Annotated in this window: 51 protein-coding genes and 2 pseudogenes (1 of these 53 cut by a window edge); 26 read left to right on the forward strand and 27 right to left on the reverse strand. The window is 63.7% G+C overall.

Annotated features, from left to right (window positions below; genetic code table 11):
- The 3 genes from H3221_RS00005 to H3221_RS00015 all read right to left on the reverse strand — a co-directional run.
- On the reverse strand, positions 1-944 hold a 944-nt coding region (locus H3221_RS00005), incomplete at its 3' end, for a zinc-dependent alcohol dehydrogenase family protein (RefSeq protein ID WP_224490439.1).
- Positions 945-1086: 142 nt separating this feature from the next.
- A complete protein-coding gene (locus H3221_RS00010) occupies positions 1087-1578 on the reverse strand; it encodes a hypothetical protein (RefSeq protein WP_196477098.1) in 492 nt (163 codons plus the stop codon).
- A 152-nt stretch (positions 1579-1730) separates the two neighbouring features.
- Positions 1731-2033 (reverse strand): ArsR/SmtB family transcription factor, encoded by a 303-nt coding sequence (locus H3221_RS00015; protein WP_196477099.1) that lies wholly within the window; start codon positions 2031-2033, stop codon positions 1731-1733.
- Between the two features lie 614 nt (positions 2034-2647).
- Between H3221_RS00015 and H3221_RS00020 the strand changes: the two are divergent.
- A pseudogene (locus H3221_RS00020) lies at positions 2648-2791 on the forward strand (TetR family transcriptional regulator); the annotation flags it as partial.
- Between the two features lie 62 nt (positions 2792-2853).
- Here the strand turns inward: H3221_RS00020 and H3221_RS00025 are convergent.
- Positions 2854-3077 (reverse strand): annotated as a pseudogene (locus H3221_RS00025) (hypothetical protein); the annotation flags it as partial.
- Between the two features lie 117 nt (positions 3078-3194).
- Here H3221_RS00025 and H3221_RS00030 point away from each other — a divergent pair.
- Positions 3195-4403 (forward strand): MFS transporter, encoded by a 1209-nt coding sequence (locus tag H3221_RS00030; RefSeq protein WP_196477100.1) that lies wholly within the window; start codon positions 3195-3197, stop codon positions 4401-4403.
- Between the two features lie 40 nt (positions 4404-4443).
- On the opposite strand, the gene H3221_RS00035 is transcribed toward H3221_RS00030, so the two are convergent.
- The 7 genes from H3221_RS00035 to H3221_RS00065 all read right to left on the reverse strand — a co-directional run bounded on the left by H3221_RS00035 (position 4444) and on the right by H3221_RS00065 (position 11970).
- Positions 4444-5388 carry a LysR family transcriptional regulator gene (locus tag H3221_RS00035; protein WP_196477101.1) on the reverse strand — a complete coding sequence of 315 codons (945 nt, stop codon included), beginning with the start codon at positions 5386-5388 and terminating at the stop codon, positions 4444-4446.
- 226 nt (positions 5389-5614) lie between these two features.
- Positions 5615-6544, reverse strand: coding sequence for a D-2-hydroxyacid dehydrogenase family protein (locus H3221_RS00040; protein ID WP_196477102.1), 930 nt, complete (start codon positions 6542-6544; stop codon positions 5615-5617).
- A gap of 14 nt (positions 6545-6558) precedes the next feature.
- Positions 6559-8073: a tripartite tricarboxylate transporter permease gene (locus H3221_RS00045; RefSeq protein WP_196477103.1), complete on the reverse strand. Its 1515-nt coding sequence runs from the start codon at positions 8071-8073 to the stop codon at positions 6559-6561.
- Between the two features lie 4 nt (positions 8074-8077).
- Positions 8078-8530 (reverse strand): tripartite tricarboxylate transporter TctB family protein, encoded by a 453-nt coding sequence (locus H3221_RS00050; protein ID WP_196477104.1) that lies wholly within the window; start codon positions 8528-8530, stop codon positions 8078-8080.
- Positions 8531-8582: 52 nt separating this feature from the next.
- A complete protein-coding gene (locus tag H3221_RS00055) occupies positions 8583-9563 on the reverse strand; it encodes a Bug family tripartite tricarboxylate transporter substrate binding protein (RefSeq protein WP_196477105.1) in 981 nt (326 codons plus the stop codon).
- 40 nt (positions 9564-9603) lie between these two features.
- A complete protein-coding gene (locus H3221_RS00060; RefSeq protein WP_192979853.1) occupies positions 9604-10854 on the reverse strand; it encodes an OprD family porin in 1251 nt (416 codons plus the stop codon).
- Positions 10855-10893: 39 nt separating this feature from the next.
- Positions 10894-11970, reverse strand: coding sequence for a 4-oxalomesaconate tautomerase (locus H3221_RS00065; RefSeq protein ID WP_196477106.1), 1077 nt, complete (start codon positions 11968-11970; stop codon positions 10894-10896).
- Positions 11971-12182: 212 nt separating this feature from the next.
- Between H3221_RS00065 and H3221_RS00070 the strand changes: the two genes are divergently transcribed.
- A complete protein-coding gene (locus tag H3221_RS00070) occupies positions 12183-13115 on the forward strand; it encodes a LysR family transcriptional regulator (protein ID WP_196477107.1) in 933 nt (310 codons plus the stop codon).
- 129 nt (positions 13116-13244) lie between these two features.
- Positions 13245-15443, forward strand: a complete 2199-nt coding sequence (locus tag H3221_RS00075) for an OsmC domain/YcaO domain-containing protein (protein WP_196477108.1) — start codon at positions 13245-13247, stop codon at positions 15441-15443.
- 17 nt (positions 15444-15460) lie between these two features.
- On the opposite strand, the gene H3221_RS00080 is transcribed toward H3221_RS00075, so the two are convergent.
- Positions 15461-16375, reverse strand: a complete 915-nt coding sequence (locus tag H3221_RS00080; RefSeq protein WP_196477109.1) for a LysR family transcriptional regulator — start codon at positions 16373-16375, stop codon at positions 15461-15463.
- Positions 16376-16470: 95 nt separating this feature from the next.
- Here H3221_RS00080 and H3221_RS00085 point away from each other — a divergent pair, with 95 nt between their 5' ends.
- The 3 genes from H3221_RS00085 to H3221_RS00095 all read left to right on the forward strand — a co-directional run bounded on the left by H3221_RS00085 (position 16471) and on the right by H3221_RS00095 (position 18353).
- On the forward strand, positions 16471-16785 hold the full coding sequence (locus H3221_RS00085; protein ID WP_196477110.1) for a putative quinol monooxygenase: 315 nt from the start codon (positions 16471-16473) through the stop codon (positions 16783-16785).
- Positions 16786-16787: 2 nt separating this feature from the next.
- Entirely contained in the window at positions 16788-17642 is an 855-nt protein-coding gene (locus tag H3221_RS00090) for a type 1 glutamine amidotransferase domain-containing protein (RefSeq protein WP_196477111.1), read from the forward strand.
- 117 nt (positions 17643-17759) lie between these two features.
- Positions 17760-18353, forward strand: a complete 594-nt coding sequence (locus tag H3221_RS00095; protein ID WP_196477112.1) for a nucleotidyltransferase family protein — start codon at positions 17760-17762, stop codon at positions 18351-18353.
- A gap of 25 nt (positions 18354-18378) precedes the next feature.
- Here H3221_RS00095 and H3221_RS00100 read toward each other — a convergent pair whose 3' ends face one another.
- Positions 18379-19263 (reverse strand): LysR family transcriptional regulator, encoded by an 885-nt coding sequence (locus H3221_RS00100; RefSeq protein WP_196477113.1) that lies wholly within the window; start codon positions 19261-19263, stop codon positions 18379-18381.
- A gap of 119 nt (positions 19264-19382) precedes the next feature.
- On the opposite strand from H3221_RS00100, the gene H3221_RS00105 reads away from it, so the two are divergent.
- From H3221_RS00105 to H3221_RS00120, 4 genes are all read left to right on the forward strand, one after another.
- Positions 19383-20081, forward strand: a complete 699-nt coding sequence (locus H3221_RS00105; RefSeq protein ID WP_074939111.1) for a CoA transferase subunit A — start codon at positions 19383-19385, stop codon at positions 20079-20081.
- A 12-nt stretch (positions 20082-20093) separates the two neighbouring features.
- A complete protein-coding gene (locus H3221_RS00110; RefSeq protein ID WP_160018439.1) occupies positions 20094-20750 on the forward strand; it encodes a CoA transferase subunit B in 657 nt (218 codons plus the stop codon).
- Between the two features lie 130 nt (positions 20751-20880).
- Positions 20881-22059, forward strand: coding sequence for an acetyl-CoA C-acetyltransferase (locus H3221_RS00115; protein ID WP_196477114.1), 1179 nt, complete (start codon positions 20881-20883; stop codon positions 22057-22059).
- Positions 22060-22469: 410 nt separating this feature from the next.
- Entirely contained in the window at positions 22470-23813 is a 1344-nt protein-coding gene (locus H3221_RS00120) for a short-chain fatty acid transporter (protein ID WP_196477115.1), read from the forward strand.
- 234 nt (positions 23814-24047) lie between these two features.
- Here the strand turns inward: H3221_RS00120 and H3221_RS00125 are convergent, their stop codons facing one another.
- The 3 genes from H3221_RS00125 to H3221_RS00135 all read right to left on the reverse strand — a co-directional run bounded on the left by H3221_RS00125 (position 24048) and on the right by H3221_RS00135 (position 30013).
- Positions 24048-26654 (reverse strand): LuxR C-terminal-related transcriptional regulator, encoded by a 2607-nt coding sequence (locus H3221_RS00125; RefSeq protein WP_196476938.1) that lies wholly within the window; start codon positions 26652-26654, stop codon positions 24048-24050.
- 170 nt (positions 26655-26824) lie between these two features.
- Positions 26825-28192 (reverse strand): DUF1329 domain-containing protein, encoded by a 1368-nt coding sequence (locus H3221_RS00130; RefSeq protein ID WP_224490443.1) that lies wholly within the window; start codon positions 28190-28192, stop codon positions 26825-26827.
- A 27-nt stretch (positions 28193-28219) separates the two neighbouring features.
- Positions 28220-30013, reverse strand: a complete 1794-nt coding sequence (locus H3221_RS00135; RefSeq protein ID WP_196476940.1) for a DUF1302 domain-containing protein — start codon at positions 30011-30013, stop codon at positions 28220-28222.
- 240 nt (positions 30014-30253) lie between these two features.
- Here H3221_RS00135 and H3221_RS00140 point away from each other — a divergent pair, with 240 nt between their 5' ends.
- On the forward strand, positions 30254-30538 hold the full coding sequence (locus H3221_RS00140) for a hypothetical protein (protein ID WP_196476941.1): 285 nt from the start codon (positions 30254-30256) through the stop codon (positions 30536-30538).
- Between the two features lie 6 nt (positions 30539-30544).
- Here H3221_RS00140 and H3221_RS00145 read toward each other — a convergent pair whose 3' ends face one another.
- The 6 genes from H3221_RS00145 to H3221_RS00170 all read right to left on the reverse strand — a co-directional run bounded on the left by H3221_RS00145 (position 30545) and on the right by H3221_RS00170 (position 35764).
- Positions 30545-31699, reverse strand: a complete 1155-nt coding sequence (locus H3221_RS00145; protein ID WP_196476942.1) for a phospholipase D-like domain-containing protein — start codon at positions 31697-31699, stop codon at positions 30545-30547.
- Between the two features lie 2 nt (positions 31700-31701).
- Complete coding sequence (locus tag H3221_RS00150; RefSeq protein WP_196476943.1) at positions 31702-32274, reverse strand: YceI family protein; 573 nt, start codon at positions 32272-32274, stop codon at positions 31702-31704.
- Positions 32275-32478: 204 nt separating this feature from the next.
- Entirely contained in the window at positions 32479-32799 is a 321-nt protein-coding gene (locus H3221_RS00155) for an amidase (RefSeq protein ID WP_196476944.1), read from the reverse strand.
- Positions 32796-33914 (reverse strand): serine hydrolase domain-containing protein, encoded by a 1119-nt coding sequence (locus tag H3221_RS00160; protein WP_196476945.1) that lies wholly within the window; start codon positions 33912-33914, stop codon positions 32796-32798. The genes H3221_RS00155 and H3221_RS00160 overlap by 4 nt, the downstream gene beginning before the upstream one ends.
- 107 nt (positions 33915-34021) lie before the next feature.
- Positions 34022-34807: an oxygen-binding di-iron domain-containing protein gene (locus H3221_RS00165; protein ID WP_192979864.1), complete on the reverse strand. Its 786-nt coding sequence runs from the start codon at positions 34805-34807 to the stop codon at positions 34022-34024.
- Between the two features lie 66 nt (positions 34808-34873).
- Positions 34874-35764, reverse strand: a complete 891-nt coding sequence (locus H3221_RS00170) for an acyl-CoA dehydrogenase family protein (RefSeq protein WP_196476946.1) — start codon at positions 35762-35764, stop codon at positions 34874-34876.
- A 292-nt stretch (positions 35765-36056) separates the two neighbouring features.
- Between H3221_RS00170 and olsB the strand changes: the two genes are divergently transcribed.
- Entirely contained in the window at positions 36057-36788 is a 732-nt protein-coding gene (gene olsB / locus H3221_RS00175; RefSeq protein WP_196476947.1) for an L-ornithine N(alpha)-acyltransferase, read from the forward strand.
- A 68-nt stretch (positions 36789-36856) separates the two neighbouring features.
- Positions 36857-37633 carry a lysophospholipid acyltransferase family protein gene (locus tag H3221_RS00180; RefSeq protein ID WP_196476948.1) on the forward strand — a complete coding sequence of 259 codons (777 nt, stop codon included), beginning with the start codon at positions 36857-36859 and terminating at the stop codon, positions 37631-37633.
- A 6-nt stretch (positions 37634-37639) separates the two neighbouring features.
- On the opposite strand, the gene H3221_RS00185 is transcribed toward H3221_RS00180, so the two are convergent.
- Complete coding sequence (locus H3221_RS00185; RefSeq protein ID WP_196476949.1) at positions 37640-38488, reverse strand: universal stress protein; 849 nt, start codon at positions 38486-38488, stop codon at positions 37640-37642.
- A 175-nt stretch (positions 38489-38663) separates the two neighbouring features.
- Here H3221_RS00185 and H3221_RS00190 point away from each other — a divergent pair, with 175 nt between their 5' ends.
- Positions 38664-41381 (forward strand): cation-transporting P-type ATPase, encoded by a 2718-nt coding sequence (locus H3221_RS00190; RefSeq protein WP_196476950.1) that lies wholly within the window; start codon positions 38664-38666, stop codon positions 41379-41381.
- Between the two features lie 92 nt (positions 41382-41473).
- Here H3221_RS00190 and H3221_RS00195 read toward each other — a convergent pair whose 3' ends face one another.
- On the reverse strand, positions 41474-42058 hold the full coding sequence (locus tag H3221_RS00195) for an acyl carrier protein phosphodiesterase (RefSeq protein WP_196476951.1): 585 nt from the start codon (positions 42056-42058) through the stop codon (positions 41474-41476).
- A gap of 126 nt (positions 42059-42184) precedes the next feature.
- Between H3221_RS00195 and H3221_RS00200 the strand changes: the two genes are divergently transcribed.
- Both H3221_RS00200 and H3221_RS00205 read left to right on the forward strand, forming a co-directional pair.
- Entirely contained in the window at positions 42185-42481 is a 297-nt protein-coding gene (locus tag H3221_RS00200) for an ArsR/SmtB family transcription factor (RefSeq protein WP_196476975.1), read from the forward strand.
- A gap of 27 nt (positions 42482-42508) precedes the next feature.
- Positions 42509-43558, forward strand: a complete 1050-nt coding sequence (locus H3221_RS00205; RefSeq protein ID WP_196476952.1) for an alkene reductase — start codon at positions 42509-42511, stop codon at positions 43556-43558.
- 112 nt (positions 43559-43670) lie between these two features.
- Here H3221_RS00205 and H3221_RS00210 read toward each other — a convergent pair whose 3' ends face one another.
- Positions 43671-44519, reverse strand: a complete 849-nt coding sequence (locus tag H3221_RS00210) for an ATPase (protein WP_196476953.1) — start codon at positions 44517-44519, stop codon at positions 43671-43673.
- Positions 44520-44870: 351 nt separating this feature from the next.
- On the opposite strand from H3221_RS00210, the gene H3221_RS00215 reads away from it, so the two are divergent.
- Positions 44871-45158 (forward strand): hypothetical protein, encoded by a 288-nt coding sequence (locus H3221_RS00215; protein ID WP_160018460.1) that lies wholly within the window; start codon positions 44871-44873, stop codon positions 45156-45158.
- Here the strand turns inward: H3221_RS00215 and H3221_RS00220 are convergent.
- Together H3221_RS00220 and H3221_RS00225 are read right to left on the reverse strand one after the other, a co-directional pair.
- Positions 45149-46147 carry an NAD-dependent epimerase/dehydratase family protein gene (locus H3221_RS00220; RefSeq protein ID WP_196476954.1) on the reverse strand — a complete coding sequence of 333 codons (999 nt, stop codon included), beginning with the start codon at positions 46145-46147 and terminating at the stop codon, positions 45149-45151. The two genes, H3221_RS00215 and H3221_RS00220, sit on opposite strands and share 10 nt — an antisense overlap.
- 242 nt (positions 46148-46389) lie before the next feature.
- Positions 46390-47292: a LysR family transcriptional regulator ArgP gene (locus tag H3221_RS00225; RefSeq protein WP_196476955.1), complete on the reverse strand. Its 903-nt coding sequence runs from the start codon at positions 47290-47292 to the stop codon at positions 46390-46392.
- Positions 47293-47386: 94 nt separating this feature from the next.
- Between H3221_RS00225 and H3221_RS00230 the strand changes: the two genes are divergently transcribed.
- The 8 genes from H3221_RS00230 to arcA form a co-directional block, all read left to right on the forward strand.
- Positions 47387-47800, forward strand: coding sequence for an ACT domain-containing protein (locus H3221_RS00230; protein ID WP_196476956.1), 414 nt, complete (start codon positions 47387-47389; stop codon positions 47798-47800).
- Entirely contained in the window at positions 47800-48402 is a 603-nt protein-coding gene (locus tag H3221_RS00235; RefSeq protein ID WP_196476957.1) for a LysE/ArgO family amino acid transporter, read from the forward strand. The genes H3221_RS00230 and H3221_RS00235 overlap by 1 nt, the downstream gene beginning before the upstream one ends.
- A gap of 271 nt (positions 48403-48673) precedes the next feature.
- A complete protein-coding gene (locus H3221_RS00240) occupies positions 48674-49630 on the forward strand; it encodes a LysR family transcriptional regulator (protein ID WP_196476958.1) in 957 nt (318 codons plus the stop codon).
- A 90-nt stretch (positions 49631-49720) separates the two neighbouring features.
- Positions 49721-49903, forward strand: a complete 183-nt coding sequence (locus tag H3221_RS00245) for a hypothetical protein (RefSeq protein ID WP_196476959.1) — start codon at positions 49721-49723, stop codon at positions 49901-49903.
- A gap of 86 nt (positions 49904-49989) precedes the next feature.
- On the forward strand, positions 49990-50217 hold the full coding sequence (locus H3221_RS00250) for a DUF2790 domain-containing protein (protein ID WP_196476960.1): 228 nt from the start codon (positions 49990-49992) through the stop codon (positions 50215-50217).
- A 412-nt stretch (positions 50218-50629) separates the two neighbouring features.
- Entirely contained in the window at positions 50630-54565 is a 3936-nt protein-coding gene (gene putA / locus H3221_RS00255) for a trifunctional transcriptional regulator/proline dehydrogenase/L-glutamate gamma-semialdehyde dehydrogenase (RefSeq protein ID WP_196476961.1), read from the forward strand.
- Between the two features lie 427 nt (positions 54566-54992).
- Positions 54993-56420 carry an arginine-ornithine antiporter gene (gene arcD, locus H3221_RS00260; RefSeq protein ID WP_196476962.1) on the forward strand — a complete coding sequence of 476 codons (1428 nt, stop codon included), beginning with the start codon at positions 54993-54995 and terminating at the stop codon, positions 56418-56420.
- A 15-nt stretch (positions 56421-56435) separates the two neighbouring features.
- Positions 56436-57112, forward strand: the 5' portion of a protein-coding gene (gene arcA, locus H3221_RS00265) for an arginine deiminase (RefSeq protein WP_196476963.1). 574 nt of this gene lie beyond the right edge of the window; only the first 677 of its 1251 coding nucleotides appear in the window; the start codon lies at positions 56436-56438; its stop codon lies off the right edge, out of view.

The raw sequence follows: 57112 nt of genomic DNA on the forward strand, positions 1-57112 counted from the left end.
GCGACTTTCCCGCGAAGACCGTTGTTAGGGGTCTCCAGCAGCGCATGCGCGCTTGCAATGTCAGCGAGCGAGTAGACCGCGCCAACATGGGGGCGCAACTGGCCGCGCTCGACCAATGCCTTCAGTTCATCGAGCTTGCCGCGGTTCTGGCGGGTGAAGACGAAGTGGTAGCTGGCGTTCTTGCCCCAGGCCTGAATGAGGTTCTGCGGCTTGGCGATGTCCACGATCGAAACCACGCGGCCGAGCTGGGCGAGCGCGTCGGGGCTGCGGGTCAGGGTGTCGCCGCCGATGGTGTCGAAGATCACATCCACGCCGTGGCCATCGGTTTCTCGCAGGATGGCGTCAACGTAATCCTCTTGTTCGTAGTCGATGACCACGTCGGCACCCAGTCCCCGGGCGAACTCGAAGTTCGCTTCACGCACGGTGGTGAACACCCGGGCGCCAATGGCTTTGGCCACCTGGATCGCCACGTGGCCGACGCCACCGGCGCCGCCGTGGATCAGAATGCTTTCCCCGACCCTGAGCGATACGCGCCCGACCAGCGCTTCCCAGACCGTTCCGCCGACCAGCGTCAGGCTTGCCGCCTCGAGGTGGCTCAGCGATGCCGGCTTCTTGCCGATGATGCTTTCGGACGCGACGTGGTACTCGGCATAACTGCCGTCACCTTCGAAAATCTGCGTGGTGTACCAGACTTCGTCGCCTGGCACGAAGCTCGTCACACCCGGGCCGACGGCTTCGACGACACCGGATACGTCATGCCCGGTAATGGCGGGAAGGGGCACGTAGTCGACGTAGTCGCCGCGACGCACCTGGTAATCCAGCGGGTTGATGGAGGTTGCGTGAACCCGCACCAGCACTTGGCCTGCCTGCGGTACGGGTTTGGCCACTTCGCTCAGTTCGAATGCGTTCGGGCCGCCAAAGGATTTGAGTACTTGCGCTTTCATTGTGGTTCCTCGCTTCTAGAAAAAGGGATATAGGGAATTTTCGATATGTAGACACGTAAAATAGTTCTTTCACGGTGGGCATTAACGCTACCCAGTGCGCTCACCGTCGATGACAGCCAGTAGTTTTCGGTCGAAACCATCTTCAAGCAATGCGCTGGCCAAGGGGCGTACGGCCAAAACCACCTTCAGCAATACGTTTGCCGAGAGGGGTGCGGCTGAAACCACCTTCAGCAATGCGCTCGCCCAGAGGCGTGCGGTCGAAACCGTCTGCAGCAATGCGCTCACCGAGAGGCGTGCGGTCGAAACCATCTTCAGCAATGCGCTCGCCCAGAGGCGTGCGGTCGAAACCATCTTCAGCAATGCGCTCGCCCAGAGGCGTGCGGTCGAAACCATCTTCAGCAATGCGCTCGCCCAGAGGCGTGCGGTCGAAACCATCTTCAGCAATGCGTTCGCCGAGAGGCGTGCGGTCGAAACCATTTTCTGAAACATCCAGATGCTCGGTGGTTACTTGCTGGCCGGTCGTAGCACTTTGCAACGGCTGCGGGTTAGAAGGAGTTACAGCGAATGCAGATGAAGCCACATGGGCCAGAATTACAGCTGTAAGTAAGTTCTTCAAAAAAGTTTGCGCTTTCATTTTTGGTTCCTCGTTTCTGGAAAAAGGGATATAGGGAATTTTCGATATGTAGGATTAAAAAAATTCACGGTCTTACCTAAGGTCTCTCCATCGTGAGTCCTCGCTTCTGCAAAAAGGGATATCGAGAATTATCGATACATAAGGTTAAAAAATTACAGCTCTTTGCCTATGAGCTCAGCCAGAGCACGGATATTGGCTTCATTGCGCTTGTAGTAGGTCCACTGTCCGACCCGGCGTACTTCGACCAGGCCTACACGCTGCAGCGTCGCAAGGTAATCCGACACCGTCGACTGCGACAGACCCACACCTTCCTGAATACTGCTGACGCACACACCCACGGTATGAACGTCGCCCTCATCCTGGGGAGGAAAGTTCTTCACCGGATCCTTCAACCCCTTGAGGATTCCAAGGCGTGTAGGGTTTGAAAGGGCTTTGAATACATTGATCAGTTCCATGGGGGACAATAATATCGACATTTACCGATATGTCAATGCGATGGTCGACCGTTCGTCGGGCATTGAATCCAAGGGCTGCGTTCATCTCACCGACGCTTAACTCTGCTATCAGATCATCGCTCAGGATAGTCACCCGTGGAACAGAGCACGCTCGCTAGCACGGGGGACGCGGCAGGAGGGGCACGACACCTGCGAACGTCGTACCTGCTGATCGGGCCATCTCGCCCGGTGCTGTATTACCCGCACCTCATCGAGCAAAATACCAGGCTGCAAGCCGAGGGACAGCAAGTCCGGGAGCATCGGCAATTGATGGCCTGTAGCTGTAAACACGGCCCGAACATGCCCTCGCCGCCCTGCCCTTTGGCACCTGCCACAGCATCAGTGGCGTTATCAGCGCCATTGGCCTGGCATCTGATCGAAACGAAGGTCTGATGGTGGCGCTGCTCGCCGAAGGAGCCATCCCCTGTTCTGTCTGCAGGTACCTGCGCCTGCATGGATGAAAGCAGCCCCAATGCAACTGCATACAACACGTATGCGAATCAGAATACAACGTACGCGGCGCATGCCAATTGACTCATACGCATCGCATGCAAATTGCTTGAGGACGAATTTCGATAGCGCAGAAGCGTGCAGCGATGATCGGGGAAACGCGCAACAAACTGATCAAAGCGGCGCGCGAGGCTTTCGCGGCGAAGGGCTATGCGGACAGTTCGATGGACGACCTGACCGCTGCCGCAGGTCTGACGAGGCCAAGGCTGGACTGAATCGGCTCGTCGAGGGTTGAGTCATGAAGGAAATCTTGCCCGCATCCGAACAGGATTCAACAGGGTTCCACGCCAAACCGGGCAGATATCTCCGCGCCAGGATTCAGCCTCACCGCCTCGGCCAGATGCTCCGGCGCCTGGGCATGACCAGGCTGGAGTCACCCAGGATGTCCTGCAGGGTGAGGATGTTGCCGCCGTTCTGGATGAAATGGCTGGCGGTGGTGTGTCGCGAGGAATGGGCGGCCTGCCCTTTCGGCAGGCGGATGGTTGTCCTGGCCAGCGCCCAGGTTGCCACCACCAATTAACGAAATTTATTCATTAATAGAATGAATAAATACCAAAAATAAGAACATAAATAATTAATAGACTCGCGGTCGTTCTTATCGGAGCTCCGTCCATGTCTGTTCATGAATCAGCCTCTCAATCTGTCGGCTCGCAACGAGGCGCCGGCCTTAGCGTTGCCATCCTGGCATTTTCCGCTTTTCTCATCGTCACCACTGAATTTCTGATCGTCGGCCTCCTGCCTTCTCTTGCCCGAGACCTGGATATTTCCATCTCAATGGCAGGCCAACTGGTGACTCTTTTTGCCTTCACGGTGATGATTTTCGGCCCACCGCTGACAGCAATGCTGTCTCATCTTGATCGGAAGAGGCTGTTCGTGGCCATTCTGCTGATTTTCGCCGCATCGAACGCGCTTGCGGCGGTATCGGACAGCTTTTGGCTTCTCGCCGTCGCGCGCCTGGTGCCTGCACTGGCGTTGCCCGTTTTCTGGGGTACCGCCAGTGAAACCGCAGGGCAACTGGTCGGCCCCGAAAAAGCGGGCCAGGCGATCGCGAATGTTTACCTGGGTATCTCTGCCGCGATGCTGCTCGGCATTCCTCTGGGCACTCTGGTGTCGAATGCGCTCGGCTGGAGGGGCGCATTCTGGTCGCTCGCCGGCTTATCGATGATCATGGCGCTGGCAGTTCTGGCGTTCATGCCTGCCGTTTCCCGCACTGCCAAGGTGAATTTTCTTCAGCAAGCGAAGATTTTCAAGGAACCCTATTTCCTTTCGAATGTGCTGCTTTCCATCGTCGTGTTCAGCGCCATGTTCACCGCCTACACCTACCTGGCCGACATCCTGGAGCGCGTGGCGGGCGTGCGTCCGGAAAATATCGGATGGTGGCTGATGGCATTCGGCGCAGTCGGCCTGGTCGGCAACTGGATTGGCGGCAAGGCGATTGATATATCCCCGATCAAGGCCAGCGTACTCTTTTTGCTTCTGCTGGCGATTGGCATGACTGCGATTGTTCCGTTCGCTCATGTGGGCCTGATTTTCTGTGCTGCGCTGGGCCTGTGGGGCATTGCAAATACCGCCCTTTATCCGGTCAGCCAGGTCCGGGTCATGAGTTCGGTCTCCCACTCCAAGGCACTGGCGGGCACCACCAACGTATCGGCGGCGAATGCCGGCATCGGTATTGGCGCTATTGTCGGCGGCATGACCATTGCCAATCTGGGCGTCGAGTATCTTGGCTATGCGGCTGCAGTTATCGCCGTCATCGCTCTGATGTTGGTGCCGCTGGTACACAAGTTGGCGTCCCGGCAGGAGCAGGCGCCTGCGACCTGAAAGCGTCGGTTCAGGTCATGCGGAGCAGGGTTCAGAGCAATCAGTGCTCCGCCGTATCTGTCGAGACTCTCGTTCCATAAGGCGTAAGCCGGAGGCGCAGGTAGTCCAGCAGGGCTCTGACCTTGGCGACGTTTTCGCGTTTTTTCAGCCAGATCAAATGCATGGGCAAACCATCCGTAGCCAGGTCTGGCAGCACCTCGACAAGCGTGCCCTGTTCAATGTGGCGCTGCGTAAGCCAGGTTGGTAACTGCCCGATACCGTGACCTGCAAGCACCGCTGCCACCTCCCCTTCGCCGTCTCCCACTGCAATTCGCGTCTGCATGGTTCGGCGCTCCATCTCTCCCGGCCGCGCACCCCTGAAGAACCATGGGCTGACCAAGCCATCGCTCTGCACGTAACCGATGCACTGGTGGTTATCCAGATCATCCTGTCTTTCTGGACAGCCGAAGCGCCTAACGTAGTCCGGTGAAGCGCAGAAGATCAGGCGCTGGGCACCGAAATACTCATGCCCCAGATTGGCCGGCCAGGTATCCGGGCCACCGATGCGAACGACGATATCGATGTTCTCGTAAACAGGATCGATGAACCGATCGGTGAACGAGATATGCGGCTGGAGCATGGGGTGCAGGCGGACAAAATCCATGATCAACGGCAGCACATGGAGGCGACCGTAGGAGGCCGGCAGGTCTATGCGGACCTTGCCATGGAGCTCGTGTTCCTCGCTGACGAGCGCATGCTCGACCTCTTCCAGCTCGGACAGAACCGATGTGCAGGTTCTGTAGAACAGGACTCCGGCATCGGTGAGCGCCAGCGAACGAGTGGTGCGATTGAACAGCCGCGTGCCCAAGCGCTCCTCCAGCCGTGCCACGCTCTTGCTGACGGCGGAACCGGTGAGATTGAGGCGTTCGGCAGCAGCACTGAAGCTGCCAGAATCAGCGACAGCCACAAAGACATCGATCCCCTTCAGCCGCTCGGATGAGTGCATCCCTATCTCCATTTCTGAACCCTGGTGCGATGCTACCGAAATACCTGGCGGAGGCCTGCATCCGAATCGCTGATTCGCTCAAGAGCACGCTGCAGATCGATGCGTTGAGCTGATGCCATGGAGCGCCGAGCGCTGGCTGCTGAGCACAGAGAGCCAGCGCTGGTGAAAAAACGCCGAGGAGGATTCGGGCTCTGCCTCCATAATCCTTGCCGCAGCGCTCAGGGCGTCATCCTTGCGCAAACGCCCTGACATTGGCGAAAGCCTCGCCGAAGTAGGCTTCGTAGCTGTGTTTTTCGACGTAGCCCAGGTGCGGCGTACAGAGCACGCGCGGATGGATCAGCAGCGGATGATCGGCCTGCAGGATCGGCTCCTGCTCGAACACGTCCAGCGCGGCGTGGCCGGGCCGGCCATGGTCCAATGCGTCGAGTAGCGCCCCGGGGGCGATCAGCTCGGCGCGGCTGGTATTGACCAGCAGCGCGTCAGGTTTCATTCGCGCCAGGTCGGCAGCGCCTACGCAATGCCGGGTGGCGGGCACCAGACGCAGGTGCAGGCTGAGCACGTCGGCCTGCTCGAAGAAGGCTTCGCGCGTCGGCGCGGCCTCGTAGCCATCGGCGATGGCGGCCTGGCGCGAGGCCTCGCTGCCCCACACCAGCACACGCAGGTCGAAGGCGCGCGCATAACGCGCCAGGCGCTGGCCAATCTTGCCGTAACCCCAGATGCCCAGCGTCTGACCATACAGACGCTGGCCCAGGTTGACCTGCCAGTGCCCGGCATACAGGCCGTTCATGGCCTCGCGCAACTGCCTCCGGGCATTGAGGATCAGCGCCCAGGTCAGCTCGGCCGCCGCGATAGGCGAGCCGGTGCCCTCGGCGACGATCACGCCGCGCTCGCGGCAAGCCTCCAGATCCAGATGCGGGCCGGCTCGCCCGGTCTGGCTGATCAGCTTCAAGTTCGGCAAGCGTGCCAGCAGCGCGGCATCGATACGCGTGCGCTCGCGGGTCAGCACCAGCGCCTCGGCATCGGCGAAGCGCTCGGCCAGCACCTGCGGATCGCTCACGGCATCGTGATACAGGCGGACATCGAAGCCCTCCAACAAGCGGAAACAATCGAGCTGTTGAACAACCTGCTGATAGTCATCCGGTATCACGATACGCATGCCAACCCTCCGAATCAGGCCACGCTGGCGGCGCGGCCCTGCTGACGACGCGCACGCCAGGCGCGCCAGAATGGCAGCACGATCATCACCGCCACCAGGCCCCAGACCACCCAGGTGATCGGGCTGGCGTACAGGATACCGAGATCACCGCTGGACAGGGAAAGCGCACGACGCAGGTTCTGCTCCATCATCCCGCCGAGGATGAAACCGAGCAGGATCGCCGACAGCGGGAAGTCCAGCTTGCGCATGACGTAGCCGAAGAGGCCGATGGCGATCATCAGGTACAGGTCGAAGGTGGTCGCGTGCACCGCGTACACACCGATGGCAGTGATGATCGCCACCGCCGGTACCAGTGCCCAGTAAGGTACCGCCAGCACCTTGGTGAAGACCTTGATCATCGGCACGTTCATGATGATCAGCATGATGTTGGCGACGAACAGCGAGGCAATCAGGCCCCAGACGATGTCCGGCTGGTTCTGGAACAACAGCGGTCCCGGCGTGATGTTGTAAAGCGTCAGGGCGCCGAGCATCACCGCCGTGGTGCCCGAGCCCGGCACGCCCAGGGTCAGCATCGGCACCATGGAGCCACAGGCAGCCGCGCTGTTGGCGGTTTCCGGTGCGGCCAGACCGCGCAGGTCGCCGTTGCCGAACTTGTTGTCTTTCACCGCCAGGCGCTTCTCGCTCATGTAGGACACCGCGCTGGCCAGCGTCGCCCCGGCACCCGGTAGCACGCCGAGCACGAAGCCGACCACGCCGCTGCGCAGGTTGGTGGCAAACACGAAGCCGCCCTCCTTCATGCTGAACAGCATGCGCCCGCTGGCTTTGATTGCCTTCTGGCCATGATGGGTACGCTCGAGCAGCACCAACAGCTCACTGACCGAAAACAGCCCAAGCACCAGCACCACGAACTGGATGCCATCGGCCAGGCCCAGGCTGCCGAAGGTGAAGCGGTAGACGCCGCTGTTTGCGTCGATGCCTACGCAAGAAAGCAGCAGACCGATCAGCGCCGCAACAGCGGTTTTCAGGGGTTTGTTGCCGGCCATCCCGGCCAGGCAGGTGATGGCGAAGACCATCAGCACGAAATATTCAGCGGGGCCGAACGCAACCGCCCACTTGGCCAGCAGCGGCGCGAACAGGACGACACCAGCGGTGGCGATCAGGCCGCCGATGAACGAGCTCCAGGCCGACAGGGACAGTGCGACACCGGCTTGGCCCTGACGCGCGAGCGGGTAACCATCTAGGGTGGTCATCACCGCAGAGGCCTCACCCGGAATGTTCAGCAGGATCGAGGAAATACGGCCGCCATATTCGCAACCCAGGTACACCGCAGCTAGCAGGATCAATGCGGTTTCCGGCGGCAGCCCCAGGGCGAAAGCGACCGGAATCAGCAGGGCCACGCCGTTGATCGGCCCCAGCCCGGGCAGCAGACCGACGACCGTGCCGATCAGGGTCCCGCACAGGGCAGTAAGCAGGTTGTAGGGACTCAGCGCCACGCCGAAGCCATGGCCGAGATAACCGAGAGTATCCATGGGTTCAGCTCTCCAGGGTCGAAAGGATGCCAAGCGGCAGGGGTACGGCGAGGGCTCTGTCGAACAGCAGGTAGAGGCCGATTGCCAACACCACACCACTGATCAGGCTGTGCAGCCAGCTGCCGCCATACAGACGCGCCATGCCGATGCCGAACAGCACGCTGGCGGGGATGAAACCGAGCGATTCGAACAGCACCGCATAGCCAATCATCAGGCCGAGAAAGACCAGCGCCTTGATCATCACTTCGCGGTTCAAGGGTGGCTCTTCGCCCTGCACCTCACCTGCCGGCTTGAGCAGCAGTTGCAGGCAGGCACAGGCGATCAGCAGTAGCAGCAGCAACGGGAAGGCCTTGGGCCCGACCGGCTCGTAGGCAAACGGGGCGCTGTAGCCCCAGGCGAAAAATCCCAGGATGCAGCAAAGCAGCAGGGTCACCCCCGCAAAGATACGGTCATGCATGTGGATGCGCTCCAGAACGCTGCGCCGTCAGGGACGGCGCATGGGAACTCGATTACTCGACCAGGCCGAACTCGCGACCGAGCTTGCGGTACTCAGCAACCTGACTCTTGACCAGCGCATCGAGCTCCGGCCCTGTCACGTAGTAGGGCAGTACATCGCGGTCGGCGAGGTAGGCCTGGAAGTCGCTGGAGGCCGCAAGCTTGGCGAAGCGCTCCTGCCACCAGGCCACGTCTTGCTCTGTCACGTCCGGGCCGAGGAAGTAGCCGCGAATCAGTGGCCACTGGATCTCGTAACCCTGCTCGCGGGCGGTGGGAATCGAGGCCAGATCACCACCCAGACGCTCTTCGCTGAAGATCGCCAGGGTGCGGATCTTGTTGCCCTGCTGCGCGCGGATCTCGCTTGCGCTGCCAGTGACCAGGTCCACGTGGCCGCCCATCAGCGCCATGTAGTGCTCGGCGCCGCCCTCGAACGCGGCGTAACGCAGCTCGCGCGGATCTACACCTGCCGCGCGGGCCAGCAGGGCAATCTTCACCCAGCCCTGACCGCCGACACTGCCACCGCCGCCGACCACGATGCTTTTCGGGTCTTTCTTCAGCCCCTGCACCACATCGTCGAGGTTCTTGTAAGGCGAGTCGTCACGTACTGCCAGGGTGCCGTAATCGTTGCCGACGGTGGCCAGCCACTTCACTGCGGTCTCGTCGAAACGACCGTATTTGCCCAAAGCCAGGTTCAGCAGCGAGGCGCCGGAGAAGGCCACCAGGGTGCCGGGTTCTGCCCGACGGTTGGCGGCGATGGAGTTGTAGGCCACGGCGCCGATGCCGCCAGGCATGTAGGTCACGCGCATCGGCGCCTTGAGCAGGCCTTCGTCCTTGAAACCGGCCTGGGCCAACTTGCAGGTCAGGTCGAAGCCGCCGCCTGGCTTGCTTGGAGCAATGCACTCAGGACGGGAAGGTTCACCGGCCAGTGCCGAGCCACTGGCAAGTAATAGGGCGAAAGACAGCGGCAGAATGCGGCGAATAGTGCAATTGATCATGATGAGTTCCTCTTATTGGTCTTGTATGTAGGCCGGTGCGTTACCAGAGCGGCACGATATAGCTCAGGATCAGACGATTCTCGTCCAGGTCACGAACGAAGCTCGAACGGTAAGTCGCGTTTCTCCAGGTCACTTTGAGATTCTTCAGCGGGCCATCACCGAAGGCGTAGGCGATATCGGTATTACGCTCCCACTCGCGCCCCTCGCCTACCGCCAGGTCGACCTGATCACCGCGTACATAGCGGGTCATGAAGGTCAGTCCCTGCACGCCGACGCGGGCGAAGTCGAAGTCATAGCGCAGCTGCCAGGAACGCTGGTCCGGGCCGGCGAAATCATTGATCTGCAGGAAATTGGTCAGGTAAGGCGTGGCACCGTTGACATAGGTAAAGGCATCATCGCCGAGCATTTTCTGATAGCCGAGCCCCAGAGAATGCCCCGCGACGCTGTAGGTGAACATCGCGTTGACGGCCTGGTTGTCGATCTTGCCAACCCGCTCCTGCCCCGCTTCGCTGTTATTGAAATAGCGCAGGTCGCTTTTCAGCTTGCCAGGCCCTAGCGCCAGGTTGTGCTGCACGCCGAGAAAATGCTGGCGATAGACATCGCTCAGTTCGGCGTAGTGATAGCTGGCGAGCAACTGCGGGTTGATCGCGTAATCGACCCCGGCGAAGCGCAGCTCGTCGCTCTCGGGGCTGCGACCGAAGCGGCCATTCTTGTTGTTCAGCGCCAGCTTGTCGGAGCCGGAGACATTGCGCTGCACCACACGGTCGATCTCGCCCAGGGTGAAGGTGGCGCGCTCGAGATCCTTGCTCTGCACCTGCCACCCCTCGAACACCTGTGGCAGCAGACGCGAATTGCTGTACTGCAGGTAGGGCATCTTTGGCAGCAAGGTGCCCACGCGCAGCTGGCTTTCGGCGAAACGCACCTTGCCGGTCACGCCGAGCTTGCTGTAGTCGTCTTCGGCACGGTTGCGACTGTCACGCGGCAGCAGATCGGTGCCGCTGCGATCAGGCGAGGAGTCGAGCTTGACCCCCAGCATGCCGATGGCATCGATGCCGAAACCCACGGTGCCCTGGGTGTATCCGGACTCCAGGTTGAGGATGAAGCCCTGCGCCCATTCTTCACGTTTGTTCTGCCCGGCATTCTCGCGAAAGTCGCGGTTGAGGTAGAAGTTGCGCAGCTCCAGGCTGGCCTTGCTGTCCTCGATGAAACCGGCGGCATGGACACTGACTGCTGGCAGCGCCATGACCGTCATGCCGACGACGGAGCAACTGAGGGATTTTTTTCTTGTCATTGTGGTTGGCCCTACGGGTGTGGTTGTAGTGAAGCGAAATCAGGTGCCGGTGCGCCGCAGGCTGGGGATGTACACCTCACCCGAGAACAGGCGACGGGCCGTGCGTACCAGCGAGGCGCGCAGGTGCTCGGGGTTGCCGTCGGCGGCAGGCTGCAGGGAAACCTCGATCTGCCCGCCCGGGTGTTCCAGGCGTACCAGCGCCTCGCCTTCGATGGGCGCGGTGTCCTGAGCGACGCTGCCGGGCAGCGCACAGGCCGTGGCCAGGCCGATAGCCCCGGTGGCGGCGACCGAGCGGTGGCAGTTGTGCGGCATGAAATAGCGCACGCTCAGCGTGCCGCCGTGACGTGCAGGTGCCAGCAGCACCGGCTTGGGGATGACCATCTGCGATACGTCGCCAAGGCCCATGGCCAGGCCGGCCTGCAGGCGAATGCGCTCCAGACGCTGGAGAAACGCACTGTCGGCATCCAGTTCGGCAGGCGACTCATAGCCGGTCTTGCCCAGTGCCTCGGCATGCATCAGCACCATCGGCATGGCCATGTCGATGCAGGTCACCTCGACACCATCGAACGCGTCACGCACGCGGCCGGTGGGCAGCAGACGGCCGGTCTTGCCACCAGCGGCATTGAGGAAAGTCAGCTTGATCGGCGCGGCGGTACCGGGCACGCCGTCGATGGCGGTGTCGCCGTCATAACGCACGCGGCCGCCCGGGGTCATCACGTCGGAATCAACGAAGGTGTTGGTGTTGAGGTTGCGGATGCGCACACGGGTCATCGGTGAGCCGGCATTGACCAGGCCGTGTTCGATGGCGAAAGGGCCGATGGCACAAAGCATGTTGCCGCAGTTGGGCGCGGTGTCGACGCGGCGCTGGGTGACCATGACCTGCACGAACAGGTAGTCGACATCGGCGTCCGGGTGCGGCGAACGACTGACGATCGCAACCTTGCTGGTCTGCGGGCTGCCGCCACCTATGCCGTCGATTTCCAGCTCGTGGCCCGAACCCATCAGGCTCAGCAATACCTCGTCGCGCTGCTGCGGGTCCGTGGGCAGGTGATTGGCCAGAAAGACCGGCCCCTTCGAAGTACCGCCTCGCATGAGTACACAAGGTACCGTCCGCATGATGCCTCCAACGCAATAAACCTAGTGATTGTTGCTTTGCGTCGATTATGAGGAGCGGATATTTATTCTGTAAAATGCATATATTTTGATATTTATTCCATTTATAGCATTAATGCACGTGCGTATTTCCCCGCTTGCCAGTCCTGAGCCGAAAGACTAGGGTTCATTGCTAACCTGCAAACAAAAATACGCCAGACTGATAACTCATACGCATGAATTACGAACTGCAAGATATCCGCGCTTTCGTGAAAATCGCCGAGTTCGGCAACTTTCACGAGGCCGCCAATGCCATTCACCTTTCCCAGCCGGCACTGACCCGTCGCATGCAGAAGCTGGAAGAGAGCCTCGGCATCCAGTTGCTGGACCGCACCACACGCCGCGTCAGCCTGACCGCCGTGGGGCGTGATTTTCTGCCCAAGGCGCAGCGTCTGCTGGACGACTTCGAGCGTTCGATCCTTGGCATCCGCGAGTTGGCCGAGCGCCAGTCCGGCCAGGTCACCCTCGCCTGCATCCCGACGGCAGCCTTCTACTTCCTGCCGACGGTGATCCGCGCCTTCAACCTGCAGTACCCGAAGATCCGCATCCGTATCCTCGACCTCAGCGCCCATGAAGGGCTGGAAGCGGTGATACGTGGCGAGGCCGATTTCGGCATCAACATGCAGAGCGGACAAAGCGCGGAAATCGACTTCACCCCGCTGGTCAACGAGCCTTTCGTGCTCGCCTGCCGGCGCGACCATCCACTGGCCAAGCAGCCGGAAGTGGCCTGGCGCGAGCTGAGCGATTACCGCCTGATCGGCGTCGGACGGCTCAGTGGCAACCGCGTGCTGCTCGATCACGGCCTGGCCCACCTCGACTGGCGCCCGAGTTGGTTCTACGAGGTGCAGCATCTTTCGACATCGTTGGGCATGGTCGAGGCCGGCCTGGGCATCGCCGCCCTGCCCAGCCTGGCGATGCCGGCCGAGGACCATCCGATTCTGGTCAGCCGGCCGCTGGTCGACCCGGTGATCAGCCGCACCCTGGGCCTGGTTCGCCGCCGCGGCTCTTCGCTGTCACCGGCAGCGGAACAGTTCGTCGAGACTCTGCTGCGGCAATGGCCGAGCTACACCTCCATCGGAACCAGCAACACCGCCGAACTCGACAGCTGAGCCGTCGCTCGGGCCGGCATTGCGCTCGCCGCCGGTCCGGCGCGCCTTGATCGCCAGCCGCCAAGCAAGACAGGCCGCCGAAAACCCGGATAATGGCGGCCATTTTGTTTCGCTCGCTGGTACTGCCCCATGGAAATCAAGGTCAACTTTCTCGACAACCTGCGCCTCGAAGCCAAGTTCGACGACTTCACGGTGATCGCCGATCAGCCGATCCGCTACAAGGGCGACGGCTCGGCGCCGGGGCCGTTCGACTATTTCCTGGCCTCTTCGGCGCTGTGCGCGGCCTACTTCGTCAAGCTGTACTGCCAGACGCGGGACATCCCCACCGAGCACATTCGCCTGTCGCAGAACAACATCGTCGCCCCGGAGAACCGCTACGCGCAGATCTTCAAGATCCAGGTCGAGCTGCCGGCCGATATCTCCGAGAAGGACCGTCAGGGCATCCTGCGCTCCATCGACCGCTGCACCGTTAAGAAGGTGGTGCAGCAAGGCCCCGAGTTCATCATCGAGGAGGTGGAAAACCTCGACGCCGACGCCCAGGCGCTGCTGATGCCGGTGTCGGATACCACCACCTACATCCCGGGCAAGGACCTGCCACTGGAGCAGACCATCGCCAACATGTCGGGCATCCTCGCGGACCTGGGGATGAAGATCGAGATCGCCTCCTGGCGCAACATCGTGCCCAATGTCTGGTCGCTGCACATTCGCGACGCGCAGTCGAACCTGTGCTTCACCAACGGCAAGGGTGCGACCAAGGAAAGCGCGCTGGCCTCGGCCCTCGGCGAGTTCATCGAGCGGCTGAACTGCAACTTCTTCTACAACGACCAGTTCTGGGGCGAGGACATCGCGACTGCCGAGTTCGTCCACTACCCCAACGAACGCTGGTTCAAGCCAGGGCCGAAGGATGCGCTGCCCGAGGAAATTCTCGACGAGCACTGCCTGGCCATCTACAACCCGGATGGCGAGTTGCGCGGCTCGCACCTGTACGACACCAATTCGGGCAACACCTTGCGCGGTATCTGCTCGCTGCCGTTCGTGCGCCGGTCCGATGGCGAGACGGTGTATTTCCCGTCCAACCTGATCGAAAACCTCTACCTGTCCAACGGCATGAGCGCCGGCAACACCCTGGCCGAGGCCCAGGTGCAGTGCCTGTCGGAAATCTTCGAACGGGCGGTCAAGCGCGAGATTCTGGAGAACGAGCTGTGCCTGCCGGATGTGCCGCAGGAGGTGCTGGCCAAGTACCCGGGCATCGTTGCCGGCATCCAGGGCCTGGAGGAACAAGGCTTCCCGGTGCTGGTGAAAGACGCCTCGCTCGGCGGTGAATTCCCGGTGATGTGCGTGACCCTGATGAACCCGCGTACCGGCGGCGTATTCGCCTCCTTCGGCGCGCATCCGAGCCTGGAAGTAGCACTGGAGCGCAGCCTCACCGAACTGCTCCAGGGCCGCAGCTTCGAGGGCCTCAACGACCTGCCGCAGCCGACCTTCGATAGCCTGGCGCTGACCGAGCCGAACAACTTCGTCGAGCACTTCATCGACTCCAGCGGCGTGGTGTCCTGGCGCTTCTTCGGCGCCACGCCGGACTTCGAATTCGTCGAATGGGACTTCTCCGGCGAAGGGGCAGATTCCAACGAGCAGGAAGCCGCTACCCTGTTCGGCATCCTCGAAGAGCTGGGCAAGGAAGTCTATGTCGCCACCTATGACGACCTCGGCGCCAACGCCTGCCGCATCCTGGTGCCGGGCTACTCGGAGATCTATCCGGTCGAGGACCTGATCTGGGACAACACCAACAAGGCGCTGCTGTTTCGCAAGGACATCCTCAACCTGCACGCCCTCAGCGACCGCGAGCTCAAGTCGCTGCTGCGCAACCTCAGCAACAGCGAAGTCGACGATTACACCGACATCACCACGCTGATCGGCATCGAGTTCGACGACAACACGGTGTGGGGCCAGCTGACCATCCTCGAGCTGAAGCTGTTGATCAACCTGGCGCTGAAGAAATACGACGACGCCAAGGAGTTGGTCGAGGCCTTCCTGCAGTACAACGACAACACCGTCGAGCGCGGCCTGTTCTACCAGGCGGTCAATGCGGTGCTGGAGATCCAGCTGGACGATGAACTGGAGCTGGTCAACTACGAGCACAACCTGCGGCGCATGTTCGGCAACGAACGCATGGACGCGGTGATCGGCTCGGTGCACGGCAGCGTGCGCTTCCATGGTCTGACACCCACCAGCATGAAGCTCGAAGGCCTGGACAAACACCTGCGCCTGATCGACAGCTACAAGAAACTGCATAGCGCCCGCGCCAGGGCGGCAGGTCTGGCCGGCTGACGAAGCAAGGGGCTTCGTCAGTCCGCCACCTGCGCCACCTTCTGCACCTGGCGGCGAAACCAACTGCGCAGTGGATCGGCATGGGTGCGCTCATGCCAGATCTGCATCACGTCGACACGCGGTAACGCCAGCGGCAGCGGATGCATGCGCAGCTCGGGGTCACGGGCGACCGCTTCGTCAGCCAACGAACGCAAACAGGTAAGCAGCAGGTCGCTACCGCGCAGCAAACGTGGTGGTGCAATGAAGCTGGACAGTCCGGCAGCGATCCGTCGCTGCAATCCTTGTTGCTGCAATGCCCTGTCCACCAACCCCTCGAGATCCCCCGTCAACGTAGTGATCAGGTGCTCGCAGGTGACGAACGTCTGCAGGTCCAGTCCGCCCGCCAGGCGCGGGTTGTCATGCGCGGCGAGCACGACGAAGTCTTCGCTGAGCAGACGCTGCTGATGGAAAGTCCCAGGCAGGTCCTTGTAGAAGCCCGCGATGGCCAGATCGCAGGTGCCCTTTTCCAGCTCATCGCGAGGCAGTTGGCCGCGGGTGTTATGGGTGACCAGCACCAGGTTTGGCGCATGCTGACGCAAAATCGGCAGCAGCCTGGGCAGCAGGGTTTGCTCGATGTAATCCGTACTGTAGAGATGTAGGCGTTCGATACGGCGCAAAAAGTCCTGACCATCGCACCGCTCGTAGAACCCCTCCAACTCGCCCACCAGGCGCTGAACCTGCGGTGCCAACCCATGAGCCCGAGGCGTCGGCGTCAAGCCTCGCGGTGCACGCACGAACAGCGGATCACCGAACTGATGACGCAGCTTGTTCAGCTTGTGGCTCAGCGCCGGCTGGCTGAGCGCCATGCGTTCAGCCGCCAGCGTGGCATTGCGCTCCTGATAGAGCACATGGAAGACCAGCAGCAGGTTCAGGTCCTTCTTGGCGATATTCATTTTATGAATTCCTGAAATAAGCGCTTTCGAATTTTCGAATCATATCGTCAAGCCTAGGATCGCTCCTGAAAACCTGTTGCTCACTGGAGAACAGCATGACGATCGGTATCTTCGCCACCATAACGCCTCATCCCGAGCACCATGACGCGGTCGAGCAAGCCCTGCGCCTGATGGTGCAGCAGTCACGGGCCGAGGCTGGCAATTTGCGTTACGACCTGTTCCTGCGCGATGACGGCCTGGCCTTCGACCTGTTCGAACTGTACGTCGATGCAGCCGCCATCGACGCCCATCGCCAAAGCAGCCACTACCAGCACTACCGCGCCACGACAGCCGGTTGGCTGAGCGCACCCCCGCAAGTGCGCGTGTCCAATGCGCTGGACGTGGCGCCCCTTCCCCAATCAGGAGAATGATCATGATCAAGAAAATCACCCTTGCCATCGCAGCCGCCGGCACGCTGCTCGCCGGCAATGCCCTGGCCGCTACCAAAGGCGAAGTTCTGGTGCTGCTGTCGAGCGAAACGCAGTTGGCACTGAAAGATGGCAAGCAGTACACCACCGGTTTTTATCTGAACGAATTCGGAGTGCCGGCTGACCACCTGCTCAAAGCGGGCTATGAGCTGGTGCTGGTGACCCCCAAGGGCAATGCGCCGCGAGTCGATGAAAATTCGGTGACGGCACAGTACTTTGGCGGCGACGAACAGGAGATGCAGCGCATCCGCGCCCTGGTGGAAAACCTGCCGGGCATCGACGACACGCTGTCGCTCAAGGAAGTGCTGGAAAGCGATTTGAACCGCTACGCCGGCCTGCTGATTCCCGGCGGCCATGCGCCGCTGATCGACTTGGCCAATAACCCTGAGGTCGGCGCACTGCTGCGTCACTTTCACCAGGCTGGCAAGCCGACCGCCGCTATCTGCCACGGCCCGATCGCTCTGCTATCGGCCCAGCGTGATCCGGCGGGCTACCAGGCGGCGCTGGCCAATGGGGAACAACCGGCGGCCAATGACTGGATCTACAAGGGCTACCGCATGACCATCTTCTCCACTCCGGAAGAGGAGGTCTTCGAGCAGTCGCTGCAGGGTGAGCGGATTCTGTTTTACCCGGCCACCGCGATGGAAAGTGCCGGCGGCAGGTTGAACTACGCCGAAGTATGGGCGCCCCACGTGGTCGTGGACCGTGAACTGATCACCGGGCAGAACCCATTCTCCGACCATGCACTGGGCGAGAGACTGGTGCAGATGCTCGACACCCACCACGAGCAGGGACGGTAAGCCGCCAACCGGCAGGACGAGGCGCCACGCATCGTCCTGCCGGTTCATGAATGGCCTCACAGCACAGCCGCATGAGCCCCTACAATCGGCGGTACTCACATCCTTCGCAGGCGTGACATGCAACCGAATCAGCCCCCTCACTCCATCGCCGCGCTGATGCTCGCCGCTGGCTACAGCCGCCGTTTCGGCGCCGACAAACGTCGCCTGCAACTCGGCGACGGCCGCTCGCTGCTGGCGGCCAGCCTGGCGCTGCCCTGTTCGATGCTCGAAGAGGTCTGGCTGGTGCTGCGCCCTGACGAGACAAGCGCTGAGTTGGGATTATCCGCAGGCATCAGGCTCGTCCAGCATCCAGCGACGGCGCAAGGCATGGGCTACAGCCTGGCCGCAGGGGCCAAGCGGCTGCTCGCCGAATCGAGCGCAATGGCCGTGGCGATCTTTCTCGCCGATATGCCACATATTCGCCGGGACAGTCTGGAAACTCTGCTCGCCTGCGCCAGTACAGACAAAATCTTACTGCCCAGCTACCAGGGTAAACGCGGCCATCCGGTGCTGTTCGGCCGTGATTTCTGGCCGCAGCTGGCGGCGCTGAGCGGCGATGTCGGCGCCAGGCCGGTGCTTCAGCAGAACGCCGAAGCCCTGCGCATAGTCGAGCTGGCTGACCCCGGCGTGCTGCAGGATATCGATACCCCGCAAGACCTGGCTCGGCTCTAGCGCTCCATGGCGGGTTTCACCCGCCCTACCGCCCGGTCTGGCGCAGCAGCACCTCACTCAGCGCCTGCGCCGCGCTGGACAGCTGATGCCCGGCCTGGTGCAGCAAGCCCACCCTACGCGACACCTGCGGCTCGCTCAGCGGCAAACAACGAGCACCCAGCTCTTCCATCTGCTGCACGCAAAGCTGCGGCACGGCGCTGACGCCGAGGCCTTCGGCGACCATACGTCCGACCGTGACCAACTGATGACTCTCGAACGCCACCGGCAGCTTGCCGTGGCTGGAAATCACGCTGTCTTCCAGCAGCAGGCGCACCGCCGAAGGGCGTTGCAGGGTGATGAAGGGCTGCTCCAGCAACTGTGCCCAGGTCAGCGCCACCTGCCCGGCCAGCTCGCTGGCCGCCGGCACCACGGCCACGAAACGATCATCGTACAGCGGCGTGAACTGCAGACCGTCGAGGGTCGCCGGCTCGAAGGCGATGCCGAGCTCGACGCGGCCATCGCGCACCATCTCCATCACCTGTTCGTTGATCACGTCATGCACCGTCACGTTGACTCGTGGGTAGGCATCGCGAAACGCGCGCAGCGCCGCCGGTAGGCGGTTGCCGGCGAACGACGGCATGGCGGCCACTGCCACCTTGCCCATCTGCAGGGTGAAGTGCTGGTGCAATAGGTCCTCGGCGTTGTCCCAGTCCGCCAGCAGCCGCACGGCAATCGGCAACAACGTCTCGCCCTCTGGCGTCAGCGCCACACTGCGGGTGGTGCGCACCAGCAACTGGCCACCGAGCGATTGCTCCAGAGTCTTGATCGCCAGGCTCAATGCCGGCTGCGACAGGTGCAGGCGCTCGCAGGCCTGGGCGAAGCTCAGGCTCTGTGCCACGGCGAGAAAGGCGCGTAGCTGCTTGACAGTCATTGATTTATTTACCTGATCAATCAAGAGGAAAAACAAACTTAACAAATAAGCTCGCAGCACTGAAGCTTGGCCACAGCCTGGCAGTGCTCCTGCCCCACAACAACAAGAGGCAGCCTCGAATGAGCGGACTCGACAAACGCGTCGGCAGCTATGCAGAAGCCCTGGACGGCCTGCAGGACGGCATGACCGTACTGGCCGGCGGCTTCGGCCTGTGCGGCATCCCCGAGAACCTGATTGCAGAGATCCGCCGCCGTGGTGTGCGCGATCTGACCGTGGTATCCAACAACTGCGGGGTCGATGGTTTCGGTCTCGGTGTGCTGCTGGAAGACCGGCAGATCCGCAAGATGGTCGCCTCCTACGTCGGCGAGAACGCCCTGTTCGAGCAGCAACTGCTCTCTGGCGAGCTGGAAGTCGAACTCACCCCGCAAGGCACCTTGGCCGAGAAGTTGCGCGCCGGCGGCGCCGGTATCCCCGCTTTCTTCACCGCCACCGGCTACGGCACGCCGGTCGCCGAGGGCAAGGAAGCACGCGAGATCAACGGCCGCCACTACATCCTCGAACCGGCCATCACCGGCGATTTTGCCATCGTCAAGGGCTGGAAGGCCGACCACTTCGGCAACGTGGTCTACCGCCACACCGCGCAGAACTTCAACCCGGTGGTCGCCACTGCCGGGCGCATCACCGTGGTCGAAGTGGAGGAGATCGTCGAACCCGGTGAGCTCGACCCGACGCAGATTCACACGCCCGGTATCTACGTCGACCGGTTGATCTGCGGCAGCTTCGAGAAACGCATCGAAAAACGCACGCTGCGCGCCTGAGGAGATACCAGCATGGCTCTTACCCGTGAACAAATGGCTCAGCGCGTCGCCCGTGAATTGCAGGACGGCTTCTACGTCAACCTCGGTATCGGCATCCCGACCCTGGTGGCCAACTACGTGCCCGAGGGCATGCAGGTGATGCTGCAGTCGGAGAACGGTCTGCTCGGCATGGGCGCCTTCCCCACTGAAGACGAAGTGGACGCCGACATGATCAACGCCGGCAAGCAGACCGTCACCGCGATCAAGGGCGCAGCGATCTTCGACTCGGCCCAGTCCTTCGCCATGATCCGTGGCGGCCATGTCGACCTGACCGTGCTCGGCGCTTTCGAAGTGGACGTACGCGGCAACATCGCCTCGTGGATGATCCCCGGCAAGCTGGTCAAGGGCATGGGTGGCGCCATGGACCTGGTGGCCGGCGCCGACAACATCATCGTCACCATGACCCACGCCTCCAAGGACGGCGAATCCAAGCTGCTGGAGCACTGCAGCCTGCCGCTGACCGGCTGCGGCTGCATCCGCAAGGTGCTGACCGACCTGGCCTACCTGGAAATCGAGAACGACGCCTTCATCCTGCGCGAACGCGCGCCGGGGGTGAGCATCGAGGAAATCGTCGCCAAGACCGCCGGTAAACTGATCGTCCCCGAACACGTGCCGGAAATGAGCTTCTAAGTTGTCTACCGTTCTGTAGGCGCCACCACGCACGGCGCCTACGGAACGTTTTTTAGCGATGTCCTACACACTGTAGGAGCGGATTGATCCGCGAGGCTTTTTCCGCCCTACCGCGCCAAGAGGATTCCCCATGCAAGACGTCGTCATCGTAGCCGCCACCCGCACCGCCATCGGCAGCTTCCAGGGCAGCCTGGCCGATATTCCTGCGCCGGAGCTCGGCGCCATCGTCATCAAGCGCCTGCTGGAACAGACCGGCCTCGACGCCGCCCAGGTCGATGAAGTGATCCTCGGCCAGGTACTTACCGCAGGCTCCGGCCAGAACCCCGCACGCCAGGCGGCCATCCGCGCCGGCCTGCCCCATGCCGTGCCAGCCATGACCCTTAACAAGGTCTGCGGCTCGGGCCTGAAAGCCCTGCACCTGGCCGCCCAGGCCATCCGCTGTGGCGATGCCCAGGTCATCATCGCTGGCGGCATGGAGAACATGAGCCTGTCGCCCTATGTGCTGTCCAAAGCCCGCACCGGCCTGCGCATGGGTCACGCGCAGATGCTCGACAGCATGATCGTCGACGGTCTGTGGGACGCCTTCAACGACTACCACATGGGTATCACCGCCGAGAATCTGGTGGAGAAATACGGCATCAGCCGTGAAGCCCAGGACGCCTTCGCCGCCGCATCGCAACAGAAGGCCGTGGCGGCTATCGAAGCTGGGCGTTTCGATACCGAGATCACTCCAGTGCTGATCCCGCAACGCAAGGGCGACCCCGTCGCCTTCGCCCGTGACGAGCAGCCGCGTGCCGGCACCACCGCCGAGTCGCTGGCCAAGCTCAAACCTGCCTTCAAGAAGGACGGCAGCGTCACCGCCGGCAATGCCTCCAGCCTCAACGACGGCGCCGCAGCGGTGCTGCTGATGAGTGCGGCCAGGGCGCAGTCGCTCGGCCTGCCCGTGCTGGCGAAGATCGCTGGCTACGCCAACGCCGGTGTCGACCCGGCGATCATGGGCATCGCCCCGGTGTCCGCCACACGCCGTTGTCTGGACAAGGCAGGCTGGAGCCTGGCCGACCTGGACCTGATCGAGGCCAACGAAGCCTTCGCTGCCCAGGCGCTGTCGGTCGGCCAGGAACTGGGCTGGGATGCCGACAAGGTCAACGTCAACGGCGGCGCGATCGCCCTCGGCCACCCGATCGGCGCCTCGGGCTGCCGCGTGTTGGTGAGCCTGCTGCACGAGATGATCCGCCGTGATGCCAGGAAAGGCCTGGCCACCCTGTGCATCGGCGGCGGCCAGGGTGTGGCGCTGGCCATCGAGCGCTGACCCCTAAGGTGGATCGCGCTTCATCGATCCACCGCTTTGGTGGATGTAAGAAGCGACATCCACCCTACAGGCCAGCTTGAGAAACCAGAGCACCGTAGCCCGGATGCAATCCGGGGAAACCTGACATGGACCTCCCGGATTGCATCCGGGCTACACCAACCAGCTCGGCCTCGGCCGAGCTTTGTCATATCCACTGCAAACCGCAGGCATAGCCAACCCTGAATGCCTGGTAAAGCCCCAGAACATGTTCAAAGCCTCGCGAGCTAGAGGCATGCAAGGCAAAAACAGGCGAAGAAGCGGAGTTTACGAGTTGTAAATGAGCATTCTGAGCCTGTTTTTAACGCTGCAGGCCCGACGCGCAGCAGGCTTTGAACAGGTTCTTACACAACCATAAGAAAGAGGCGTCATCCATGTTCAACACCCTCACCCGCATGAGCGTGAGCCTGGTACAGAAGTACCTGCCCTCACCGTTCGTTTTCTCCGCCTTGCTCACGCTCGGCGTGCTGCTCGCTGGTATCTTCTCCACCGGCCAATCGCTACCGGCCATGGTGCAACACTGGAGCGGTGGTTTCTGGACGCTGCTCGGCTTCGCCATGCAGATGGCACTGATCTTCGTCACTGGCCACGCTCTGGCCAGCGCTCCGATCATCAACCGCCAACTTGATCACCTGGCCGGCCTGGCACGGACACCCGGCCAAGCGATCATCATGGTCACCCTGGTGGCGCTGGTCGGCTGCTGGGTCAACTGGGGCTTCGGTCTGGTGATCGGCGCGGTGTTCGCCCGCGCCCTGGCGCGTAAGGTCGATGGCGTCGACTACCCGCTGCTGGTGGCCTCGGCCTACTCCGGCTTCCTGGTCTGGCACGGCGGCCTGGCCGGCTCGATTCCGCTGTCCATGGCCACCGGCGGCCCGGACCTGGCACGTATCACTGCAGGCGTGCTGACCGATCCGGTGAGCATCACCGAGACCCTGTTCAGCCCGTTGAACCTGACCATCGTGGCTCTGCTGTTCATCGGCCTGCCGCTGCTCAACCGCGCCATGCACCCGCGTCAGGGCGCCAAGGTCGCCGATGCCGCCAAGCTGGTGGAATCGCGTGCAGAGCTGCCGGCTCGTGAAACCCCGGCACAGCGCCTGGACGACAGCCGCATCCTCGGTCTGGCACTGGTGGCCATGGCGGGCATCTTCCTGTTCAACCACTTCGCCACCAAGGGCTTCGTGCTCGGACTGGACGTGGTCATCGCCATCTTCCTGTTCAGCGGTTTGCTGATGCACGGCACCCCAGAGCGCTACATGCGCGCGGTGGACGAGAGCGTGCGCGGCATTGGCGGCATCGTCCTGCTGTTCCCCTTCTACGCAGGAATCATGGGCATGATGATGGGCGCCAACGCCGACGGCATCTCCCTTGGCCGGCAGATCACCGAAGCGTTCATCTCCTGGTCCTCGGCTGACACCTTCCCGCTGCTGGCCTTCCTCAGCGCTGGTGTGGTCAACGTCTTCGTACCGTCCGGTGGCGGCCAGTGGGCCGTGCAAGGCCCGATCATGCTGCCGGCTGCTCAGGCACTGGGCGTCTCGCCGACCGTTACCGCAATGGCGATTGCCTGGGGCGACGCCTGGACCAACATGATCCAGCCGTTCTGGGCACTGCCGCTGCTCGGCATCGTCGGCCTGGGCGCACGCGACATCATGGGCTACTGCCTGATCATGCTGCTGTACTCGGGCGTGGTGATCTGCGGCGCGTTCTACTTCCTCGGCTGACCAGGCAGCTAGGCCTTGCAGGGTGGGCTGAAGCGGATCGCCGCCCGGCCCAACCCAGGTGGGCTAAAGCCCACCCTACGAGCTGACCTGCACCATTATCAGGCAGCCAACGCCCTGGGGTGAGCTTCAATCTGTAGGGTGGGCCGGGCGGCGATCCGCTTCAGCCCACCAGCGGCGGCCCACAGAGCTCGCCTCCTGAAAGAGCGGGCATTGCCCCAGGCGTACATCGCCCGCTCAATCCCCCATCAGCCCCTGCGCCTTGGCCATGGCCACCGCCTGGGTGCGTCGCTGCACGCCAAGCTTGACGTTGATCCGCCGCGCATGGGTCTTGACCGTGTGCAGCGAGATGAACAGGCGATCGGCGATTTCCTGATTGGAGCACCCCTGCGCGATCAGCTGCAGCACCGCCAGCTCCCGCGAGCTGAGCAGCGCAGTACCGGCACTGGCCGGCTCATCCAGGCGCGGTGCCGGCTCGAACAGACGCTGGTGCAGGCTCTGCCCAGCCTCACTCGGCAACAGGCGCTCCAGCCACTGCGCCTGACGCTGTTGCAGTTCCTGCAACGGCCTCAGCAGACGCAGCTGTCGCGCTTCGCCAAGCGCCTGCTGCAGCAGGCCATCGGCCTGCTCCTGCTGCCCCTGCATGAGCAGCGCTTCGGCCAGGCTGAACCGACATTCGCAGGCCAGGCTGCGATGCCCGGCGAGCTGGCATTCATCCAGTAGCAGAAGCAGTGCATGCTCAGCGGCAGCGTGGTGGCCGAGCAGCAGGTCGCTCAGCGCCAGGTAACGACGCAAGCGCGGCAACAGATCGTAGAACTCCGAGGGCGCCAGTTGTTGACGCTGCTGCAACTGCTGCAGGTTCTGGGCGAACAGCTCGCGTGCGCGCCCGGTCTGCCCCTGACGCAGCAGCAGTCGCCCTGCCTGCAACTGCAGCACACAGCGGTAACGCACTTCAGGGACATGCGACCACTGCATCACCCGCTCGGCCCGCTGCAACCACTGATGTGCCTCGTCGAGATCGCCACGGCTTTCCGCCAGCTCCAGCATGCCGAGATAGCCGGAAATGATGTAGGCATCCTCGCAGTGCTCGGCTTCCTGCAGCCCCAGACGATACGCCTGCTGCGCCGCCTCATCGAGGCCCTGGCGGGCCAGCAGGCTGGCCCGTACCAACAGCAGGCGAGCGACCACCGGGCTATGGTTGAAGCGTTCGCGAAGCAGCGCCAGGGACTGCTCGGCGAGTTCAGCGGCGCGCCCGGCCTCACCACGCATCTGCAGCAGCAGGCAGTGATCGGTATTGAGCAAAGCCTCGAAAATCAGACTGCCATTAAGCCGTGCCAGACGCAGGCCCTGATCCAGCGCCTGCTTGGCCTGGTCCAACGCATGTTCGGCCATATGCTGCTGGGCCAGCGCCTGGTAACAGAGCACGCGCTGCGACCAGCTGCCCTCGTCCAGCATCTGCAGGGCCTGCTCGCAGTGCAACCGGGCATCGCGGCGCCCGCACTGACGTGCCAATACACCCGTCAATGCCTGCCAATGGGCGATCAGTTTGCGCTGACGGCGCTCATCCGGTTGCGGCATGAAATGCGCCAGCCCCTGGATGCAGTCAGCCGCTTCATCAAAACGCGCACAGATAACCAGCGCCCAGGCCTGCAGCACGATCAATCGTGGCGAACTGGCAAACAGCCAGGCCGGCAGCTCTTCGCGCCATTGCAGGAACTGGGCGACCGAGTGCCCCTGCAGCAATTGCTCCTGGCTGAAGCGCTGCAGGTAGTTGACCGCGACCTCTACCTGCCCCGCCAGCAGGGCGTGTTCGACGGCCTCGCGAATATCACCGTGCTGAGCGAACCACTGACAGGCACGCACATGGATGGAGGCCGGCACCGGCGCGCCCGGCAGGCGACGCAGTACCTCGGCCAGCGGTTGCCACAGACGGAACCAGATACCGCTGCTGTCGAGACTGCGCACGAATAGCTGGCGCCGTTGCAGTTCGCCCAGCAGCTCACTGCCACGGCCCTCCAGCAGATGCTCGCAGAGCGGCAGGGAAAAACGCGGCAGCAAGGCCAGTGCATGCAGATCGCTGCGCAGCTCCTCGTCCAGATCGGCCAGCACCTCATGCTGCACGTAGTCGCGCAGCACCGGGCAGCCCTCCTGCAAACGCTGGCGCAGCGCATCCTCGTCGGCATCGAGTAACAGCAGACGGATCGCCGCCAACCAGCCTTCGCTGCGCTCGAGCAGGGCCTGCCGGACGTCATCAGCCAGGCTCACTTGCAACGCCGTCAGCAGCTCGGTCAGCGCCGCGTCATCCAGCGCCAGCTCCTCACCCTGAAGCTCCAGCAGATCGCCCTGCAGCAATAGACGTGGCAGGTTCCAGGCCGGTATGCGACGACTGGCGACCCACCATGAGACCTGCTGCGGCGCCGCAGCGAACAACCGGTCGAAGCAGGCATCGAGCTCATCGTCAGCCTGTCGCGGGTAGTCGTCGATAAAGATCCACAAACGCCCCGCATGCTCATGCAACCGATCGATCAGCCCCGCTTCGCCGGTATCGTCGAACGGCAACTGCATGGCTGCGGCCAGTCGCCTGCACAGCTGCTGCGTTGTCAGGCTGCGCCCTCCGAGATCGAGCCATACGCGCTCGACGGCGGCGGGTGTGTGACGCGCGCATTGACCGAGCAGCACGCTCTTGCCAGAACCGGCAGGCGCGCACAGCAAACGCAGGCGCGACTCGCTGGCGAGCAGACGCTGCAGCAGGGCTGGGCGGGCAACCACACACGGCGGCAAACGCGGTAGATCGGCAGGTTGCACCTGCAGCGCACTCGGACGGGCGATGGCGAGGGTAGGCATGGCAGCGGTTCTCTCTGCTTGTCATTGTTGAACCACCCGGCGATGGTACCCCGCTCAACGCGCGCGACCACCCCTTGGCGCTTATGGCGTGAGATTCACGTGAGAGAGGCACGCAGAAAAAAGCCGGTGGCGCACAGGGCGACACCGGCTTGCTTCGGGCTGCTACCAGGTCAGCGCACGCCGGCGTTACGCAGCGCGGCCGGGGTGAAGTCCTTGGCCGATGCCTGGGTGCCGTACTGCACCGAGGTTTTCTCCTCGTTGGCCATGCCGATGGCAATGTATCGCCCGGCGATGATGTCGTACAGCGCCTCGAACGCGTAGACCGGCACCTTCTGCGCATACTGCTGCATCAACATCGCCTCGCCGACACGCCAGAGCTGGCCGCGGCCGTCATAGTGCTCGGACAGGGCGATCTGCCAGGAGTCTTCGTCCACGTAGAAGCGACGCTTGGCGTAGATGTTGCGCTCGCCCGCCTTGAGCGTCGCCTCCACTTCCCACACCCGGTGCAGCTCGTAGCGGATCAGGTCCTGATTGACGTGGCCGGCCTTGAGGATGTCCTCATACTTCACCTCCGGCGTGGCCACGCGGTAGTTGTTGTAGGGGATGAACAGCTCGCGCTTGCCCACCAGTTTCCAGTCGTAACGATCCGGTGCGCCGTTGAACATGTCGAAGTTATCCGAGGTACGCAGGCCATCTGCGGCAGTACCCGGACCGTCATACGCCACCTGCGGCGCACGGCGTACGCGACGCTGGCCGGCGTTGTACAGCCAGGCCATGCGCGGCTCGGCCACCTGATCGAGCGAGTCGTGCACCAGCAGCACGTTGCCGGCCAGGCGCGAAGGTGCAGTGACCCGTTGCTTGAAGAACAACAGAGCATTTTCCGCCTTGCCTGGATCGACATCGGGGATGTTCTCCGGGAAGGCCACTTCATCCTCGAAGTGCACCAGGGTATAGGCGCCGTTGGTCTGCGGCGAGGCCTGCACGATGCTGCGCTTGAGGTTACCGCCGCGATAACGGGTGATGTGGTTCCATACCACCTCCAGGCCGTTCTGCGGAATCGGGAAGGCGTAATAGCGGCTATCGGTGAAACCGGTCAAACCGTTGCCGCCATCACGCAGACCGGTCTTCAGCGCGCTGGTCCTGGCTGCGGCGTTGATCGCGTCCGGCACCGCTGTGCTGCGGTGCGTCGGGTACACCGGCATGCGATAGCTGTCCGGGTAGCGCGCGAACATCGCCAGTTGCCCAGCCGACAACTGATCGCGGTACTGCTCCAGGTTCTGTGCGGTGATGGTGAACAATGGCTGCTCGCCAGCGAAGGGGTCACTGAGAAAACCGCGCGCATCGACCTGCCCGGCATCGCTGGCCATGCCGCCCGTCCAGGCGGGGATAGTGCCGGCGGCGTTGCCGGCCATCTCACCACCCAACGGGGTCAGACTGGCGCCGAGCTTGGCCGCTTCCTGCTCGCTGACTGCAGCCAGCACACCGCTGGCCAGCAGGCTCAGGGAGAGTGCGCCGAGCATCTTCAGGGTTGTATTCATCTGCATTCCTCAACTGATCCTGATGGCCTAGAAGCTCACGCCGAAGCTGAGCGCCAGGAAGTCGCGGTCGACCGCGACGTTGTAATCACCGCCGAAGAAGTCGGTGTACGACAGGCTGGCGGTGTAGGTATTGCGGTAGTCGGCGTCTATACCGATGCTCACGGCCTTGGAACCCTCATTGAACAGGCCGTTGGGGCCGTAGCCGTCGACGTCATGCGACCAGGAGATGTTCGGCTTGAGGTTCACCCCGGCGAACACGTTGCTGTACTCCCAGATGCCACGCACGCGGTAGCCCCAGGAGGTGCTGGTGACGAAGCCGTGGGTGTCGCCACGGAAGCCATAGGCACCGAACAACGAATCGCGGCCGTAGCGCAGGTCTTCACGGCTCTCCAGGCCACCGACGTGGGCCATGCCGATCTCGCCCACCAGGGTGAAGCGCCCGGCGCCCATTACCTGATCGAAGAAATGGGTGAAGGTGGTCTGCACCTGGGTGACTTCCTTGCGCCGGTAACCGACGTTGTCCTCGCCAGGCCCGGCCGCGACCGGTGCAGTGCCTGGGGCGATGGGGTTGAGCAGGCTCAGGGTCATGTCGGTGGTGTTGATCTGCAGCGGCAGGTTCGGCCGGTAGCTGACCTCACCCGCCCAGGCCGTGCCGGTGGGCAGTGTGGTGGAGAAGCTCATGCCGTAGAGGCGAATATCCTCCGGGTACTCGAGGTAGTAGCGACCATTGCCGAGCATCACGCTCTGCGCCAGTCCCGCGCCGCTGCCCGGTACGATGCCATTGGCGGTGCCAATGATCCCCGGCAGCGCTGCCAGGGTCGCCAGGCCGGCGTTCTGCGTGCTGACGATGGGCGTGCGGCTGTGGTAGTTCATGAAGTACGCGCCGTACTCGGTCTCGTCTCCCAGCCAGCGCAGGGCCAGGCCCCACTGGCCGCTGTCGCGCGCATCGCGGTCACCGGCACGCGGCAGAATCACCCCTTCGCTGTCGACGCGGAAGCCCTGACCGAACGCTGCTGCAACCGGCTGCAACGGCGCAATGGCTGGCGAGCCGATGTGATAGCCATTGTCACAGCCATCGGCGGCCACATCGGCGGTGGAGAAGAAGGTCCCGCAGTTGTCGATGATGGTCTGGTCCCACTCCAGTTGGTAGAAGGCTTCCATGCTCAACTGATCGGTCAGGCTCTGCGACAGGTAGAGCATGTTCACCGGAATCAGACCTTCCTTGATCTCCGCGCCCGGGCGGCGGAAGGCGGCCACGTCGATAGGGTTGATGGCGTTGATGCTGTTGCCGATGAAGGTGCTCTCACCCCAGCTCACCACCTGCTTGCCGATCCGCACCGTGCCCGGCAGATCGCCAACGGCGTAGTTGTGGTAGAGGAATGCATCGAGAATTTCCGCCCCCGAAGACTGGGCGCCCTCCTTGCGATTGCTGTCGTCGATGTCCTTGAACAGGCGGCTTTCGTCCTTGAGCTCGAAGTCGTACCAGTACTTGCCGCGCACGAACACGCCGGTATCGCGGTACTTCAGTTCGAGGTCGTGAATGCCCTTGAAGATCTTCGAGAAGGTCTCGCCCTTCTTGAAGTTCAGGCGTCCATCATCGCCAGTCTGCGCCTGGCCCTGGCCGCCGTTGTTGGGGCCGATCAGATCGCGATCCGGACTGCGCATCGACCAGCTGGCACCGACCGACAGCGAGCTGTCGAACTGCCCTTCGATCTCACCGATGTTGAAGTTGACGGCCTGCGCCGGTGCGACGAAACCGACGGCGACGGCCAAAGCCAAGGTGTGCGGCTGGAATAGTCCGGGCCCTGTTGTTCTTGTCATGCGGGTCTCCTGAAGTGGGGTGCAACTGCAGGGAACCCTACGCAGCGACCACATCCCGGATAAGCGCACCAAGGAGGGATTTCATCTGTCGCCCGAAAGGATGAGTGGCGCCCTGGCGCGGGCCGCAGGCCGCGACACTCAGCGTGCTGAATGACGGGGTATCAGAGAGGCGGGGAACTTTCCTGCGCGCCATGACCCAGGCATGCTGTGCAGCCGAGAACCACAGGCGCGACAACGATCATGGAGATACTGCTGAAACTTTGCGCCACTCTGGGCATTGGTATGGGCACCATCTTCGCCCTCCTGCCTGGCTCGTTCGGCCTGCTCAACTTTCGCAGCGAACACGGCAATACGTGGCGCAGTCATCTGGCTGCCTGCATCTGGTGGTTGCTGGTGCTGGCCCATCCGTTGGCGTTGTACCGGTTGTGGCTTGGCGACGAATACCACTTCCAGTGGTTGTTGCTGCCAATGGCTCTGCACCTGCTGTTCTTCAGCCTGTTCGGGCGCAACCTCAGCACTCGTTGACGCCATCTAACGCCAGCGATCGAGCACATTCACCGCCAACCGATCCAGCCAGCCCCACAGGCGCTGTTGCGCGCGACGCCACCAGGGGCGCTGGTGCCAATCGTCGAGAGTGATTTCACGGCTGACGCCGAAATCCTCGATGAAGCTGGCCGTCACTGCCCGGGTAAAATCCGGGTCCAGCGCCTCGACATTGGCGTCGAGATTGAAGCGCAGGTTCCAGTGGTCGAAGTTGCACGAGCCGACGCTGACCCAATCGTCCACCAGCACCATCTTCAGATGCAGAAAACGCGGCTGATACTCGAAAATGCGCACGCCAGCCCTGAGCAGTTTCGGGTAATAGCGCTGCCCGGCAAAACGCACCGGCGGGTGATCGGTGTTGCGCCCGGCCAACAGCAGGCGCACTTCCACCCCACGTGCGGCTGCGCGGCGCAGGGCACGGCGGATTTTCCAGGTCGGCAGGAAGTAAGGCGTGGCCAGCCAGACGTGCTGCTTGGCGCCCTTCAGCGCGCGCAACAGTGAGAGCAGAATGTCGCGATGCTGTGCCGCGTCGGCATAGGCGACACGCCCGAGACCAACCCCGGCCGGCGGACATTCGGGCAGGCTCAGCGGTATCGGCTGATGGCTCGGGCGCCACGAAAATCGTGCGCGCCAGAGTTGCTCGAACAGCTGTTGCCAGTCGCCCACCAGTGGTCCTTCGATCTCCACCATGACTTCGTGCCAGGGACTTCGAGGCTCGTCTGGCAACCAGAATTCATCGGTGGAGCCGGTGCCGCCAACGTAGGCCAGGCGCTGGTCCACCAGCAGCAACTTGCGGTGATCGCGGTGAAAATTGCGGATACCCCTCCGCAAGCGTACCGGGTTGTACCAGCGCAGCTGCACACCCGCGGCCTGCATGCGCTCACGCAACGCGATACTCAGACCTGCCGCACCGTAAGCATCGAACAGACCACGTACCCTCACCCCGCGCTCAGCCGCGCGGCACAGCGCGTCGACCAGACGCTCGCTGCAGCGGCCGTCTTCGATCAGATAGAGCTCGATTTCCAGCTGCTGCCGGGCACCCTCGATGGCAGCCAGCATGCGCGGGAAGAACACCGGACCGTCCAGCAGCAACTCGAAGCGATTGCCGCCGCGCCAGGGAAAGATGCTGCCGCGCGCATGCACGCTCAACGCGCCGTGAAGATCAGCACGGCACCCACCGGCACCGACAGACTGATAGCCGGCAGTTCGGCGATTTTACGCAGCGCCTCGATGCCACTGGCCAGAGCGAAATCTTCGGCGTGCAGCACCAGCGGCGCCAGGGTCACCACCTGGAAGCGGCGATCATCGAGGCGCGTGACCAGCAGTTCGCTGTCCAGTTCGCGCGTACGCTCGTTGAGGGTCAGTTGCAGGGGCAACCGCAACTCCAGCTGCGCGCCAGGTGCCAGGTCGGTCAATTGCGGCAGGTTGACCTGGGCCGTGATGCGCGCCTCGGGCAGACGCGAGGTGTCGAACAGCATGGCACGCAGGCGCTCGTCACGCAGCGGGATACCCGTGCTCAGCGAATCAAGATCCACGCGCAGGCGCGCGCGCCCATCGGCCGCGATCTGCCCGTGCAGGGTGAGAAAGCGATGCACCTCCGACTGGCTGCCGGAATGGGTGGAGATGAACGACAGCCGCGAAGATTCGTTGTCCAGATACCAGTCGGCGTGAACGGGCAAGGCAGCGGCAAGCAACAGGGTGAGAAGCGAACGGCGCATGAGAACTCGAAAAAGGCATGACCAGGCGGCAACGATAGTCGCCACGGCCCACCTTGCAAAGCCCGGCGCCTCTTCCGCCCCTAGCCCGGATGCAATCCGGGAGCGTCTCACCCACATGCCCCGGATTTCATCCGGGCTACGCACTTGGCTTCCCTCCCTCATTCATGGGGGCACGCCTAGTGGAGAGGCGTCCGGGGAGAGGCCCTACTCATTCGGCAGCAGCTGACAGCCCTGCCGCTCACCCAGCCAGACCGCGCTGTGAGTGCGGCCCAGACCGCTGGCGGTAACGCGCTTGGCGCTCGCGTCATCGAGCAGGCTGCTGATCGGTACGTACTGCTTCACATAGCCTTCGCAATAGGCCGCCGGGTTGCCACTGACGTACCGGCAGGAGCAGTACTCCTTGGCCGTGTAGGCACCGATGATGTCTGGGAACGCCGCCAAATGCGCGCGGTTCGGCCAGGCCCAGGCCAGCAGCATAATCACCAGCAGCGCCAACACGCAGAGAATCGGATGACGACGAATCATGGCTGCACCTCCGTGGCGAACGCCGCCTGCACACGTTTGAGCAGTTCATTGTGCTGGAAGCTGCCGTCGCGGTCATCGGCATAGCGCACCACCACCAGTTTTTCCTCGGGTAGCACGTACAGCCCCTGCCCCCAGTGCCCCAGGGCGGCGATGGTATCGGCCGGTGCATCCGGCCAGGGTCGCGCGCTGCCCGGCAGTTCGGCATTGAGCCACCAATGCCCGCCCGGGACGGCATCGCCCGGCTTGGCCAACTGCGGCTGATAGCTGGCAAAAGGCGTGGATACGAAATCGACCCAGGCAGCCGGGAGCAACTGGCGTTCGCCCCAGCGGCCGCCGCGCTGCATCAGCAGACCGACACGGGCCAGGTCGCGCGCAGTCATGTAGGCGTAGGAGGAAGCGATGAACGTGCCGCTGGCGTCGCGCTCCCACACTGCGCGGGTGATGCCCAGCGGCTCGAACAACGCCGTCCAGGGATAGTCGGCATAGGCCTGCTCGCCGACCATGCCACGCAACGCGGCCGCCAGCACGTTGCTGTCGCCGCTGGAATAACGAAAGCGCATCCCTGGCGCGGCGTCCGCGGCGTGCGCAGCGGTAAAGGCCGCCATGTCGCCACGGCCGCGAGTGTAGAGCATGGCCACTACTGAAGATTTCAGCGGCGCGTACTCGTAATCCTCTTCCCAGGCCAGACCCGAAGCCCAGTTGAGCAAGTGACCGATCTTGATCTGCGGATGCTCGGCCATCGCCGGGTAGTACTGCGCAGCAGGCGCGTCGAGCTTGAAACGCCCTTCGCCATAAGCCACACCCAAGGTGCTGGCCAGCAGACTCTTGGCCATCGACCAGGAGAGGTGCGCAGTCTGCACCGTGGTCGGTTCGGCATAGCGCTCGTAGACGATCTGCCCGTCGCGGATCACCAGCAGCGCATCGGAGCGCACGCCCGTGCGCTCGACGTCATCGCGTTCCGGGAAGGCGTACTGTTCGAGCTCGGCCAGCGCGGCGTTCTCGACGCGTGGCTGGCTCTGCCAGTCGGGTTGCGGCCAGTTTTCCGCCAGGGCGGTGCTGGCAGCCAGGCTGAAACCGAGCGCCAGGCTCAGTCGACGAAGCAAGGAGGTGGACATGGGCGGCCTCGATCAGAAATCGTGGCGCACCCTAGCATGGCCATGGTGACGGCTTGAAGCGACGAAACCGCCATCCCCCGCCTTCATTCGGGCAGCGCACCCTGCCGCTATCTGGGCAGTTGGTAATCCTCCGGCCCCATCAGGTCGAGACCGCATTCGAGGTTTTCGATCCAGTAGAGAAAGGCGCTGATCATTTCCGGGCCGACGAAGGGCCGACCGTGCTGCGGCACGATCATCGCCACATCCATCTGCCGCACCATCGCCGCCCACAAGCGACACGCCTTGTTGCCGGCCATGTAGCGGCGGTGGAAGCCTTCCATGTTCGGCACATGGTTGACGAAATCGCGCACCGGCGTGGCGTCATCGACCATCGAGGCGCCCATGTCACCGGAGAAGAGGATCTTGCTCACCGGGTCATACACCTGGAAGTTACCCACCGAGTGCAGGAAATGCGCCGGTACGGCCTTGAGCGAGCATTTGCCCAGTGGAATGCTCTGGCCGCGATCCGGCAACGCGATGATGCGATCAAAGGTGTTGATGCCACGGCTCAGGACCAGGTAATTGGCCGTCAGGTGCGGCAGGAAACGCGCCCACAGCTTGGAGCAGATCACCCGCGCACGGGTATGCAGCAGCCACTTGTCCAGCGAGGCGATGATGTCCGGGTCCTGGTGCGAAGCGAAGATGTAGGTAAGGTCCTGCACCGGGATGTGCTTGGACAGCTCCAGCGACAGCGGCGTGTAGGTCAGGTCACCGCCCGGATCGAGCAGCAGGTACTGCTCGTTGTCGGTGATCAGGAACTGATTGGATTGCACGCCTTCGCCGCTGACCAGGTCATCGAACATCAGGCATTGGTGGTTGCCGTTATCGAACAGCACGATGGGCTCGCGGCGCATGGAAACCTCGTATAAGAAACGCGAGGCAACCTTAGGCGCGCAAGCAACAATGGGTACTGATATGGATCAACGGGCGGCGACAATCCGCCGCGCGTTCTCCAGGCGCTTGCTGCGCGCCGCCTCGGCGATGCGCAGCAAGCCCTTGTCGCGCTGCCACAGCTCGGCCCATTGCGCGGGGCCAGAGGCAAAGGCCGCCTCCAGCTCGCCCGCCAAGGCCTGCTGCGTGACGAACAACCCGGCCAGCAACAGATGGGTAGTGGGCGCATCGGGCGCCTGTCGCGCGACCTCGGCACAGCCGGCCAGCAGCGCCTGCAGACGCAACAGCAGCGTTTCAGGCCAGCCACAATCGCGCCCCACACCCAATTGCCAGGCGACAACAGCGGTAAGTACGTGCACGTCTTCCAGGGTGCGGAAGGGTTTGACGTAGTCATCCCAGCCGTCGCCGGCCAGGCGCTCGCCGTGGGCCTGCTCCAGGTGCAGTCGCGCATGGCCGATATCCGGCATCAACGGCAGGGCCGGCAGCGGCTCGATACGTACACCTGGCGCGCCCTGGCGTACTACGCCCAGAGCCAGACGCGGCGCCTGCCCCTCGTCCTCCTCGCGCGCCGCCACCAGCAGCCAGTCGGCACAGTCGGCAGCGGTGACGAAATCCTTGCGCCCCGTGATCTGCAGGCCGTCGATACGTGTGTTCATGTCCGCCGGGCGGGTGCTGCGGTTCTCCGTCACGCACAGCGCACCGGCCGTCCAGGGCGCCGCCGGCCACAGCATGCGCAACGCCGCCTGATAGCCAGCGAGAAACGCCAACCCCGGCGTAGCCGCCAGCAGGCCGCCCAACAGCGCCAGCTCGAAGGGTTGCGGCGTGCCGCCCAAACGCGCCAGCAAGCGGGCATACCAGTCTTCCAGGCCCGCCTCGGCAGTCAGGCGTTCACCAGGCTGAAACAGACTCGACCAGGGCATCGTACAGGCTCCTCGCAGCAGCAGCCGGACACCTCTAAAAACTACCTGCGTTGCCATTGCTGCGTTAAAAACAGGCTCAAAATGCTCATTTACAGCTCGTAAACTCCGCTTTCTCGCCTGTTTTTGCCTTGCACTGGCTGCCTCGCCTACGTTTTTAAAAGTGTCCAACCGGGCCGCTGTCACATAAGCATAAGAAAAGCGTCACGGTGGTGACACTGCAGCTACCTAGCCTGAGCTTGCCCAACAAGATCGACCGGCTGCAAGCACTCAGCCGGCACACGGAGGATCTGGCATGACTCAAACCGCTCGCCGTCTGCAGGCCGAACGCCTGCAAGGCCCCGCCGCCCTGCGTGAAGCTCAGGCCTTGCGTTATCGCGTATTCAGCGCGGAATTCGATGCCAAGCTCAATGGCGCCGAACTGGGTCTGGATATGGACGACTACGACATCCACTGCAGCCATATCGGTGTACGTGACCTCAACAGCGGCGAACTGGTCGCCACCACTCGCCTGCTCGATCACCAGGCCGCCGCGGGCCTCGGTCGCTACTACAGCGAAGAGGAATTCGCCCTGCACGGCCTGGCCAAACTGGAAGGCCCGGTACTGGAAATCGGCCGTACCTGTGTCGATGTCGCTTACCGCAACGGCGCTACCATCGCCGTGCTCTGGGGCGAGCTGGCCGAGGTACTCAACGAAGGCGGCTACCGCTACCTGATGGGCTGCGCCAGCATCTCCATGCAGGACGGCGGCATCCAGGCCCAGGCCATCATGCAGCGCCTGCGCGAGCGCTACCTGTGCACCGAGCACTTGCGCGCCGAGCCCAAGCATCCGCTGCCGCAACTGGATGTGCCGAGCAACGTCATCGCCGAGATGCCGCCGCTGCTCAAGGCCTACATGCGCCTGGGGGCGAAGATCTGCGGCGAACCCTGCTGGGATCGCGACTTCCAGGTCGCCGACGTATTCATCCTGCTCAAGCGCGACGAGCTGTGCCCGCGCTATGCCCGGCACTTCAAGGCCGCAGTCTGACAGGAACACTTGCATCCCCTGCGCCGGCCCTGTAGACAGAGGCCGGCTTTTTTCATCTGGAGTCCTGCATGACCCGACTGCGCCTGGCCCTGCGTCTGCTACATCTGGCCCTGGTAATCGCCTTCGGCACCTTGCTGGCCAGCATCGTCAGCCTGTTCGAACGGGTGGTTCGGCATGACCTGATGCCGCTGCGCCAACGTCTGACCCGCTGGTTTCTGGCGCGCCTGAGCGACGCCCTGCCGTTTCGCGTACGGGTCGAGGGCGAGCTGCCGACGCAACCGATGCTGTGGGTCAGCAACCATGTGTCATGGACCGACATTCCGCTGCTGGGCGCCCTGCAGCCGCTGTCCTTCCTGTCCAAGGCGGAAGTGCGCGCCTGGCCGGTCGCCGGCTGGCTGGCACATAAGGCCGGCACGCTGTTCATCCGTCGCGGTGCGGGCGACAGCAGCCAGGTCGGCCAGCAGCTCACCCGCCATCTGCAGCAGGGCCATCATCTGCTGATATTCCCCGAAGGCACGACCACCGACGGCCTCGCGCTGCGCACTTTCCATGGGCGCCTGCTGAGCAGCGCCATCGACAGCGGCGTGGCCGTCCAACCGGTCGCCATCCGTTATCTGCGCGATGGTCAACCCTGCCCAGTGGCGCCCTTTGTCGGCGACGACGACATGCTTTCGCACCTGCTGCGCCTGCTTTCCAGCTCGGCCTGTGAAGTGGAGATCCGCCTGCTCGCGCCAATCCCCAGCGAATCACGTAGCCGCAACGAACTGGCCCGGCACAGCCAGGACATGATCGCCAGCGCCCTGCTGTTGAACGCAGCGGAGCAGGAGCAGGCCGAAGCGGCCTGAGCGCATTCAGTCAGCCGGCGGCACGATCAACGCGTCACTGTCGAGCGAGGACAGCAACCGACTGGCCACGCTGCCGAGGAAGAAGCGCGAAACGCCTTCACGGGCGTGAGTGCCCAGGACCAGCAGTTCCGCACCGGAGTGACGCAAGGCTTCGCCGATCACACCTTCGGGCGAGCCGATCTGCACCCGCAAACGCTCATCGCCCAGCTTCGCCCCGACTGCATCCAGACGCTCGACCAACTGCTGGCGCAGCAGCTCGCACTGGTTCTCCAGCACCTCGGCGCTGATGCCGGCTTCCATCATCGCGCCCGCCGCTACCGGCTCGACCGCACTGGCCACATGCACGTTGTCCAGATTCGCCAGACCCAACTCACACGCTCGGTTCAGCGCCTGTTGCGAGGTGCGCGACAGGTCCATCGCCAGCAGCGCATGACGATACTCGTGCGTCACCGGGCCATTGACCCGCAGCACCGGCAGATGGCTGCTGCGAACCACGCGTTCGAGCGTGGTGCCGACGAAGAAATCGCGCAGCGCCGACTTGCGATGCGCGCCCACCACCAGCAGATCGGCGCCCAGCCCCTGCGCGCTCTCGACGATCACCGCCGCAGCGTCGCCGGTGCCCACGATCACCCGCGGAACACTACCGGCCTGCTCGCCCAGGCGTTCGGCCTGCGCCTGCAAGAGCGTCTCGGCTTGCTGCACCTGACGCTGCACGTGCGCGGCCGGCGCATCGTCATCGATCACATGCACGAGGCTCCACTCGCCGCCGCCCTGGCGACGGATCAGTTGCACGGCCCGTTGTACCGCGTGCGCCGAACGCTCGGACAGGTCGGTCGCTACCAGAATCTTGATCATCTCGTTTCCTCCGTGGGTTAGCACCGCGTTACATTCAAGCGCCTGCAGACTCCGTACTCCTTGATGCAGGTCAGGCCCAACGCAGTAAAGCGGGCTAGGGTAATCAGGACGGCTCACTGTGCCACCAGATGGCGTTCGACAGGTGCAGCCCGGCCCAACGAAGGAGACGCGCCGCATGGGCAACGCCCCCTCACGACATAGTGACCACGCCTGGCACGGTTTGACTGCACAACAAGCGCTCGACACTCAACACAGCAGCACCAGCGGTCTCAGCCAGGAAGAAGCCAAACTGCGTCTGCAACGTCACGGCCTCAATTGTCTGCCACCACCCAAACGACGCGGACCTCTGCTGCGCCTGCTGTACCAGGTCCACAACGTGCTGTTGTACATGATGATGGCTGCAGCCCTGGTCACCGCCCTGCTCGGCCACTGGGTCGATACCGCAGTGATCCTCGCTGCGGTGCTGATCAACGTGGTGATCGGCTTCATCCAGGAAGGCAAGGCGGAGAATGCCCTCGACGCCATTCGTAACCTGCTGTCGCCGCACGCCCTGGTCATGCGTGACGGCGAGCGGCGCGAGATCGACGCCGATCAGCTGGTGCCAGGCGACATCGTCCTGCTCGCCTCCGGCGACAAGGTGCCGGCCGACCTGCGCCTGATCAGCGTGAAGAACCTGTTGGTAGAGGAGGCGGCGCTGACCGGCGAATCACTGCCGGTGGAAAAATCCCTGGCCCGCTGCCAGGCCGATGTAGCGCTGGGCGACCGCCGCTGCATGGCCTATTCCGGCACCCTGGTGGCCAGCGGTCAGGCCAGCGGCTTGGTGGTGGCCACTGGCGCGAGCACCGAGCTGGGTCGCATCGGCGCCATGCTGCAACAGGTGCAGGCGATGACCACGCCGCTGCTGCGGCAGATCGAGCAGTTCAGCCGCTGGCTGGCACTGGCCATCCTGATCTTCGCCCTGGCGACCTTCGCCCTCGGCACCTTCTGGCACGGCCAGGACCCGACCGAGATGTTCATGATGGTGGTGGCGCTGACCGCTGCAGCCATACCCGAAGGCCTGCCGGCGCTGATGACGGTTATTCTCGCCCTCGGCGTACAGCGCATGGCCGCGCGCAACGCCATCGTGCGGCGCCTGCCGGCCGTGGAAACCCTGGGTTCGGTGACGGTGATCTGCTCGGACAAGACCGGCACCCTGACGCGCAACGAAATGACTGTGCAGCGTCTGGTCAGCGCCAGCCGTGTGCTCGACGTCAGCGGCGTCGGCTATGCCCCGGCGGGTGCCTTCCATCTCGACGGTGCAGTGGTGGAACCGGATGCTGCACTGCTGGAAGTCGCCCGCGCCGCCACCCTGTGCAATGACGCCCAGTTGCAGCAAGACGCCGCAGGTAGCTGGCGCCTGCAGGGCGACCCAACCGAAGGGGCACTGCACACCCTGGCCCTCAAGGCCGGGCTGGATATCCCGACGCTGAACCTGCAACTGCCGCGTAGCGACAGCATCCCCTTCGAGTCCGAGCATCGCTTCATGGCCAGCCTGCACCATGATCATCAGGGCCATGGCGTGATCTACCTCAAGGGCGCGCCGGAGCGCCTGCTGGAAATGTGCAGCGACCAACGCGATGGCGACGGTAGCGTGCAGCCGCTGGACGCCGACTACTGGCGGCGCCAGGCCACCGATCTGGCTGCCCGTGGCCTGCGCCTGCTGGCCATCGCCAGCCGCGCGGCCTCCGCCTCCCAACGCAGCCTGAACTTCGCCGATGTGGAACAGGGCATGACCCTGCTGGCTCTGGTCGGCATCATCGACCCGCCACGCGAGGAAGCCATCGCCGCCGTCGCCGAATGTCAGCGCGCCGGCATCCGGGTCAAGATGATCACTGGCGATCACGCCGAAACCGCCCGCGCCATCGGCGCCCAGCTGGGTATCGGTATCGGCCTGCCGGCAATGACCGGCGCCGAGCTGGAGCTGCTCGACGAGCGCAGCCTGCGCGAGGTACTGCCTGGCGTCGAGGTGTTCGCTCGCGCCAGCCCGGAGCACAAGCTGCGCCTGGTACAGGCCATGCAGGCCAGCGGCGACGTGGTGGCGATGACCGGCGACGGCGTCAACGACGCGCCGGCCCTCAAGCGCGCCGACGTCGGCGTGGCCATGGGTGACAAGGGCACCGAAGCGGCCAAGGAAGCGGCCGAAGTGGTGCTCGCCGACGACAACTTCGCCACCATCGCCGGTGCCGTGCGCGAGGGCCGGGCGATCTACGACAACCTGAAGAAATTCATCCTCTTCGCCCTGCCCACCAACGGCGGCCAGGCGCTGATCGTGATCGCCGCCATCCTGTTCCAGCTGACCCTGCCTCTGACCCCGGCACAGGTGCTGTGGATCAACATGGTCACCTCGGTGACCCTGGGCCTGGCCCTGGCCTTCGAACCGGCCGAATCCGGGCTGATGGACCGCCCGCCTCGGGCGCCGAACGAGTCATTGCTGTCAGGTTTCTTCGTCTGGCGCGTGCTGCTGGTATCGCTGCTGATGGCCGGCGCTGGTATCGGCCTGTTCCTCTGGGAAATGCAGCGCGGCAACAGCCTGGAAAGCGCCCGCACCATCGCAGTGAATGCCGTGGTGATGTGCGAAGTGTTCTACCTGATCAACAGCCGGCGCATATTCGCCTCCGTGCTCAGCCTCGACGGCCTGTTCGGCAGCCGCGCGGTACTGCTGGCCATCGCCGCCTGCCTGGTACTGCAGGCGCTCTACACCTACGCGCCGCCGATGCAGGCTGTGTTTGCTTCAGTCGGCATGAGCCCGGATGAGTGGCTGCGGGTACTGCTGGCAGGCGTGGCGCTGTTCAGCGTGGCGGAACTGGAGAAATGGGTGGTGCGGCGCTTTGGCCTGCATGCCCAGGCGGCCTGAGCCTCTGTGAGAGGGGCTTGAGCGATGGTCGTCGTGGCTAAAGCCCCTGCGGATGCCGGGAACTCCCGTAGGGTGCGCCATGCGCACCGCCTCTATCCCGATGCGTTCAACTCAGCTTCGGCGAAGGCCATCAGCTCAGGATAGAAGGCGCGAAAATCCTCGCTCAGCGGCTCGTACAGCCGCTCCAACTCCGACAGGCTGCCATTGAGCAGTTGCGGTTTGGACAGACGCCGCTGCATGCCGGCAATCACCTGCTCCAGCACCGCGAACTCGCGGTAGCTGCCCAGCCAGTCCTGCGCCGCCATGCGCGGCGCCATCAGCGCCAGGCGCCCTGGCAGCTCGGCCTCGGCGGCCAGCACGCGATACACCTGACGGGTGAAATGATCCAGCGGCTGCGCCGCATACTCGGCCCAGTCGCGCGCCAGGCAATGGTCGAAGAACAGATCCAGCAGCATGCCGGCCGTGCGTCGCCGCTCGGCGGGAAAACGAGCACGCGCGCGCGCCTGCAGCGGGTGGCTGTCGGTAAAGGCGTCGATGCGCCGGTGCAGGCGGATGGCCGCTTCGATTTCTGCCGGCCAGCGTCCACTCAGCGGGCCTTTGACGAAATCGCCGTAGAGGCTGCCGAGCAACTGCGGCGGTGCGTCGCCACCAAGATGAAGATGGGCCAGGTAGTTCATCCCGCGAGCTTACCGCCCTGAGCAGGACAATCGAAGCCGTTGATGGAGACTATTGGAACAATCGATCTGTATATCGCCAAGAGACGATATAAGGTTCGCCCCATGACGATACATACCGACACCGCCATGGACATCGACCTCATCATCAAGGCCCTCGCCCACCCGCTGCGCCGCGACATCCTCGACTGGCTGAAGGAGCCCGAGCTCAACTTCGCCGAACAGGATCACCCGCTGGAGATCGGCGTGTGCGCCGGCAAGATCTTCCTGCGCACCGGGCTGTCGCAATCCACCGTTTCCGCCCATCTGACCACCCTGCAACGCGCCGGTCTGGTGACCAGTCGCAAGGTCGGCCAATGGCATTTCTTCAAGCGCAACGACGAGCTGATCCAGGCTTTCGTCGAGCGCCTCGGCCAGCAACTCTGATTTGACCTTTCCCTCGGAGAAACCACCATGCCCACACTGTTCGACCCCATCCAGATCGGTGATCTGCACCTGAACAACCGCATCATCATGGCGCCGCTGACCCGCTGCCGCACCGACGAAGGCCGCGTGCCCAACGCGCTGATGGCCGAGTACTACGTGCAGCGCGCCTCGGCCGGCCTGATCATCAGCGAAGCCACTGCCGTCACGCCGATGGGCGTGGGCTACCCGAACACCCCCGGCATCTGGTCGGATGCGCAGATTCGCGGCTGGAGCAACATCACCCAGGCGGTGCACGCCAACGGCGGCAAGATCGTCCTGCAGCTGTGGCACGTCGGCCGTATCTCCGACCCCATCTACCTGGATGGCGAACTGCCGGTCGCCCCCAGCGCGATCAAGCCGGCCGGTCACGTCAGCCTGGTGCGCCCGATGAAGGACTTCGTCACCCCGCGTGCGCTGGAGACCGAAGAGATCGCCGATATCGTCGAGGCTTATCGTCAAGGCGCCGAAAACGCCATGGCCGCCGGTTTCGACGGTGTGGAAATCCACGGTGCCAACGGTTACCTGCTCGACCAGTTCCTGCAGAGCAGCACCAACCAGCGCAGCGATCACTATGGCGGCAGCGTCGAGAACCGCGCGCGTCTGCTGCTGGAAGTGACCGACGCCGCCATCTCGGTATGGGGCGCCGGCCGCGTCGGCGTGCACCTGGCTCCACGTGCCGACTCGCACGACATGGGCGACGCCAACCGGGGCGAAACCTTCGGCTACGTCGCTCGCGAACTGGGCAAGCGCGGCATCGCCTTCATCTGCGCTCGCGAAAAAGCCGACGATGACAGCCTGACGCCGCAACTGAAGCAGGAATTTGGCGGCGTGTTCATCGCCAACGAACGCTTCACCAAGGATCAGGCCAACGCCTGGCTGGCCGAAGGCAAAGCCGATGCCGTGGCCTTCGGCATCCCCTTCATTGCCAACCCGGACCTGCCGCAGCGCCTGGCGCAGGACGCCGCGCTGAACGAGCCGCACCCGGAAACCTTCTACGGCTCCGGCCCGGTCGGCTACATCGACTACCCGCGCCTGTGAGATCGCAGCTAATACACCTCCCGCAAGCGATATCCTGTGGGAGGGGCTTTAGCCGCGACCAATAAACGAACGCCCCGCATTGCGGGGCGTTCGTTTATCGAGACATTGACACTCAGCGCTGATTGATCTGCTGCTGCAGATTCACCACCTGGCTCTGCAGGGTGTTGATGTTGCGCGTCATCTGCGCGCGGAAGGCATCGAACTCGGCGGTATTCGGGCCGGCACTGGCGGCCGGGCGGTTGTCCAGTTCGCTGCGCAGCACCAGCAGATCCTGTTCCAGGCTGCGGATCGATTGCGCCGGATTGCCCTGCTTCTTCAGCGCATCGATATCACCACCGAGGGCCTTGATACGCGTGTCGAGCTTGGCCAGTTCGGCCTGGGTCGTCTTGGCGTCCGCCTGGGCGGATTTCAGTGCGGCCTGCTCGGTGGAGAGCGCCTGCAGACGCTTGTCGAAGTCGGCGCTGGCGCCGAGACCACTCTTGAGCTCGGTTCCCAACTGCTCGACACGCTTATCCAGTGCAGCCTGCGCCGTGGCGCTCTGCTGTTGCTGCTTGCCCAGCTCGGCCAGCCGATTTTCCAGCTGTTTGACCTGCAGTTTGAGCGCTTCGCTGCCGCTGGTGACGTTGGATTCGGTCGCCACCACCTTGCCGGAAATATCCTGAATGCGCCCGGCTGCCTCCTCGCTGATGCGCGCGAAGCTTTCCTGGGTCGCCACCAGGCGCTGCTCCATCAGGCCGATCTGCTGCAGGCTCCACCAGCCCAGGCCGGCCAGAGCAAAACTCAGCGCACCAACCAGCGCCCACAACGGCCCGGTACTGGCGCCCTTGGCCACTGGCACCTTGCTGCTGGTCACGCGGCTGCTGCGCGCGGTGGGCTCCTCACGCGGCTCGGCGAAATCCTCACGGCGCTCCGGAGTCAGGCTGGGCAGATTGTCGAGTTCGTCGTTGGCGTCGTTACGCATGGTCGGACCTATGGTTGGAACGAATGAACGGAAATGCCGCGCAGTATACCGATTAGCCATTACACCATCAGCGTCGCGCCAAGCAGGTGCGCGGCGCACCGACGAAGGGCGCGACAGGGCCATCGACTCGCCTGCAGCCCGGCAGTTCCGCAAAACTTGAACTGGTACGCACTTTGCTTTTTCTCCCGTCGTGAACGAGCCGATAGCGCGTCGCTCACAAGCCAGCAGGCGGCCTGAAAGTTCTGCAAAGCACGAAGAAGTGTTCCAGTCGACGGAGATCAGGCTGGCGCGGTTACGGATGGCGAGGAAGGCCTGAGCCCGTGACCCTTCAACCAATCGGGGGAAGTGGCAATGGAACTGAACAAAGAAGTACTGGACTGCATGAAAGCGCTGCGTCGTCGTCTACGCGAAGAGCAGGACGTGGACATTCGCCTGAGCCAGCCCAACGCGGTCGGTGCCATGCTCGATGGCAGCCTGAAATCCGACGATGAAGAAACCCGCCGTCTCGGCCAGCGCCTGGCCGAACTGTCCGATCAACCGCAGCGCGCAGCGGCCACGCCACTGGCCGCAGTCGAGCTACCGGTCGGCGCGCCAACCGGCTCGGTACGCATCTATCGCGGCCAGCGCATCTACGCCTGAGGCCCCATCTGCGCCTGCCACCAGGTGCAGAATTCATCCAGTGCATCCCACAGGCTGGCCCGGGGCTCGTAGCCAAGGTACTCGCGGGCACGGTCGATGTTCAGGGAGAAATCCCTGGCCATTACCGCCACACCGAGGCGAAACAGACTCGGCTCGGGCCGCCCCGGCAGCACCCGACACACGCCTTCGTTGAGCGTCGCCGCGGCGTAGGCCAGTGGGAACGGCACATGTCGCGTCACCGGCGGCAGCTCCAGACGACGCAGCACGTAATTGACCACGTCCCACAGCGGCACCGGCGCGCCATTGCTGATGTTGTAAACCTGGCCGAGCGCCGCACCGCCCACCTGCAACGAACTGAGCAAGGCGTCGTTGAGATTGTGCACGTTGGTGAAGTCGACCTTGTTCAGGCCATTGCCGATGATCGCCAGGCGGCCCTTGCGCTGCATGCCGATCAGCCGTGGGAAGATGCTGGTATCGCCCGCGCCGGTGACGAAGCGCGGGCGCAGGGCGATCACCTCCAGGCCGAACTCCTGCGCGGCGAACACCTGCTGCTCGGCCAGGTACTTGGTCTTGCCGTAGTGATCGGAGAAGCGTTTGGGCACCTGCTCCTCGCCAATCTCGACATGGGATTTGCCATCGAAATAGATCGACGGCGAGGACAGATGCACCAGGCGCCGCACCTTCTGCTTGAGGCAGGCGTCGACGACATTCTCGGTGACCGTCACATTGGCCTGATGAAAATGCGCGTAGTCGCCCCACACGCCCACCGCGCCCGCGCAGTGCACCACCGCCTCGACATCCCGGCACAGCGCCTGGGCCAACTCGGCATCACCGAGATCGCCCTGAATGAACTGCGCACCGCGCTTGATCAGATGCTGCACGCCCTCGGCACGACGGCCGTTGACCCGCACGTCCAGGCCCTGTTCGAGCGCGAAGCGCGCGAAGCGCCCGCCGATGAAGCCACTCGCGCCGGTGACCAGAATCCTCATCGCAATCCCCTGCCATTGATTCTTGTAGTTGCCGCACTCTAGCAGCGCCTGATCCCCCCTGCCCTGTCGGTAACGGCCAGAATACCGACCCGCCAAGCCTCATTCGTCGGGCGGGCACATGCACTCGTAGGGTGCGCCGTGCGCACCAGCCCGTAGAGGGAGGTCGCGCTTCATCCAGCGCCACGATCGATGCAAGCCAATCCCCCGTTTCATCACCCTGCAGTTGGTGCGCACAGCGCATCCTACGGACCGGGTTGCGTCTGCACCAACGAGCCGCCGGCTGCGCGACGCAGGCGTTCGGTCAACTCGCTGAGCAACTCGCCGCCATTGCGCCAATGGTGCCAGTACAACGGCACATCGATGAAGCGCTCGGGCAGCAGATCCACCAACCTGCCGCTGGCCAGCTCTTCGCGTACTTGCAATTCCGGCACCAGACCCCAGCCCAAGCCGCCTTCAGCGAGGCGCACGAATCCTTCGGACGAGGGACACAGGTGATAGGCGAAGGCGCCTGTGACGCCGAGGCCCGCCAGGTAACGATGCTGCAACCGATCATCCGGGCCGTAAACGATGGCTGGCGCACGCACCAGCGCGTCGACGCTGACGCCTGCAGCAAAATGCCGGGCGATGAAGCCCGGGCTGGCCAGTGCGCGATAGCGCATCGCCCCCAGCGCCAAGCTGCGCGCCCCCGCCACCGGACGCTCGGCGGCACACACGCAGCCGGCCACTTCGCCCGCTCGCATGCGCTTGAGGCCAACCTCCTGATCCTCCACCACCAGCTCCATCAGCACCTGCTGGTTGGCGCAGAATTCCGCCGTCGCCGCCGCCCACCAGGTCGCCAGACTGTCAGCGTTGAGGGCGATGCGCAGACGCTCCGGCAAAGCCTGTTCATCCAGCCCTGGAACCTGGCCCTGCAGGTCGCGTTCGAGCAGACGCACCTGCTGCACATGATTGAGCAGACGCCGGCCGATTTCGGTGGGCGTCGGCGGCGTCGCGCGCACCAGCACCGGCTGGCCGACCCGCGCTTCGAGCAACTTGATGCGCTGCGACACCGCAGACTGCGACAACCCAAGCACCTGCGCGGCACGCTCGAAGCCGGCCTGTTCCACCACAGCGGCCAGGGCGGCGAGAAGTTTGTAATCGAACAATCGATTTCCCTAATGAGTGATCAGCAATATTGGTTTCTCTTATATACCCGCCCACAGCAGACTTGCCAGCATTCAGCCCAATCAGGAGCCCGCCATGTCTGGCGAAACCAATCTCGCACGTCTGCTGCAGAGCATGACGCCGCAGCTCAACCCCGGTCAGTACGTGTTCTGCTGTGTCCCAGCCGAGCATGACTGCCGCGCCCTGCAGCCACTCGCCAGCATGCGCGAGTCCGAGGGTCTTAGCCTGGTGCTGACGCGCGAAATCGCCGATGCCCATGGCCTGAGCTACGACTACGTCGCCGCCTGGATCACCCTTGAGGTGCATTCGTCGCTGGCTGCCGTGGGCCTCACTGCTTCCTTCTCCGCCGCCCTGGCGCAGGCCGGCATCAGCTGCAACGTGGTCGCAGGTTTCCATCACGACCATATTTTCGTGCCCAGCGAGCGAGCCGAACGGGCGCTCTCCACCCTGCGCGCCCTGTCGGCGGCGTCCATGCCGGAGCTGTCGTGATGTGGCAGAGCTACAGCAACGGCATGCTGGTGGCCATCGGTCTGATCATGGCCATCGGGGCACAGAACGCCTTCGTTCTGGCGCAGAGCCTGCGCCGCGAACATCACCTGCCGGTGGCAGCCCTGTGCATCGTCTGCGATGCCCTGCTGGTGGCCGCCGGCGTGTTCGGCCTGGCCACCCTACTGGCGCAGAGCCCGACCTTGCTGGCCATCGCTCGCTGGGGTGGCGCGGCCTTCCTGATCTGGTACGGCAGTCAGGCGCTGCTGCGCGCCGCGCGCCCGCAGTCGCTGCAAGCGGCAGGCAGCGAGCCGCGCTCATTGCGCGCAGTGATGCTCGCCGCGCTGGCAGTCACCCTGCTCAACCCGCACGTCTATCTGGATACCGTGCTGCTGATCGGCTCGCTCGGTGCCCAGCAACCTGAACCTGGCGCCTATGCCGCAGGCGCCGCCAGCGCCTCCTTTCTCTGGTTTGCCACCCTGGCGCTCGGCGCCGCCTGGCTTGCACCCTGGCTGGCCAGGCCACTGACCTGGCGCCTGATCGACCTGGGCGTGGCAGCGATGATGTTCGCCGTGGCAGCGCAACTGATCCTGGGTGCGTTGTAAGGTTCGCCGTCGCGCATAATGCGTCTGGCCTATTACTGGCGTCTCTAGCAACGTAAGCGAGGTGGCCAGCGCAAGGCAAAAACAGGCGAAAAACGATCGGAGTCGCGCTCGACTTTACGAGTAGTAAATGAGCATTTTGATCGGACTCGCGCACGAGCCTGTTTTTAACACCGCGATGGCAACGCACGACTGCATGGATGCAGGAGGTAGAGCGACGCAGGAGGCCAAAGCCGAGGTGGTTGTTAGAGACGCCCTTACGCCAGGAGCAACAATGGATACCCTTCATGCGATGCGCGTGTTCGTTCAGGTGGTCGAGCGCGGCAGCTTTACCGCTGCCGCCCAGGCGCTGGATCTGTCCACCGCGCAGGTATCGCGACTGATCACCGACCTGGAACAACACCTGCAGGCGCGCCTGCTGCAGCGCACCACGCGACGCCTGGCGCTGACCGAAACCGGCGAGCGCTATCTGGAGCGCTGCCGGCAGATTCTTGGCCAGATCGACGAAGCCGACGCCGAGGCGCGCGGCGCGCATCACACCCCCAGCGGTCGCCTGCGCGTGCACACCATGACCGGCCTCGGCCTGCAGCACCTGACGCCATTGATCGCTCGCTATGCCGAGCGATATCCACAGGTGGTGGTAGAGCTCACGCTGGCGCAACGCACCCCGGATCTACTCGAAGAGGGCCACGACGTGACCATCGCCTTCGCCCGCGACCTGCCGGACTCGCAGCTGGTCGCGCAACGCCTGGGTCCGGTCTACAGCGTGCTCTGCGCCGCCCCCAGCTACCTGGCTCAGCATGGCATCCCGCAGCAGCCGAGCGATCTGCAGCAGCACCGCTACCTGCGCCTGACCGACCCGCTGTACCGTGGCCAATGGGATTTCGGCGACGAACAACTGGAGGCCCTGCCGGCCGAGTGCTTCCAGGTCAACGTCGCCGAAGCGCTGGTCAAGGCGACCCAGGCCGGCATGGGTTTCTGCCTGCTGCCCTCGTTCGTCGCCAGCCAGCCGCTGCGTGAAGGACGCCTGCTGCGCATCCTGCCGCAGCACCGCCTGCGCGCCCTGAACATCTATGCGATCTATCCGTCGCGACGCTTTCTCGATGCCAAGACCCGCACCTGGGTGGAGTTTCTCAAAGCCGAACTGCCGCCGCTGCTGCGCGGTGACGAAGCGGTACTGGACGACGCGCAATACTGGGCGACGCCTGCAGGATTGTTGCGCGAAAGGTAAGGGTCATTCACCCGGGACGCGCTTTTTCGCACCTCGATGCCTCACTAGGATGACTTCGAACCCACGAAGAATCCCAAGAGGATCGCCCCAATGAAGAACCTTCTCACTGCCACTGTCATGTCCCTTTCCACTCTGCTCGCCGCCCAGGCCTGCTTCGCCGAAGAGTCGGCGGCCTTCGTCGCTCATCAACAGGCCCACCAGCAACAGCCGCACGCCACAGCCACCCAGCAGGCGCAAACCGCGAGCGCGCAGAACAGCGATCAGCACGGTTGAACCAGTGCTTACCTGGCGCCGGCCGCGCTCCTGACCGGCGTCCCTCGGGCCGCTGAAACGGCCCTTTTTCCTGCATCGAGGCCATCATGAAACGTATCGTCTGCCTGCTCGCTCTGGGCTGCGCCACTACCCTGGCATATGCCGAAACGCCGGAGCATTACCATTACGGCATGCGGCTGGACATCGCCAAGGTCATCAGTCAGACCCTGCCGCAAGGTTGCCAAGCGGGTGAAGCCCGCATGGTCTATCTGGACTCCAACGGCGAGCAGCACACCCTGATCTACCAACGTATCGGCGAAGACTGCCGCTACTGATCCCCGCCAGGCGCAACTCAGCGCCTGCAATCCGTCACCTCGCGCCACTCTTCCCATATCGGCGGTCTACCCTGATCAATAGGCAGCACCTTGCCGGCGATCGGGTAGCACCCAGGTTGCACCACAAGCGTACAGCGACCCTCAGCATGGCCTGGCGTTGCTCATAACGGACCAGGCCAGCCGCTCGCAAACTGTAAAGGCACCGAGAAGATATCGAGAGATTAGACGTTCGTCGGCCCAGGATAATTATTGGTTGCACCTGGTTGCACCATGCATATTCTCGGGTTTAATCTCCCGCAGCTTTTTTATTGCCTGCCATCCATGGCGGCAGCCCCTGGGGCCGTCGCAAGCGACGCCAGAAACTGCTCCAGGCAGTTTCACCCTGTACAACCGACAAAAACAGGACACACCTATGGCCACCACCACGCTTGGCGTAAAACTCGACGATGCCACCCGCGAGCGCCTGAAGAAGGCTGCTGCGCAGATCGACCGCACCCCGCACTGGATGATCAAGCAGGCGATCTTCAATTATCTGGAGCAAGTCGAGAGTGGCCTGACGCCCGCCGAGCATGCCGGCCTGGCTGCTGCCGCCGGTGAAGAAGCGCTGGAGTCGCTGACCGAGCAGGGTCTGCAGGTGTTCCTCGATTTCGCCGAAAGCATCCTCCCGCAGTCGGTGCTGCGCGCCGCCATCACCAGCGCCTACCGCCGCCCGGAAACCGAAGTGGTACCGATGCTGCTGGAGCAGGCGCGCCTGAACAAGGAGCAGGCCGAGGCCTCGCAGAAGCTGGCCCTGGGCATCGCCGAGAAACTGCGTAACCAGAAGAATGCCAGTGGCCGTCAGGGCCTGGTGCAGGGCCTGCTGCAGGAGTTCTCGCTGTCGTCGCAGGAAGGCGTGGCCCTGATGTGCCTGGCCGAAGCCCTGCTGCGCATCCCGGACAAGGCCACCCGTGACGCGCTGATCCGCGACAAGATCGCCAACGGCAACTGGAGCCAGCACCTCGGCCAGAGCCCGTCGATGTTCGTCAACGCGGCGAGCTGGGGCCTGCTGATTACCGGCAAGCTGGTGTCGACCCACACCGAGGCCGGCATGACCTCGGCGCTCAACCGCCTGATCGGCAAGAGCGGCGAGCCGGTGATCCGCAAGGGCGTGGACATGGCCATGCGCCTGATGGGCGAGCAGTTCGTCACCGGCGAGACCATCGCCGAAGCCCTGGCCAACGCCGCCACCCTGGAAGCCAAGGGCTTCCGCTACTCCTACGACATGCTCGGTGAAGCCGCACTGACCGAGGAAGATGCCAAGCGTTACCTGGCGTCCTACGAGCAGGCCATCCACGCCATCGGCAAGGCCTCGCACGGTCGCGGCATCTACGAAGGCCCGGGCATCTCGATCAAGCTCTCCGCCCTGCACCCGCGCTACAGCCGCGCCCAGTACGAGCGCGTGATGGACGAGCTGTACCCGACCCTGCTGGGTCTGACCCAGCTGGCCAAGCAGTACGACATCGGCCTCAACATCGACGCCGAGGAAGCCGACCGCCTGGAGCTGTCGCTGGACCTGCTCGAGCGCCTGTGCTTCGAGCCATCGCTGGTCGGCTGGAACGGCATCGGTTTCGTCATCCAGGCCTACCAGAAGCGCTGCCCGTACGTGATCGACTACGTCATCGACCTGGCCAAGCGCAGCCGCCACCGTCTGATGATCCGCCTGGTCAAGGGCGCCTACTGGGACAGCGAGATCAAGCTGGCCCAGGTCAACGGTCTGGAAGGCTATCCGGTGTACACCCGCAAGCCGTACACCGACGTGTCCTACCTGGCCTGCGCACGCAAGCTGCTGGCCGCGCCGGAAGCCATCTACCCGCAGTTCGCCACCCACAACGCCCACTCGCTGTCGGCCATCTACCAGTTGGCCGGGCAGAACTACTACCCGGGCCAGTACGAGTTCCAGTGCCTGCACGGCATGGGCGAGCCTTTGTACGAGCAGGTGGTGGGCAAGATCGCCGACGGCAAGCTGAACCGCCCGTGCCGCATCTACGCGCCGGTGGGTAGCCACGAGACCCTGCTGGCCTACCTGGTACGCCGCCTGCTGGAAAACGGCGCCAACACCAGCTTCGTCAACCGCATCGCCGACCACAGCATTTCGCTGAAAGACCTGGTGCTCGACCCGGTGCTGCAGGTCGAGCAGATGGCCGCGCAGGAAGGCGCCATCGGCCTGCCGCATCCGCGTATCGCCCTGCCGCGTGACCTGTACGGCCAGGAGCGGGTCAACTCCGCCGGCCTCGACCTGGCCAACGAACACCGCCTCGGCTCGCTGTCCTCGGCGCTGCTGTCGTCCACCAATCTCAGCTACGTCGCCGAACCCATGCTCGGCTGCGATGCACCCAACCCGGGCGAGCCGGAGCCGGTGCGCAACCCGGCCGATCACCGTGACCTGGTCGGCCACGTGCGCGAAGCCAGCGTCAAGGATGTCGACAGCGCCATCCTCTGCGCCCTGGCCAGCGGGCAGATCTGGCAGTCCACTCTGCCAGCCGAGCGCGCCGCCGTGCTGGAGCGCGCCGCCGATCTGATGGAAGCCGAGCTGCAGCAACTGATGGGCCTGCTGGTACGCGAGTCCGGCAAGACCTTCGCCAACGCCATCGCCGAGGTGCGCGAGGCGGTGGATTTCCTCCGCTACTACGCGATCCAGGCACGCAGCTTCGGCAACGACAGCCACCGCCCGCTGGGCCCGGTGGTGTGCATCAGCCCGTGGAACTTCCCCCTGGCGATCTTCAGTGGCCAAGTGGCCGCCGCACTCGCCGCCGGTAACACCGTGCTGGCCAAGCCGGCCGAACAGACCCCACTGATCGCCGCCCAGGCCGTGCGTATCCTGCTCGAGGCTGGCGTACCAGCCGGTGCCGTGCAGCTGCTGCCGGGCCGTGGTGAAACTGTCGGTGCGCGCCTGGTCGGTGACGAGCGCGTGCGCGGGGTGATGTTCACCGGTTCCACCGAGGTGGCCGGCATTCTCCAGCGCAATATCGCCGGTCGTCTCGACGCCCAGGGCCGCACCATCCCGCTGATCGCCGAAACCGGCGGCCTCAACGCCATGATCGTCGACTCCTCGGCGCTGACCGAGCAGGTGGTGATGGACGTGGTCGCCTCCGCCTTCGACAGCGCCGGCCAGCGCTGCTCGGCCCTGCGCGTGCTGTGCGTGCAGGACGACGTGGCCGACCGCGTGCTGACCATGCTCAAGGGCGCCATGGCCGAATACACCCTCGGCAACCCGGAACGCCTGAACACCGACATCGGCCCGGTGATCGACGCCGAAGCCAAGGCCGGTATCGACACCCACATCGCCAAGCTGCGCGAGAAAGGCCGCAAGGTCACTCAGCTGGCGCGCGTCAACGCTGACGACATCAAGCGCGGCACCTTCGTCGTGCCGACCCTGATCGAGCTGGACAGCTTCGACGAAATGAAGCGCGAGATCTTCGGCCCGGTGCTGCACGTGGTGCGCTACCAGCGTGCGGACCTGGGCAAGCTGCTGCAGCAGATCAACGACAGTGGCTACGGCCTGACCCTCGGCGTACACACGCGCATCGACGAGACCATCGCCCAGGTGGTGGGCACGGCCAAGGTCGGTAACCTGTATGTGAACCGCAACATGGTCGGCGCCGTGGTCGGCGTGCAGCCGTTCGGTGGCGAAGGCCTGTCCGGGACCGGCCCGAAAGCCGGTGGCCCGCTGTACCTCTATCGCCTGCTCTCGACCCGCCCGCAGGACGCCGTCGCCCAGTACCTGCAACAGGCCGACGTGCAGGCCCTGCCAGCACCGACCGAGCTGGACAAGGTGCGCGCCGCCTTCGCCGAATGGGCAGCCAACCAGGAGCCGGCCATCGCCGCGCTGTTCGAGCAGTACCGCGCGCTGTCGCAGAGCTACAGCAGCCACGTGCTGACCGGCCCGACCGGCGAGCGTAACAGCTACACCCTGCTGCCGCGCGAGCACGTGCTGAACCTGGCCGACGAACGCAGCGACCTGCTTGCCCAACTGGCCGCCACCCTGGCCGTGGGCAGCCAGGCGATCTGGCTGGAAAGCCAGCGTGCGCTGTACGCCGAGCTGCCGAAAGAGGTGCACAAGCACATCCAGCTGGTGGCCGACTGGAACAGCGTCGACGTGGAGCTGGACGCCATCCTGCACCACGGCGATTCCGACCAGCTGCGTGCGGTGAGCGAACAGGCGGCGCAGCGCAAGGGCGCCATCGTCGGTGTACACGGCCTGAACAAGGGCGAGACCGACATCGCCCTGGAACGCCTGCTGGTGGAGCACGCCCTGAGCGTCAACACCGCAGCGGCCGGCGGCAACGCCAGCCTGATGACCATCGGCTGATATTCCTCGGCCGGTAATGGCGTGGAAAGCTGGCTGAAAGCTTTCCGCGTCATGCTGCACCCACACGGCGCAACTGCCAGCAGGGGCTACCCGCCCGGCGCCGTGTTCTCTCCTTCCGACCTTCGGGTCTGCGCCAGCCTATCCGGCCGGAGCGTCGAGCGGGGCCAACCGCCCCGCCCATTTCATCCCCCCGCCTTCATCCCATCTCAACTCGCCATCATTGCTTAACAGAAAGTACGGACTATCGTGATTGGACTGGTGCCTCAGCGTGCCAGCCAGAGCAGCAGTCCTGACTCATTCAGGTGCTCGACAACGCTTGGAACAAGGATGTGCGTTGACGAATCCTGACCCTTGATTTAGGTCAGAATGCTGTGCTCGCCAAACGCGCTCAATACCTATGTCCCCTTGTGACACGGAGGTAATTGAGATGTCTGATTCGACGCAGAAACTCCGCCTTGGCGCGCTGATCGCGCTAGTCGTCGGCTCCATGGTCGGCGGCGGTATCTTTTCGCTGCCGCAGAACATCGCCGCCAGCGCCAGCGCCGGTGCCACCCTGATCGGCTGGCTGATCACCGGCGTGGGCATGTTGACCCTGGCCTTCGTGTTCCAGACCCTGGCCAACCGCAAGCCCGAACTCGACGGCGGCGTCTACGTCTACGCCAAGGCCGGTTTCGGCGACTACATGGGCTTCTCCTCGGCCTGGGGCTACTGGATCAGCGCCTGGATCGGCAACGTCAGCTACATGGTGCTGCTGTTCTCCACCCTGGGTTACTTCTTCCCGGTATTCGGCGAGGGCAATACGTTGCCCGCCGTGATCTGCGCATCCGTGCTGCTCTGGCTGCTGCACCTCCTGGTGCTGCGAGGGATCAAGGAGGCGGCCTTCATCAACACCGTGACCACCATCGCCAAGATGCTGCCACTGGCGCTGTTCATCGTCATCGCCGCCATCGCCTTCAAGCTCGATGTGTTCACCAGCGACTTCTGGGGCCGTGGCAACCCGGAGCTGGGCAGCGTGATGGATCAGGTGCGCAACATGATGCTGGTCACCGTCTGGGTGTTCATCGGCATCGAGGGTGCGAGCATCTTCTCCGCGCGCGCAGAGAAGCGCAGCGACGTCGGCAAGGCCACGGTGATCGGTTTCGTCGGCGTGCTTCTGCTGCTGGTACTGGTCAACATCCTGTCTCAGGGCATCATGGCCCAGGCCGAACTGGCCGGGTTGAAGAACCCGTCCATGGCCGGCGTATTGGAGCAGGTGGTCGGCCCCTGGGGGGCGCAGCTGATCGCCATCGGCCTGATCGTCTCGCTGGCCGGTGCGCTGCTGTCGTGGACGCTGCTGTGCGCCGAGATTCTCTTCGCCAGCGCCCGCGACCACACCATGCCGGAATTCCTGCGCAAGGAGAACGCCAACCACGTTCCGGCCAATGCGCTGTGGCTGTCCAACGGACTGATCCAGCTGTTTCTGATCATCACCCTGTTCAGCGCCTCCACCTACCTCAGCCTGCTGTACCTGGCCACCTCGATGATCCTGGTGCCCTACTTCTGGTCCAGCGCCTACGCAGTATTGCTGGCGGTGCGCGGCGAGACCTACGAGAGTGCCGCTGGCGAGCGCAACAAGGACCTGCTGATCGCGGCCATCTCCACCCTGTACGCGGTGTGGCTGGTGTACGCCGCCGGCGTGCAGTACCTGCTGCTGTCCGCACTGCTCTATGCCCCTGGCGCGCTCCTTTTCGCCAAGGCCAAGCACGAACTGGGACAACCCATTTTCACTGGCGTCGAGAAGATCATTTTCGTCGCCGTACTGATCGGTGCCGCCATCGCCGCCTACGGGTTGTATGACGGTTTCCTGAGTCTGTAAGAGAAGGAGTTCGATATGTCCAAGAAGCCCCTCGGCGTTCATTCCGAAGCCGGCAAACTGCACAAGGTGATGGTCTGCTCGCCAGGCCTTGCCCACCTGCGCCTGACCCCCGGTAACTGCGACGAACTGCTGTTCGACGACGTGATCTGGGTCTCCCAGGCCAAGCGCGATCACTTCGATTTCATGACCAAGATGCGCGAACGCGGCATTGAGGTCGTGGAGATGCACAACCTGCTGGAAGAGACCGTCAGCGACCCCAACGCGCTGAAGTGGATTCTCGACCGCAAGATCACCCCCAACAGCGTCGGCCTCGGTCTGCAGAATGAAGTGCGCGCCTTCATCGAAGGGCTGGAGCCACGCAAGATCGCCGAGTTCCTGATCGGCGGCGTATCCGGCGCCGATCTGGCCAAGCACACGGATTCCGAGGCGGCGAAGATGTTCAATGCTTACCTCGGCGAAGCCAGCTTCATCTTCCCGCCGCTGCCCAACACCCAGTTCACCCGCGACACCACCTGCTGGATCTATGGCGGCGTCACCTTGAACCCCATGTACTGGCCAGCGCGCCGTCAGGAAACCCTGCTCGCCAGTGCCATCTACACCTTCCATCCGGACTTCACCAATGAGCCCTTCGAGATCTGGTACGGCGATCCGGACCAGGACCACGGCTCGGCCACCCTGGAAGGCGGCGACGT

It is taken from the genome of Pseudomonas chaetocerotis (genome assembly GCF_015712105.2).
Taxonomy (GTDB): domain Bacteria; phylum Pseudomonadota; class Gammaproteobacteria; order Pseudomonadales; family Pseudomonadaceae; genus Aquipseudomonas; species Aquipseudomonas chaetocerotis.

Coding starts and splice junctions, on each gene's coding strand:
- H3221_RS00195 (WP_196476951.1), bottom strand. CDS start 42,058: ATGAACTACCTGGCCCATCTTCATCTTGGTGGCGACGCACCGCCGCAG.
- H3221_RS00010 (WP_196477098.1), bottom strand. CDS start 1,578: ATGAAAGCGCAAACTTTTTTGAAGAACTTACTTACAGCTGTAATTCTG.
- H3221_RS00180 (WP_196476948.1), top strand. CDS start 36,857: ATGACCCGACTGCGCCTGGCCCTGCGTCTGCTACATCTGGCCCTGGTA.
- H3221_RS00080 (WP_196477109.1), bottom strand. CDS start 16,375: ATGAATATCGCCAAGAAGGACCTGAACCTGCTGCTGGTCTTCCATGTG.
- H3221_RS00245 (WP_196476959.1), top strand. CDS start 49,721: ATGAAGAACCTTCTCACTGCCACTGTCATGTCCCTTTCCACTCTGCTC.
- H3221_RS00110 (WP_160018439.1), top strand. CDS start 20,094: ATGGCTCTTACCCGTGAACAAATGGCTCAGCGCGTCGCCCGTGAATTG.
- H3221_RS00065 (WP_196477106.1), bottom strand. CDS start 11,970: ATGCGGACGGTACCTTGTGTACTCATGCGAGGCGGTACTTCGAAGGGG.
- putA (WP_196476961.1), top strand. CDS start 50,630: ATGGCCACCACCACGCTTGGCGTAAAACTCGACGATGCCACCCGCGAG.
- arcD (WP_196476962.1), top strand. CDS start 54,993: ATGTCTGATTCGACGCAGAAACTCCGCCTTGGCGCGCTGATCGCGCTA.
- olsB (WP_196476947.1), top strand. CDS start 36,057: ATGACTCAAACCGCTCGCCGTCTGCAGGCCGAACGCCTGCAAGGCCCC.
- H3221_RS00155 (WP_196476944.1), bottom strand. CDS start 32,799: ATGATTCGTCGTCATCCGATTCTCTGCGTGTTGGCGCTGCTGGTGATT.
- H3221_RS00215 (WP_160018460.1), top strand. CDS start 44,871: ATGGAACTGAACAAAGAAGTACTGGACTGCATGAAAGCGCTGCGTCGT.
- H3221_RS00165 (WP_192979864.1), bottom strand. CDS start 34,807: ATGCGCCGCGAGCCCATCGTGCTGTTCGATAACGGCAACCACCAATGC.
- H3221_RS00085 (WP_196477110.1), top strand. CDS start 16,471: ATGACGATCGGTATCTTCGCCACCATAACGCCTCATCCCGAGCACCAT.
- H3221_RS00095 (WP_196477112.1), top strand. CDS start 17,760: ATGCAACCGAATCAGCCCCCTCACTCCATCGCCGCGCTGATGCTCGCC.
- H3221_RS00140 (WP_196476941.1), top strand. CDS start 30,254: ATGGAGATACTGCTGAAACTTTGCGCCACTCTGGGCATTGGTATGGGC.
- H3221_RS00090 (WP_196477111.1), top strand. CDS start 16,788: ATGATCAAGAAAATCACCCTTGCCATCGCAGCCGCCGGCACGCTGCTC.
- H3221_RS00235 (WP_196476957.1), top strand. CDS start 47,800: ATGTGGCAGAGCTACAGCAACGGCATGCTGGTGGCCATCGGTCTGATC.
- H3221_RS00070 (WP_196477107.1), top strand. CDS start 12,183: ATGAATTACGAACTGCAAGATATCCGCGCTTTCGTGAAAATCGCCGAG.
- H3221_RS00040 (WP_196477102.1), bottom strand. CDS start 6,544: ATGCGTATCGTGATACCGGATGACTATCAGCAGGTTGTTCAACAGCTC.
- H3221_RS00220 (WP_196476954.1), bottom strand. CDS start 46,147: ATGAGGATTCTGGTCACCGGCGCGAGTGGCTTCATCGGCGGGCGCTTC.
- H3221_RS00120 (WP_196477115.1), top strand. CDS start 22,470: ATGTTCAACACCCTCACCCGCATGAGCGTGAGCCTGGTACAGAAGTAC.
- H3221_RS00060 (WP_192979853.1), bottom strand. CDS start 10,854: ATGACAAGAAAAAAATCCCTCAGTTGCTCCGTCGTCGGCATGACGGTC.
- H3221_RS00125 (WP_196476938.1), bottom strand. CDS start 26,654: ATGCCTACCCTCGCCATCGCCCGTCCGAGTGCGCTGCAGGTGCAACCT.
- H3221_RS00100 (WP_196477113.1), bottom strand. CDS start 19,263: ATGACTGTCAAGCAGCTACGCGCCTTTCTCGCCGTGGCACAGAGCCTG.
- H3221_RS00035 (WP_196477101.1), bottom strand. CDS start 5,388: ATGCACTCATCCGAGCGGCTGAAGGGGATCGATGTCTTTGTGGCTGTC.
- H3221_RS00160 (WP_196476945.1), bottom strand. CDS start 33,914: ATGTCCACCTCCTTGCTTCGTCGACTGAGCCTGGCGCTCGGTTTCAGC.
- H3221_RS00030 (WP_196477100.1), top strand. CDS start 3,195: ATGTCTGTTCATGAATCAGCCTCTCAATCTGTCGGCTCGCAACGAGGC.
- H3221_RS00015 (WP_196477099.1), bottom strand. CDS start 2,033: ATGGAACTGATCAATGTATTCAAAGCCCTTTCAAACCCTACACGCCTT.
- H3221_RS00105 (WP_074939111.1), top strand. CDS start 19,383: ATGAGCGGACTCGACAAACGCGTCGGCAGCTATGCAGAAGCCCTGGAC.
- H3221_RS00150 (WP_196476943.1), bottom strand. CDS start 32,274: ATGCGCCGTTCGCTTCTCACCCTGTTGCTTGCCGCTGCCTTGCCCGTT.
- H3221_RS00170 (WP_196476946.1), bottom strand. CDS start 35,764: ATGCCCTGGTCGAGTCTGTTTCAGCCTGGTGAACGCCTGACTGCCGAG.
- H3221_RS00210 (WP_196476953.1), bottom strand. CDS start 44,519: ATGCGTAACGACGCCAACGACGAACTCGACAATCTGCCCAGCCTGACT.
- H3221_RS00115 (WP_196477114.1), top strand. CDS start 20,881: ATGCAAGACGTCGTCATCGTAGCCGCCACCCGCACCGCCATCGGCAGC.
- H3221_RS00190 (WP_196476950.1), top strand. CDS start 38,664: ATGGGCAACGCCCCCTCACGACATAGTGACCACGCCTGGCACGGTTTG.
- H3221_RS00250 (WP_196476960.1), top strand. CDS start 49,990: ATGAAACGTATCGTCTGCCTGCTCGCTCTGGGCTGCGCCACTACCCTG.
- H3221_RS00205 (WP_196476952.1), top strand. CDS start 42,509: ATGCCCACACTGTTCGACCCCATCCAGATCGGTGATCTGCACCTGAAC.
- H3221_RS00045 (WP_196477103.1), bottom strand. CDS start 8,073: ATGGATACTCTCGGTTATCTCGGCCATGGCTTCGGCGTGGCGCTGAGT.
- H3221_RS00135 (WP_196476940.1), bottom strand. CDS start 30,013: ATGACAAGAACAACAGGGCCCGGACTATTCCAGCCGCACACCTTGGCT.
- H3221_RS00050 (WP_196477104.1), bottom strand. CDS start 8,530: ATGCATGACCGTATCTTTGCGGGGGTGACCCTGCTGCTTTGCTGCATC.
- H3221_RS00230 (WP_196476956.1), top strand. CDS start 47,387: ATGTCTGGCGAAACCAATCTCGCACGTCTGCTGCAGAGCATGACGCCG.
- H3221_RS00055 (WP_196477105.1), bottom strand. CDS start 9,563: ATGATCAATTGCACTATTCGCCGCATTCTGCCGCTGTCTTTCGCCCTA.
- H3221_RS00130 (WP_224490443.1), bottom strand. CDS start 28,192: ATGAATACAACCCTGAAGATGCTCGGCGCACTCTCCCTGAGCCTGCTG.
- H3221_RS00200 (WP_196476975.1), top strand. CDS start 42,185: ATGGACATCGACCTCATCATCAAGGCCCTCGCCCACCCGCTGCGCCGC.
- H3221_RS00240 (WP_196476958.1), top strand. CDS start 48,674: ATGGATACCCTTCATGCGATGCGCGTGTTCGTTCAGGTGGTCGAGCGC.
- H3221_RS00185 (WP_196476949.1), bottom strand. CDS start 38,488: ATGATCAAGATTCTGGTAGCGACCGACCTGTCCGAGCGTTCGGCGCAC.
- H3221_RS00075 (WP_196477108.1), top strand. CDS start 13,245: ATGGAAATCAAGGTCAACTTTCTCGACAACCTGCGCCTCGAAGCCAAG.